The sequence below is a fragment of the Antarctobacter heliothermus genome (assembly GCF_900188425.1).
Taxonomy (GTDB): Bacteria; Pseudomonadota; Alphaproteobacteria; order Rhodobacterales; family Rhodobacteraceae; genus Antarctobacter; species Antarctobacter heliothermus.
Genome location: NZ_FZON01000009.1, coordinates 1 through 57,671, shown reverse-complemented (window position 1 = coordinate 57,671; position 57,671 = coordinate 1). Strand labels below are relative to the sequence as shown.

Sequence of the window (57,671 nt, the reverse complement as noted above, 5' to 3'; positions counted from 1 at the left end):
GAACTCAGGGCGGCTATGCCTTCTGGATGTTGGTCATCGCCGCGCTGTTCACCAGCTTCTACAGTTGGCGGCTGATGTTCCTGACCTTCTTCGGCAAGCCGCGCGGCGACAAGCATACGCATGAGCACGCACATGAAAGCCCGACTATCATGCTGGTGCCGTTGGGCGTGCTGGCGCTGGGGGCGGTGTTCTCTGGCATGATCTGGTACGGCAGCTTTTTCGGCGACCATGACAAGGTCAACGCTTTCTTCGGCATCCCCGGCGCACATGCCGAGGCAGCGGAACATGGCGCACCCGCTGATGCCGGACTTGGTGACGACCATGCCGAGGCGGACGCTGCACATGCGGATACCGCCGATGCAGGCGATCACGCGGCAGTGGCGGGGGATCATGCAGTTGCGGCACCTGGCGCGGGCGCAATCTACATGGGCGCGGACAACCACGTCATGGACGATGCGCACCATGCGCCGACATGGGTCAAGGTCTCTCCGTTCATTGCCATGCTGATCGGGTTTGTTACTGCCTACTGGTTCTACATCGTGAACCCGAAACTGCCGGTCAAACTGGCCGAAGGCCAGCGTCCCTTGTACCTGTTCCTGCTGAACAAGTGGTACTTTGACGAAATCTACGACTTCCTCTTTGTGCGGCCCGCCAAGGCGCTGGGACGCATCCTGTGGAAGGGCGGCGATGAGGCGATCATCAAGGGCGGCCTGAACGGCATCGCCTTGGGGATCGTGCCCTTCTTCACCCGCCTCGCGGGGCGGGCACAGTCCGGCTACATCTTTACCTATGCCTTTGCGATGGTGATCGGGATTGCGGTCTTCATCACCTGGATGACGCTCAGCGGAGGGGCACACTAATGGGCAACCTGCTTTCCATCGTCACTTTTCTGCCCGCGTTGGCGGCCCTGATCATGGCGCTGTTCCTGCGAGGCAACGACGAGGCGGCGCAGCGCAATGCCAAATGGCTGGCGCTGATCGCGACAGGGGCGACCTTTGTCATTTCGCTGTTTATCCTGTTCCAGTTTGACGCCGCCAACACCGGCTTTCAGATGGTCGAGGAACGGCCCTGGCTGCTGGGTCTCAACTACCGGATGGGCGTTGACGGGATCAGCGTCCTGTTTGTGATGCTGACCACCTTCATGATGCCACTGGTCATCGCGGCCAGTTGGGATGTCAGCCACCGGGTCAAGGAATACATGATCGCCTTCCTGCTGCTGGAAACGCTGATGCTGGGCGTGTTCATGGCGCTGGATCTGGTGTTGTTCTACCTCTTCTTCGAGGCGGGCCTGATCCCGATGTTCCTGATCATCGGCATCTGGGGCGGCAAGGACCGCATCTATGCCTCGTTCAAATTCTTCCTCTACACCTTCCTTGGCTCGGTCCTGATGCTGGTCGCCATGGTGGGCATGTATGCGGACGCAGGCACAACCTGTATTGGACATTGCGATGTGTCGTTGCTGAAACACACCTTTGCCTCCGAAGACTTCAGCATCTGGGGCATTCCGATTGTCGGCGGCATGCAGACCATGCTGTTCATCGCCTTCTTTGCCAGCTTTGCGGTCAAGATGCCGATGTGGCCGGTGCATACATGGTTGCCAGAGGCGCACGTTCAGGCGCCCACGGCGGGCTCTGTGGTGCTGGCGGCGATCTTGCTGAAAATGGGCGGCTACGGCTTCTTGCGGTTCAGCCTTGCGATGTTCCCGGTGGGGTCGGACGTGATGGCGAACTTTGTCTTCACTCTGTCGGTGATCGCCATCATCTACACCAGCCTCGTGGCGCTGGTGCAGGAAGATATGAAAAAGCTGATCGCCTATTCGTCGGTTGCGCACATGGGCTACGTCACCATGGGCATTTTCGCCGCGAACCAGCAGGGCGTGGATGGCGCGATCTTTCAGATGATCAGCCACGGCTTTATCTCGGGCGCGCTGTTCCTGTGCGTGGGCGTGATCTATGACCGGATGCACACGCGTGAAATCGACGCCTACGGCGGTCTGGTGAACCGGATGCCGGCCTATGCGCTGATCTTCATGCTGTTCACCATGGCCAATGTCGGCCTGCCGGGCACCTCCGGGTTCATCGGCGAATTCCTGGTGCTGATGGGGATCTTCCAGGTCAACACCTGGGTCGCGGCGGGGGCCACCACGGGGGTGATCCTGTCGGCCTGTTATGCGCTGTGGCTGTACCGCCGGGTGGTGATGGGCGATCTGATCAAGGAAAGCCTCAAGACCATCAAGGACATGACCACGCGGGAAAAGGCGATCTTTGCGCCGCTGGTGGTCATGACGATCTGGATGGGCGTCTATCCGGCGCCGATCCTGGACCGCACTGGCCCGTCGGTCGAGGCGCTGGTAACCAAAGTAGACACGGCGCTTGTCGCTGCCGGCCGCACTGAGGCCGACACGCAAGTGGCTGTCGCGGAACACTAAGGAGAGCGGGACATGATCTCGGCTGATCTCAACATCATCCTGCCGGAAATCCTGCTGTCGGTCTTTGCGATGGCAGCCCTTGTGGGGGCGGTCTACACCGGCAAGGACAAAGTGGCCCCGGCGCTGCTGTGGGCGACTGCGGCGCTGTTTCTGGCGCTGGCGTTCTGGATCGGGGTAACCGGCGAGGGCACGCAGGTGGCCTTTAACGGCATGTTCGTGAACGACGGCTTTGCTCGGTTCGCCAAGGTGGTGATCCTTGTCTCTGCGGCGGCGGTCTTGCTGATGAGCGAAGGCTACATGGCGCGGCGCGGGCTGCTGCGCTTTGAATACCCTTTGCTGGTCACTCTGGCCGTTGTCGGCATGATGATGATGGTCTCGGCCGGCGATCTGATGGCGCTTTACATGGGTCTCGAACTGCAATCTCTGTCGCTGTATGTCGTGGCCTCGCTGCGTCGTGACAGCGCCAAGTCGACCGAAGCGGGCTTGAAGTATTTTGTGCTGGGCGCGTTGTCGTCGGGTCTGCTGCTCTACGGCGCGTCCCTGACCTATGGTTATGCGGGGACAACGCTGTTTTCGGGCATCATCCAGACCGCCACCGAGGGCAGCATGCCGGTTGGCCTGCTGATCGGTCTGGTGATGCTGATTTCCGGACTGGCATTCAAGGTGTCCGCCGTGCCGTTCCACATGTGGACGCCGGACGTCTATGAAGGCTCGCCCACGCCGGTGACGGCCTTTTTTGCCACCGCGCCCAAAGTCGCCGCCATGGCGCTGTTTGCCCGGGTCATGTTTGACGCCTTTGGCAATGCGACGGCGGACTGGGGTCAGGTGATTGCGCTGCTGTCGGTGTTGTCGATGTTCCTTGGCTCGATCGCGGCAATCGGCCAACGCGACATCAAGCGCCTGATGGCCTATTCGTCGATTGCCCACATGGGTTATGCGCTGATGGGGCTGGCGGCGGGCACCGAACTGGGTGTGCAGGCGATGCTGATCTACATGGCGATCTACGTCACCATGAACGTCGGCACCTTTGCCTTTATCCTGTCGATGGAACGAGACGGCCAACCGGTGACAGACATCGAAAGCCTAGGCATGTACTCGACCAAGGAGCCGGGCAAGGCGCTGGCGATGCTGGTTCTGCTGTTCAGCCTTGCAGGGGTGCCGCCGCTGGTCGGGTTCTTTGGCAAGTTTTATGTTTTGCGCGCCGCCTATGAGGGCGGGTTGGCCTGGCTGGCCGTGGCGGGTGTGGTGGCCTCTGTGATCGGGGCCTTCTACTACCTGCGGATCGTGTTCTACATGTACTTTGGCGAGGACCGGGAAGATGCGCTGGACGGCGGCAAGTCGCCGGTTTTGTGGGGGTTCCTGATGGTGTCGGCGGTGATCATGGTGGTCGGTGTCGTCAACCTGTTTGGCATCGAAGGCGCGGCGCAGGCGGCGGCGGCGACGCTGGTCAATTGATCCTGGTGGCCGCGCGCCCCTGCGGGCGCGCGGTGATTGGGGGCTCTGCCCCCGTCTCCCTGCGGTCGACTCCCCCGGGATATTTTCAGACAGAAGAAACGGGGACCTGCCATGGACTGGCCGCAAGGGTATGGTCGGCGGGTGCTGGCCGCAGTGGACAGCACCAACGCCGAGGCGGCGCGGGTCGCTGCAGGGCTGGCCGGGCCGGAGTGGATCCTGGGGTTGCGGCAGACGGCGGCGCGGGGACGGCGCGGACGTGCCTGGGTCAACCCCGAGGGGAATTTTGCCGCGACATTGGTGATGCGTCCGACCGAGACGCCGGACAGGGTGGCGCTGCGCAGTTTTGTGGCAGCGTTGGCGCTGTACGATGCCTTGGAGCGTGTGACCGGTACGGCGATTGGTCTGTCGCTGAAATGGCCCAATGACGTTTTGCTGAACGGAGGCAAGCTGGCGGGTATTCTGCTGGAAAGCATCGGTGGGCCGGGCGGACATCTGGCCATCGGGGTCGGGGTCAACCTGCTGGCGGCTCCTGCTGTCGCCGAGGTCGAGGCGGGGGCTGTGACGCCGGTGGCGCTGTTGCCCGAGATCGGGGTGCGCGTCACGCCGGAGGCCTTTTTGGCCGCGCTGGCCACGGCCTTTGCGACCCATGAGGCACGGTTCGTCACCTATGGTTTTGAGCCGATCCGCAGTCTCTGGCTGCAACGCGCCGCCCGTCTGGGTGAGGTGCTGACCGCCCGAACCGCCCGGGATACCGTGACCGGGGTCTTCGAGACGGTGGACGCCACAGGGCAACTTGTCCTAAAGACGCCCAAGGGCCGCGTGACTGTCGCGGCGGCGGACATCTTTTTCGGATAGGCTGACCATGCTTCTGGCCATCGACTGTGGCAACACAAATACCGTTTTCTCGATCTGGGACGGCGCGGAGTTCGTCGCCACATGGCGTACGGCCACGGAACATCAGCGAACTGCGGATCAGTATTATGTCTGGTTGTCGACGCTGATGGCGTTTCAAAGGATCGACGCGGATATAACGGATGTGATCGTGTCGTCGACGGTGCCGCGTGTCGTGTTCAACCTGAGGATCCTGTCGGATCGCTATTTCGGAACCCGCCCCATGGTAGTGGGCAAACTGGACTGCGCGCTGCCGGTGGACGTCCGGGTGGACGCGGGCACGCAGGTTGGCCCGGACCGGCTGGTCAACACGGTGGCGGGGTATGATCTGTTTGGTGGTGACCTGATCGTGGTCGATTTTGGCACCGCCACCACCTTTGACGTGGTGGACGTGGACGGGGCCTATGTTGGCGGGGTGATTGCGCCGGGGGTGAACCTCAGCCTTGAGGCGCTGCATCAGGCGGCCGCCGCCTTGCCGAACGTCGATATTACCAAGCCGCAGCGCGTTGTGGGCACCAATACGGTGGCCTGCATGCAATCCGGCATCTTTTGGGGCTATGTCGGGCTGGTGCGTGAAATCTGTCTCCGCATCCAGGCGGAACGCGACCGCCCCATGAAGGTTATCGCTACAGGCGGGCTGGCGCCACTCTTCCAGCAGGCAGACCCGTTGTTCGACGCCTACGAGGAATTTCTGACCATGCACGGGCTGGTCCGCATTCATAATCACAACAAGACCTTAGAGGCCCGCGCATGAGCGAAAACAGACTGATCTACCTTCCCCTTGGGGGTGCCGGCGAGATCGGCATGAACTGTTATGTCTATGGCTATGGCAAGCCAGGCGCCGAGCGCCTGATTGTCGTGGACATGGGGGTTACCTTTCCGGACATGGACACGACTCCGGGGGTGGATATCATCTTTGCCGATATCACCTGGCTGAAAGAGAACAGGAACCGGATCGAGGCGCTGTTCATCACCCACGCGCATGAGGACCATGTCGGCGCGGTGGGACATACGTTTGAGACGTTGGGCGTGCCGATCTATGCGCGCGCCTTCACCGCCAATATCGCACGCGGAAAGCTGGCGGAATACAATGTTGAGGGCAAGGCGGTAAGGACCGTCTCGAAGTGGCCGGAGACGGTTAACGCCGGGCCGTTCACGGTCGGCTTTTTGCCGATTTCGCATTCGATCCCGGAATCGAGCGCCCTGGTGATCGACACACCCGCAGGTCGGGTGATCCACACAGGCGATTTCAAGCTGGATACAACGCCCTTGGTGGGTGAGGCGTGGGATCCGAAACTGTGGGCCGATGTGTCAAAGCCGGGGGTCAAGGCGCTGATCTGCGATTCGACCAACGTGTTTTCCCCCCATGCGGGCCGGTCCGAGGCGACCGTTGGCCCGGCGGTGGAAAAGCTGGTGTCCGAGGCCAAGAACATGGTTGTTGCCACGACCTTTGCCTCGAACGTGGCGCGGGTCAAGACGCTGGCAGAGGCGGGCGACCGCGCCGGTCGGTCGATCTGTCTGCTGGGGCGGGCGATGCGCCGGATGATCGAAGCCTCGGTGGAAACCGGCGTGTTGACCGGCTTTCCCAAGGTGATCGGCCCCGAGGACGTCAGCCACCTGCCGCGTGAGAATGTCATGCTGTTGGTGACCGGCAGCCAGGGGGAGCGGCGCGCCGCTAGTGCGCAGCTGTCGCGCGGGAAATACAATGGGATCGAACTGAAGGAGGGCGATCTGTTCCTGTTCTCCTCCAAGACGATTCCGGGCAATGAGCGCGAAGTCATCCGCATCATGAACCAACTGAGCGAGAAGGGGGTCGACATCGTCGACGACTCGATGGGCGATTACCACGTTTCAGGCCATGCCAACCGGCCGGATCTGGAAACCGTGCAGAACATCGTGAACCCGCAGGTGGTGATCCCGATGCACGGCGAGCACCGACATCTGCGCGAACATGTGCGTCTGGCAGAGAACAACCGGCGTGCCGGGGTTCTGGCTGTGAACGGCATGATGGTCGATCTTAGCGGGAATGAGCCGCGCGTGGTCGAATATGTCGAGACCGGGCGCACCTATCTGGACGGCTCGGTGCAGATCGGCGCGATGGACGGCATCGTGCGGGATCGCATTCGTATGGCGCTGAACGGGCATGTGGTGGTGACAGTGATCCTCGATGAGCAGGATGAGCCGCTGGGAGAGCCGTGGTGCGACCTGATGGGGCTGCCCGAAATGGGGCGCAGCAATGCGCCACTGGTGGACGTTCTCGAAGAAGACCTGTCGCAGTTCCTGGGGCGTGCCGGGGACAAGGTGCGGACCGATGATGACAAGCTGGAAGAAGGGCTGCGTCGTGTCGCACGGCAGACCTCGTTGAACGAGATCGGCAAAAAGCCCGAGGTGACGGTAGTGGTCAGTCGTTTGAGCTGATGATCCCGTCAGGGGACTAACGCAAAAGGCCGGTCCCATGGGACCGGCCTTTTTTCAGGAATTGCGAAGGCTCAGCTTGCCCGACGCTCGTCAAAGCTCAGCGCGATGAACTCGGGTAGGTGATCGCCCAATCCGACGACATTGCTGTCCCGACCGCCGCGGCGATCAGAGCCACGGTTGGAATCGCGCGGCGCACGGCTTTCGTTGCTGCGCGGGGCGGGCTTTTCGCTGCGCGGTGCAGGTTTTTCCGACCGACGACTAGGCGACTTTCGAGGCTGTTCCTGGGTGGCGTCGCGGACCGGGGTCGGCGCGGCGGCGGGCGCTGGTGCAGCAGGCGCAGGTGCAGCGGGTGCCGCCTCGACGTCCGGGGCCTTGGGGTTGGCAAGGCGAGGAATCGCCTTTTGAAGCAGCTTTTCGACAGCGTCGAAATACTTTTCGTCCCGTGGCGTACAGATCGTGATGGCCTTGCCCGTTCGTCCGGCACGGCCCGTGCGACCGATGCGGTGGATATAATCCTCGGCGTGGCTGGGCACGTCGAAGTTGAACACATGGCTCACCGACGGGATATCCAGACCACGCGCGGCGACGTCAGAGGCGACGAGGAACCGCAATGATCCGTCGCGGAAGCCGTCCAGAGTCCGCGTGCGCTGTGATTGGTCCAGATCGCCGTGGATCGGCGCCGCATCATAGCCGTACTTCTTGAGCGATTTGGCGACCACATCCACGTCAACCTTGCGGTTGCAAAAGATGATGGCGTTGGTGCAGGCCACACCCTCACTGTCTATCAGATCGCGCAGCATACGCCGTTTCTCGCTGGCTTCGCGGTCCTTGCGTGAGGGGCGGAACACCATGGCGGATTGCTCGATCGTCTCGGACGCGCTGGCCTGACGGGCCACCTCGATCCGGGCGGGGGCCGACAGGAAGGTGTTGGTGATCCGCTCGATCTCGGGCGCCATGGTGGCGGAAAAGAACAGCGTCTGGCGGGTGAACGGTGTCAGGCTGAAGATGCGTTCGATATCGGGGATGAATCCCATGTCGAGCATCCTGTCCGCCTCATCCACCACCATGATCTCGATGCCGGTGAGCAGCAGCTTGCCACGCTCAAAATGGTCCAGCAGGCGACCGGGGGTGGCGATCAGAACATCCACGCCCTTATCGATCAGGGTATCCTGTTCCTTGAACGAGACACCGCCGATCAGCAGCGCCTTGGTCAGTTTGACATGTTTGGAATAGGTGTCGAAGTTTTCCGCCACCTGCGCCGCAAGTTCCCGCGTCGGACACAACACCAGCGACCGCGGCATCCGCGCGCGTGCGCGGCCCCGGGCCAGTTTGGTGATCATCGGAAGGGTAAAGCTGGCGGTCTTGCCAGTGCCCGTCTGGGCGATGCCCAGAACGTCCTTGCCTTCCAGAGCGGGCGGAATGGCGCCAGCCTGAATCGGCGTGGGCGTCTCATAGCCAGCCTCTTCGACGGCTTTCAGGACTTTCGGGCTGAGGTTCAGATCAGAAAATTTGGTCATTTATGTCCGGTTGTTTTGCGGACACTGTACCTGGCCCGCGCATCTGATGGGGAGCGGACCCGCGTGGTCCATTGGCAGTGCATACATCCCCTTGGTGCTGCTTGCCTTAGTAAAATCTTGGCAAAAGGTCAATCGGGACGTGGCTGTATGGCGGATAAGTCGCTGTTTGACTGTTTCCAACGCATGGATGGTGGTTCATCCTAGGGCGGATTGATGACAGCAAAGTGACAATCGCGGATTTCGTCCAACCGCAGGCGGTGGCGGCGCAGCAGGCGATGGGCGGCCAGCCGCTGACACAGGTCGGCGTCGGCGACGCAGACTTCGTCGTAAAATTGCCGCAGAGCAGGTTCGCCACCCGCCGCTTCGATGCTTTGGAACAGGTCGTGCAGGGACACCGCGCCCGCTTCGCGGACCTGTGGTTTCAATTCGGAACGGTATGATCCGCGCGCCAGGCGAAAGCGATACGCCCCTAGAAAGTGATCCCAGCTGTCGGCGTGGAAATGGCCCAGTTCGATGTCGGGCAGGGCGATCTGACCAGGATTTTGTACATCGTTCAGGAGCACGTTGTGGATGCGGATTTGCAGACCCTTGGTGCCGGCGCGAAAGAACAACTTGCCCGCCACATGGCTAAGGAACCCGCCGGACAGGTGCCGACCCCATGTTGGGAAGCAGGCCTTTGCCGCCTGTTGGCGGGCGGTCTGGTCAAGGGGGAAAGCCTTGAAGACGGTCTCACCGGGGGCCGTGGCGTCGCCGGGGGCCAGCGCCTCTACCGGGCGGATACGGGCGCAGAGCGCGTCGTCGGGCAGGGCGGCCAAGTGTTCGGCCACCGGACGTTCGGACAGCAGGAATTCGTCCACGTCGATATGGGCCAGCCAGTCGACCTCAGGCTTGCGGTTGTTGGCGTGGCGGGCGTTGGCGGCCTGCCGGGCCTGATGTTTGTCCGGGCGCCCGTTGCGTTTGGCCCAATAGGCCGCGTTGGTCCGCGTGACGCGGATCTTGGGATGCGCCTTGAGGATGGCAAAGGTCTCTGGCGCGTCCTCATCAAGGTAGATGTAGAGCCGGTGCGCCCCCTGTTCGAGGTGCCATGCTGCAAAGGTCAGGATTGCCTTCAGCGGTGCCTTGACCGTGGTGACCGTGCCCCAGCGCGTCACGGCAGCGCCCCAAAGACGCGGCGCACGCAGGCGTCAAAGTCAAAGTCATGGCTCAGCAACATGCCATGCGCCGCCAGACGGGCGCGCAATTCCGGGGTATCGGCGCAGATCTCGTCAAAGAAGGCGCGCAATCCGGCCTCGCCCTCCTCCTGTTCCAGATAGGACAATAGTTCCCCCTGTCCCATCTCTGGCCGGGCGTCGTTGGCGCGGTACGATCCCTTTTCGCGGCGAAAGGGCAGGTGGCTGTGGAAATGTTCCCAGTCGGGGGCATGGAAATGCGCCAGAAACAGCCCGTCAGGTTTGGTGCGGTTGGTCGCGTCCTCGCCTTTGTATTTCAGCGTGTGGATGCCAAGACGGGTGTCGGGGATGCCGGGACGGGCAAATATCTTGCCGCCGGTATGGCTGAGGAAGCCGCCGAACAGATGCAGGCCAAAGGTGGGGTAGATGTCCTGAAGCTGCGATTTCTTGATGCCCGCCTGTTTGTGGGTCAGCTTGAAATGGCGGGGCGGGCCGTCCTCACGCGCCAGCGCCTCGGCCGGGGGGACACGCGCCAGCGCGATGTCTGGGGCGACATTGGCAAGGATCTGCGACAGGGGATGCGCCGGGATCAGAAATTCATCGTGGTCGATGTGGCCCAGCCAGTCCAGCGCGTCCGCGCTGGCGCGCAGGGTGCGCGTGGCGTTGAAGGCTTGCCGCAACTGGTGCGCCTCTGGCCGGGCGCGCGCCGAGGCCTGCCAAAAAGCATCGTCGCACTGGGTAACGTGGATGCGCGGATGCCGTGACAGAAAGGCCGCTGCCTCTGCATCGGGGTGGTCGAGGTAGAGGTGCAGTTCCTGCGCGCCAAGGTCGAGGTGATGGGCTGCGAATCGAGCGATCTGCGGCAGCGGCGCCTTGACGGTGCTGACAAGGCCCCAGCGCAGGGTCTGGGCCGTCTTGCGCGGGCGGGCTGGGACCGGGGCGGCGTTTTGCGCCACAGCCTCTGATTTGTCGCGGCGGGCCTTGCGGGCGGACATGATCGACAGGCGGCGAAAGACCCCCGCCGGGTCATGGATCAGCAGGTCCAGCAGATGATGCGCAAGCGGTTGAATCACGGCGTCGCCCTCGGCCTCTTGCCACAGGCGGGCGATCAGGTTGACGTCCAGCCCGCCGCCAACCAGCGCGTAGGCGTCCATCTGCAACGGCAGTTTGGCGCGGAGGCGGTCGGTGACGGCAAAGGGTTTCTCGGGCCCCTTGCCGCTGTAGAGTCGCTCGCTCTCATAGAGTTTCATCATCCCGAACAGCGCGGTGAGCGCCAGCCCGGTGCTGCGCTGCACCGGCGTTTTGCCGTGGTCGCCAAAGGTGGTGATGGCAGAGACCAGCCAGCGTGCGTCAAGCTGCTCCAGCAGATGCGCGCCCTGTTCGGCCCACAGGCGCTGGAACAGCTGCGGGGCATGGGCCGGAAAGCTGCGCTTGCGCAGATGCGCTATGGTCAGCGCATGCAGCACGGTGAGTTCTGATTGCCCCTGCAATTCCTTGCGCAGCTGATAGGTCTTGCGGTGCAGATTGTCGGCGAAGGGCGGGGCAAAGGGGCCGCCGTCCGGGTCCGCCACCGTCTGCCCTGCAAGGGCGGTCAGGTCAGCGTCGACGGGCGACAACCCGTGGTCACCGGGCAGGGCGGCGCGACGCGCCTCATACTGGGTGATTATGGCGTCGATGCCGCCGGGATAGGTGGGTGTCCTGCTCATGGCGCCAGAGTGGCGAGGTGCGCGGGGATGGGCAAGCAGTGATCTGATAGAGCGCGCAAGCGCGCACGGAATGTCTCGGCTGCGGGCCCTTGCGGGACCTTGCCTCGGGTTGGTGTGTGCGGTGAGTTTTGCGGCTTTGTTCCGGCGGGGGATGGGTGTAGAGGAGCGCGCATGGCACAGACATCTTTTGAATTGACCGCCCGGGACGGGCGCGCGCGGCGGGGCGTGATCCGTACACCTCGGGGCGAGATCCGCACACCGGCTTTCATGCCCGTGGGCACGGCGGCCACGGTCAAGGGCATGATGCCCGAAAGCGTGGCGGCAACCGGCGCGGATATCTTGCTGGGCAACACCTATCACCTGATGCTGCGCCCCGGTGCCGAACGGGTGGCGCGATTGGGCGGGTTGCACAAGTTCATGAACTGGTCGGGGCCGATCCTGACGGATTCGGGCGGTTTTCAGGTGATGAGCCTGGCAGAGCTGCGCAAGCTGACCGAGGATGGTGTGAGTTTTCGTAGCCATATCGACGGCTCCAAGCACATGCTGTCGCCGGAGCGGTCGATGGAGATCCAAAAGCTGTTGGGGTCGGACATTGTCATGGCCTTTGACGAGTGCCCGGCCTTGCCGGCGGATCGGGATCGGATTGCACAGTCCATGCGCCTGTCGATGCGGTGGGCGGCGCGGTCGCGCGAGGCCTTTGGTGATCGGCCCGGCCACATGTTGTTTGGTATCCAGCAAGGCGGGTTGGAACAGGATCTGCGTGGCGAGAGCGCCGAGGCGTTGAAGGGAATTGGGTTCGATGGCTACGCGGTCGGCGGTCTGGCCGTGGGCGAGGGTCAGGAGGCCATGTTCGGCTGTCTCGACTATGCACCCGACATGCTGCCCGAGGATCGCCCGCGCTACCTGATGGGGGTGGGCAAGCCCGATGATATCGTGGGGGCCGTCAAGCGCGGCATCGACATGATGGATTGCGTGTTGCCGTCCCGGTCTGGTCGGACCGGGCAGGCCTGGACCCGGCGCGGGCAGGTCAACATCAAGAACGCCCGCCATGCGGATGATCCGCGCCCTTTGGATGAGAATTGCACCTGTCCGGCCTGTCGCGGCTATTCGCGCGCTTATCTACACCACGTATTCCGGGCGGGTGAGATGATTTCCGGTATGCTGCTGACTTGGCACAACCTGCATTACTACCAAGAGCTGATGGCCGGGATGCGCGAGGCGATTTCAGGCGCGCGGTTTGACGCCTTTGAGGCAGAGTTTCATGCGGTGCGGGCTGAGGGTGATATTGATCCTTTGTGAGGATTGGGGTGTGGGACGTTAGGTTGGACTGTCGCGCCTTGCGGCGCGATGTTGCTTCAGGATCCACCAAGGAACAAACCCGCCTGTTCCCCGGAGGCACCGCTCGCTTTCTTGCTGCCTGAGCCAACCCGCGCACGGAGGCAAGGGCAAGCCGCGCAAGCGCGGGGCTGCGCCCCCTTGCCACCGCACGCGGGCCGGCTCTGATCGGCATCAAGCGAGGGATGGCTCCGGGGAACAGGCTAGGATCGGCATGGTCCGGTGAGCATTTCGGGGAGGGAGGCGCGCAAACGGTCCATGCCGCCGGGACGCCAGCCGAGGGCGGGCAGGCGGGTGCAGATCAGGGCATCGACGGGTCGGTCACTGGGCGGTGGTGGCGCGTATGGGCATTCTGTCAGGGTTTGCACCTCTGTCAGCAGATCGTGGCGGTCCAGCAGCATGTCTGAGAGGTGGAATGCGCCGGTCTGATCGCTGCCAAGTAGCAGGCGGCAAGCCTGAGCGAGGTCGGCGCCGTGAACCTCGGTGCCGCGGCGCGGGGCGATGGGGGTGCCCGACAGGTAATCCGCGAACAGGCCTTGCCATTTGTGTGTGGGGCCGGGGCCGTAGACGCCGGTGGCGCGCAGACTTTGCCCCGTCAGGGGCAGGGCGGACAGATAGGTCTCTGCCTGTGCCTTGACCTGTCCGTAGAGGGAGGCGGCGTCGGGCCGGGTGTCTTCGGTCAGTGGGTGGCCAGCAGGGCAGCCGTCAAAGACCGCGCGTGACGAGAGGAATTGAACCCGGCGAACGCCAGCCCTGGCAGCGGTGTCGAACAGGCGGCGGCTGCCGTCGAGATTGGCGTTCAGAAAGCCGGTTGGGTCGTCGCCTTCACCGCCGCGATAGCGTCCCGGCACATGGGAAAAGGCGGCGTGGATCAGGGTGGTGACGCCTGTCAGGTCGGGGGGCGGGCCGGTCAGATCCCATGGGCGGTGAGCATGGCCCGCCACCGGGCGTCGGCCCAGCGTGATCACCGGACCGGGCAATCCGTCCAGCAGAAAACGCCCCAGCAGGCCCGAGGCACCTGTGAGGGCAATCATTCCGCGCGGGGCAGCGCGGCAAGGTCGGGTGCCTCCCCCGCCGCATAGGCCTGCCAGAGGTCGATCAGCGGGCGCAGACGATCCGCCTTGGCGTGATCCTGCCACGGCTTTTCGTACTGGAAATGCAGGACGTTGATGTTGTCCCAATCCCACAGGCCGGGCAGGTTGAACCAGAGATATTGCAGCGTGTTGTAGCGGATCGGCAGCCCGTTCCAGTCGGGAAAGAAGTCCTGCAAAAAACTCTGGTCGGTGCGTCGCCAGAAGGCCCCCGGCGTATCCAGTCGCGCCATCATCGCGTCAAAGGTCGCCTGCGCGGGGCGCGCGGTAAACACGCCCGAGTTCATCCGGTGGAAATCTGCAAGGCTTTCGTAGACGTTGGGGGCTGCGCAAAACTCGGGGTAGTCGAACAGCTTGTCGATGTTGCGCAGCACCAGCGTGTCCGCATCCAGAAACACCACGCGGTCATAGGGCAGTTGCCACAGCCGCAGCTTGCAGAAATTGTCCAGCGGGGTGTGAAAGTCGGGTTTGGTGCCCTTGGTGAACGGTGCCTTGCCGTGCAGCGCCTGTTTCGCATGGGTGTGGTTGAAGGCGTTCGAAGTGGGCAGGTGATCCACTTCCATCAGCCGCGCGCCAAGGGCGCGCAGCGGGGCCAGAGCCGTTTCCGGCACGCCGCCGGTGTGCAGGACAACCCGGTCGCCTTGCGCCTGCGCGACATCAAGAGAGTGCAGCAGGGCCTTGGCTCCCAGTGCGAAATCGGCATTGGTTACCAAGGTCACATAGGCCCGGTTCACGAGACCGACCGCAGCGCCTTGCCTTCTGGGTCGTGGTCGACGTGTGTGCCGATGTCCTTGGTCCAGGCGGACACGGCAGCGACGCGGCTGCGGTCGATCCGGTGGCTGTATTTCTTGGCCACGTCCACAACCTCGGACAGCAGCCCCTCTGCCAGGGTGATCGGGTTCAGGCCAAGCGCAAGGAACTGGTCGTTCTTGACGATCAGGTCGTTCTCGGCGGCCTCTTTGCGCGGGTTGGGCAGGTATTTCACCGGGGTGCCGGTCAGCTCCGATACTTTTTCCGCCAGATCGCGGACGCGGTGTGTTTCGGTCATCTGGTTATAGATGCGCACCCGGTCGCCTGCGTCGGGCGCGTCGGCCAGTGCCAGTTCAATGCAGCGCACCGAATCCTGAATATGGATAAAGGCGCGGGTCTGACCGCCAGTGCCATGTACCGTCAGCGGATAGCCGATCGCCCCCTGAATGAGAAAACGGTTCAAAACGGTGCCATAGTCGCCGTCATAGTCGAACCGGTTGATCAATTGTTCATGCCGTCGGGTCTGATCGGTGTGGGTGCCCCAGACGATGCCCTGATGCAGGTCGGTGATCCGCAACCCGTCGTTCTGGGCATAGAACTGGAACAGGATCTGATCCAGAGATTTGGTCATGTGATAGACCGATCCGGGCCGCGTGGGATACAGGATCTCTTGGCGCTTGGGCCCGGACGGCGTGTCGATCTGGACGTCCAGATACCCCTCGGGGATCGGCGCGCCGACCGAGGAATAGCCGTAGACGCCCATGGTGCCCAGATGGACCAGATGCGCGTCGCAGCCGGATTCGACCATGGCCGCCAGCAGATTATGCGTGGCGCTGACGTTGTTGTTGACGGTGTAGACCTTATGCCGGTCTGTCTTCATCGAATAGGGCGCGGCGCGCTGTTCGGCGAAATGGATGATGGCATCGGGGCGCACGTCCGCCAGACACTGTTTCAGCCGCTCAAATTCCTTGGAAAGGTCCAGCAGGTGGAAATGGATCGTCTCGCCGCTGGTCTGTTTCCAGATGCGACAGCGTTCCTGGATCGAATCCATCGGGGTCAGTGATTGCACGCCCAGTTCGGTGTCGATCCAGCGACGCGACAGGTTGTCGAGAATGTGGACCTCATGGCCCTGCGCGGAAAGGTGAAGGCAGGTGGGCCAGCCGACGAAACCGTCGCCGCCAAGGATTGCGATGCGCATGGGCGTGCTCCTCTGGATTCTGTCCGGGTGTCGATACCCCGTCTTGACGTAGGGGCTAGGCTGCCCCGACCGCGAAGTAAAATGAAGGTTTTGCAAAGATTGATGCAATGCCTTTTGCCGATCTCGGCAAAAAATGGCCTGCATGCAGGGGGGCGGGGTGGAATTGATACATGGAGAAATCCTGTTTGGGCGGATGCAAGGAGGTTCCGTCTTTCAATGCGCGTCCGCGCACAGCCTATGTCCATTCATGCGGTCCGGCTGGGTCTTGGAGATCGGTTTTGCATCAATACCTTGGGAGTGACGTTCCGCCCGGAAGCACGACGCACCCAGGCCTGAAACAGCCCAGCAAGGAGCCCTCACATGTCCAACAGTCTTTTCGATCCGATCACCATTGGTGCCATCCCCCTACGCAACCGCGTTGTCATGGCGCCGCTGACCCGCAATCGCGCGGTGGAAGGCGATGCACCGATGGACATTCATGTCGAGTATTACCGCCAACGCGCCGGGGCTGGTCTGATCATCAGCGAGGCCTCTCAGATTTCGCCCGAGGGCAAAGGCTATGCTTGGACGCCGGGCATCTACAGCGACGCTCAGGTTGTCGGTTGGAAAAAGGTAACGGACGCCGTCCATGCCGAAGGTGGCAAGATCGTCCTGCAGCTGTGGCACGTTGGCAGGATCAGCCACACGTCACTCCAAGAGGACGGTAAGGCACCGGTTGCGCCCTCCGCCATCCGCGCCGAGGGCGTGCCAACCTTTGACGGTACGCAGATGGTCGATGTGTCGGAGCCGCGCGCGCTGGACCTGGATGAACTGCCGCGCATCGTAGAGGATTTCCGCAAGGCGACGTTGAACGCCAAGGCGGCGGGCTTTGACGGGGTCGAGGTGCATGGCGCCAACGGCTATTTGTTGGACCAGTTCCTGAAGGACGGCACCAATCACCGCGACGACGCTTATGGCGGGTCGTTTGAGAACCGTGCCCGCCTGCTGGGCGAGGTTCTGGACGCGGTCACAGCGGCGTGGGACGCCGGTCATGTGGGTCTGCGCCTGTCTCCGTTCTCGGGCGCCAACGGGGCCGTGGACAGCGATCCCAAGGCGCTGGCAGAGTTTCTGGTCGATTCCGTATCGGGCCGGGGTCTGGCCTATCTGCACATGATCGAGGGTCAGACCGGCGGTCCGCGCGACATGCCCGAAGGCGTCGATCTGGATGGGTTGAAAGCACGGTTTGACGGCGCGTGGATGGCCAACAATGGCTACGACCGCGACATGGCCATGACCCGTGTGGCGAACGGACAGGTCGATCTGGTGGCTTTTGGCCGCCCCTATATCGCCAACCCGGATCTGGAACGCCGTCTGGAACTGGGGGCAGAGGTGAACGATCTGGACCCGGACACGCTGTACGGCGGTGGGGCCAAGGGCTATACCGACTACCCCGCGCTGACCGACAAGGCCGCCTGACGCCTTTCGCTGCAATACGGCGCGCCCCGTCAGCGGGGCACGCCCGGCCCCGAACCCGATAAACCCCCGGGCCGGTCGGATTTGCCGGAAACCGCGCTTGCGCGCCCGCGCGCCACGCGTCATGTTCGCCGGATAGAAGGGGCCAAGCCCGAACAGGACAGCTTGAAATCGGACAGAAAAGGCCCACTTTTTGTTCTCCATGACCGGAGACGACCCAAATGTTGCCGCGATGCGGGGCAGGGACGTCTTGCCAAGAACAGGACACGAGCATGAAACAACCCCTCAATCCTTCCTATCCGGTGTTGCCGCTGCGGGACATCGTGGTGTTCCCGCATATGATCGTGCCGCTTTTTGTGGGGCGCGAAAAATCTGTGCGCGCCCTGGAAGAGGTGATGAACGACGACAAGCAGATCCTGCTGGCGTCGCAGATCGATCCCAGCATCGATGATCCGGGCACCGACGGCATTTTCAAGGCCGGCGTGCTGGCCAATGTGCTGCAACTGCTGAAACTGCCCGATGGCACCGTCAAGGTGCTGGTCGAGGGTCAGACCCGTGTGCGCATCGAAGAATACATCGAAAACGACAACTACTTTGAGGCCAAGGCCGAGTATCTGACAGAGATGCCCGGCGACACCGCCGCGATTGAGGCGCTGGTGCATACGGTCGCCGAAGAGTTTGAGCGTTACTCGAAGATCAAAAAGAACATCCCCGATGAGGCGCTGTCCGCCGTCGGTGAGGCGACCGAACCTGCGCAACTGGCTGACCTTGTCGCCGGGCATTTGGGTGTGGAAGTCCACCAAAAGCAGGAATTGCTGGAAACGCTGTCCATCAGTGAGCGGCTGGAAAAGGTCTATGGCCTGATGCAGGGCGAACTGTCGGTCTTGCAGGTCGAGAAAAAGATCAAGACACGCGTCAAGACCCAGATGGAGAAGACCCAACGCGAATATTATCTGAATGAGCAAATGAAGGCCATTCAGAAGGAGCTGGGTGACGGCGAAGAGGGCGAAGGCGAAATCGCCGAGCTGGAAGAAAAGATCTCTGCCACCAAGCTGTCCAAGGAAGCCCGCGAAAAGGCCGACGCTGAGCTGAAAAAGCTCAAGAACATGTCGCCCATGTCCGCAGAGGCGACCGTGGTGCGCAACTACCTTGACTGGATGCTCAGCATTCCGTGGGGGGTGAAGAGCCGCGTCAAGAAGGACCTCAATAAGGCGCAACAGATCCTGGATGAGGATCACTACAGCCTTGAAAAGGTCAAGGAACGGATGGTCGAGTATCTCGCCGTTCAGGCGCGGTCGAAAAAGCTCAAAGGCCCGATTCTTTGCCTTGTTGGCCCTCCGGGTGTGGGTAAAACCAGCCTTGGTAAATCGGTTGCCAAAGCCACGGGGCGCGAGTTTATCCGCATCTCACTGGGCGGCGTGCGCGACGAATCCGAGATCCGTGGCCACCGGCGGACCTACATCGGATCCATGCCCGGCAAGATCATTCAGGCGCTGAAGAAGGCCAAGACCACCAATCCGCTCATCCTGCTCGACGAGATCGACAAGATGGGTCAGGATTTCCGAGGTGACCCTGCGTCGGCCATGCTGGAGGTGTTGGACCCGGAACAGAACGGCACGTTCGTCGACCACTACCTTGAGGTCGAATACGATCTGTCGAACGTGATGTTCGTGACCACGGCCAACAGCTACAACATGCCGGGGCCGCTGCTGGACCGGATGGAGATCATTTCACTCTCGGGCTACACCGAGGACGAAAAGATCGAAATCGCCAAGCGGCACCTGCTGGACAAGGTGATCAAGAACCACGGCCTGCGAAAGGGTGAAGTTACCATTCAGGACGACGCGCTGACCGACATCGTGCGCTACTACACGCGTGAGGCCGGTGTGCGGAACCTGGAGCGTGAGATTGCCAAGCTGGCGCGCAAGGCGGTGACCAAGATCGTCAAGAAAGAGACCGACAAGGTGACGATCTCTGCCGAGAATCTCTCTGATTTCCTTGGTGTGAAGAAGTTCCGCTATGGTCTGGCCGAGGATGAGCATCAGGTTGGTGTTGTCACCGGGTTGGCGTGGACGTCGGTTGGCGGCGATCTGTTGCAGATCGAGGCGTTGAAACTGCCGGGCAAGGGCCGGATGAAGACCACCGGCAAGCTGGGCGATGTGATGAAGGAATCCATCGACGCGGCGGCCTCTTATGTGCGCTCGATCTCGCCGCAGATCGGGGTGAAACCGCCGAAGTTCGACAAGCTGGACATCCACGTCCACGTCCCGGACGGCGCAACACCCAAAGACGGGCCGTCGGCCGGTCTGGCGATGGTGACCTCTATCGTATCGGTGCTGACGGGTATTCCGGTGCGCAAGGATATCGCCATGACGGGCGAGGTGTCCTTGCGTGGCAACGCGATGCCCATCGGCGGGTTGAAGGAAAAGCTGCTGGCGGCGCTGCGCGGCGGGATCAAGACCGTTCTCATCCCGGAAGAGAACGAAAAGGATCTGGTCGAGCTGCCCGACAACGTCAAGCAGGGCCTTGAGATCATCCCGGTCAAACACGTCTCGGAGGTGTTGGACATCGCGCTGATCTCCAAGCCGGAGTCGGTCGACTGGGACGAAGCCGCCGAAGAAGCCGCAGCCGCAGCCGCAGCCAAGGCGCAGGCCGAGGATTCCGTGGCAGGCGCGCGGGCGCACTGATCGCACATTCGCGCCACAGTCTGGCCTGAAACACAAACGCGCGGTGGGCACCCACCGCGCGTTTTTTGTTGTTCGGGTGTGCCGGATCAGTAGGGGTAGGGGTGATAATAGTGACTGCTGCCCCCGCCGGAACTGGCGGCCGTCGCAAGAATGACAATCAGCAACAGCGGAATGAGGATGCTGGCGCCGGAAGACGTGGCGGTCAACTCGGCGCTTTGCGACGACACAACCATATCCTTGCGCAACTGGTCCGGTTTCATTTTCGACACGGGTTTGGTGTCAGCGATGGCCGCGCCTGCCATCGTCATGCAAAGCGCGGTTGTCAGCACGATTTTCTTCATCTTGTCCCTCGTCCTTTTTGGGATCGTTTGGCGGTCAGGCTCTCCACAAGGCCCTGAGGGAAGCATCGGCCACCTATGCAAGTAGGGTGACGTTACGGCAAGTATCCGAATCGCGCAACGCCGAAGCGATTCTTGCGATCCGGCAATGCCGAAGCCTTGTGCCCGGGACACAGAAAAGGGCCCCGCAGCAATGCCGCGAAGCCCTTGTTCCCTTGGTATCGTCCCCGTGTCCCCGGAACGTGATTCGCGGCGAGACAAGCGCCCGGACGCGGCCTGCCTTACTGGCTGGCGGCGACGCCAAAGACCACGATGGTCATCAGGGCGATCAGCAATCCGCCGCTGCTGCTGGTCTGTTGTGTCTCGGCGACAATGACCGGCGGAGCGACATAGGGTTCGTCATAGCTTCCCGCGAAAGCGGTTGTGGTGGTCGCGGCAGCGACCAGAAGACATGCGGCAGCAATCGTCTTTTTCATGTTTTTCTCCAAGCCCAGGTAAAGCGTGTGGAAAAGCCTGCATTGGGGATTCGTTGCAAGTCAAGCAACTGAGTGGTGCAAAGTGGGATTCGACCGCTGACTGTGCCGAAGCTGCCGCGCCGTGGCGGTGGCGGGCGGGAGCGGCAATCGGTGGCGTTTTTGCGCCGTCGCCCTCTTGCGCCGCACGCACTGTGGCGGTAATAGGTCCGCCACCGGGTGATTAGCTCAGTGGTAGAGCGCTTCGTTCACATCGAAGATGTCAGGGGTTCAAATCCCTTATCACCCACCATTTCCCTTTGATGTTATGCCGTACGCTTTGGGGCGCAAGGTGCGCCCTGAACCGGTGTATGGACCTGTGAGCCGTACAGGGCAGCACATCCGTCTATCCACGGCCACCCCAAGACCGGGCACTGGGGCATCATTCCGCTATGTATCTATCTGAGAAACGGTCTTTCTAAGCCCGACGTGGGAGGGAGCACCTTTCTGGAGGCGGAAAGGGGGGGAGGAGGGCCTTCTGAGTGACTGCTTGCCTGCTCTCTGCGACCCGCCGGCGACCGTGACCAAGGTCCCCGGGCTGCTAGCGGACCGAATTGATGGAACTGTCCAGCAGGTGTCGGGTGTAGGGGTCTTTGGCCTTGCGCCTGCGCATGTCATCGACGGCCAAAACCTCGACAAAGCGGCCTTCTTTCATCACACCGATACGCTCGCACAAATGACCCACAACCCCCAGATCGTGCGAGACCATCACATAGGTCAGTTTGTGCTCTTCCCGCAGATCGGTCAGCAGGTTCAGGATCTCGGCCTGTACCGACACATCCAGCGCGGAGGTCGGCTCATCCAGCAGCAGGATCGACGGATCACAGGCCAACGAACGCGCAATGGCGACGCGCTGGCGTTGGCCGCCCGACAATTGATGCGGATAGCGAAAGCGAAAGCCCGCCCCAAGACCCACGTCATCCAGCAGTTGACCGATCCGTTTGTCGATATCTTGCACGCCGTGCAGACCCATCGCCTCTGACAGGACGCGATCCACCGTCTGTCGCGGATGGAGCGAGGCATAGGGATCCTGAAAGACCATCTGGACCTTGCGATAAAACGCCTTGCTGCGGCGCGCGCCAAGGGCCTCTCCGGCGACCTTCATCTCTCCGGACCATGTCGGCACCAGCCCGGCGATGGCCCGCAGGATCGTCGATTTGCCAGAGCCGCTTTCGCCCACAAGGCCAAAGCTTTCTCCGTCGGCTACCTGAAAGCTGACGTCCTTGACTGCCATGGCCCGCTCGGCGCCAACGCCGAACCAGACGTCTAGATTGCGGATGTCGATGGCGGTCATTGGCGGGCACTCACGGATGGGGCCTCACGCCAGGCGGGGTCGCGTTGCAGCACCTCCAGCCTGTCGCGGGGATGTTCCAGATCGGGGACCGAATTGAGCAGGCCCAGCGTGTAGGGGTGTTTCGCATTATGCAATTCGCTGGCTTTGCAGATCTCGACGATGCGCCCAGCGTACATGATGGCGATCCGGTCACAGAACTTGGCGACAAGGTTCAGGTCATGGCTGATGAACATCAAGCCCATGCCCCGGTCCCGCACCAGTTTGTCCATGATGTCCAGCACCTGAAGCTGAACCGAGACATCCAGCGCCGAGGTCGGCTCATCCGCGATGAGGATTTCGGGGTTGGGCAGCAGCATCATGGCGATCATGATGCGTTGGCCCATGCCGCCCGACACCTCATGCGGATAAAGGTCAAAGACCCGTTCGGGTTCGCGGATTGCAACCTCATCCAGAACTTCGATCGCCCGTTTGCGGGCTTCGCTGCGCGAGACGGGTTCATGGGCGCGCAGCGACTCGACCAGTTGGTGACCGACGCTCATCACCGGGTTGAGAGAGAACTTGGGGTCCTGCATGACCATCGACACGCGCCCGCCGCGCAGTTTGCGCATCTGCCGTTCCGGCAGCGACAGGATGTCCTCGCCGTGGATTTCAAGTTTGTCCGCCTCGATCATGCCGGGAGGGCGGATCAGGCGCAGCACGGCGCGGCCCGTCATGGACTTGCCCGACCCGCTTTCGCCGACAATACCCAGCCGTTCGCGGCCAAGGGTAAAGGAGATGCCGCGCACCGCGTCAAAGACGCCCGAGCGGGTGCGGAACCGGACCCAGAGGTTATCGACGTCCAGAAGGGGGGTATCGTCGGTCATGCGTCGCCTTCCTTGGGGTCCAATACGTCGCGCAGCCCGTCACCCAGCAGGTTGAAGGCTAGGCTGATGGCAAAGATTGCGATGCCGGGGATCGTTGCGACCCACCAGTAATCAAGGATGTACTTGCGCCCCTCCGAGATCATCGCGCCCCATTCCGGGCTGGGTGGTTGCGCGCCAAGGCCGAGAAAACCAAGACCGGCCGCCGTCAGGATGATGCCCGCCATGTCCAGGGTGACCCGGATCACCAGCGATGAGATGCACAGCGGCCAGATGTGGCGCGTGACGATGCGCAGTGGTCCGGCACCTTGCAGGCGGATTGCGTGGATGTAGTCGGAATTGCGGATGGTCAGCGTTTCGGCCCGTGCGATCCGCGCGTAGGGCGGCCATGCGGTCAGCGAGATGGCCAGCACCGCGTTTTCAATTCCAGCCCCCAGTGCCGCGACAAAGGCCAGCGCCAGAATGAGCCGCGGAAAGGCGAGAAAGATGTCGGTGACCCGCATCAGCAACACGTCCACCCAGCCCCCGGCATAGCCGGAGACGGTGCCGACGATCAGCCCGACAAGCGGGGCCACCATGACCACCAACAGCACGATATAGATCGAGATCCGCGCACCAAATAGCAGCCGCGAGTACAGATCCCGCCCCAGACTGTCGGTGCCCAGAAGATGACCATTGTCTCCCGGCGCCAACAACCGCTGGCCCAGATCCTGCGCAAACGGATCATGGCTGGCCAGAATCGGCGCAAAGATCGCGGCAAAGATCAGAAAGGCCAAAACGGCAAGTCCGAACATTGCCAGCGTGTTCGACCGGAACGTCAGCCATCCTTTGTACCATGAGGCATACCGGGCCTGTCGGCGCGAGCTTGGCTCTTCGGACAGCAGCCAACTGCGCAGTCCTTGTGTGCTGGGTGTGCTGGTCATTTGGACCTCGGATCAAAGAAGCGGTAGAGCAGGTCGGAAAAGATGTTGATCCCGACAAAGATGGTGCCGATCACGATGGTCCCGCCAAGCACCGAGTTCATGTCATTGGCCAACAGCGAGGTGGTGATGTAGCTGCCAAGACCCGGCCAGGCAAAGATGATCTCTGTCAGCACCGACCCCTCGAGCAGGTTGGCATAGGCCAGCGCGATCACGGTAATCAGTTGGATACGGATGTTGCGAAAGGCGTGGCCCCAGACGACCTGCCATTCGCTCAGCCCCTTGACCCGTGCGGTGGTGACATATTCCGTCCCCAGCTGTTCCAGCATGAAGGACCGCGTCATCCGGCTGATATAGGCAAGGCTGTAGTAGCCCAGCAAGGAGGCGGGCAGGATGATGTGCGAAAACGCATCCTTGAACACCGTCCATTCGCCACGCAGCGCGCTGTCGATCAGCAACATGCCGGTGATCGGCTCCACTATCCCCTGATAGAAAATCCCCAGACGCCCCGGACCTGCAACCCAGCCAAGGATGCCGTAAAAGACCAGCAACCCCACAAGGCCCAGCCAGAAAATCGGCATGGAATACCCGATCAACCCGACAAACCGCGCCAGTTGGTCGATCCAGCTGCCGCGCCGGACAGCGGCCACCACACCCAGCGGCACACCCAGAACGATGCCGATGATGGTGCCCAGCGTTGCCAGTTCCAGCGTCGCGGGAAACACGCGCGCGATGTCGGTTGTGACCTCCTGCCCGGTGCGGATCGATTTTCCGAAGTCGCCGTGCAGAACGTCGTTCACATAGATCCCGAATTGCACCAGCAACGGCTGATCAAGTCCAAGATCGATATAGGTCTGGTTGTATTGTTCCTGTGTCGCCCGTTCGCCGATCACCGCCAGCACCGGGTCGATCGGCATCACCCGGCCGATCATGAACGTCACGAAAAGAAGACCGAGGATCGTCGCCGCCACGGTCGCAACCGTGGCAAGCGTCTTTCTCAGCCACGGAGGGAAGGACGGCATCTGCCGTCCTTCGCTACGAGCTTGGGTATCGGGCATTTACTTTGTAATGACCCAGTAGGAGACCGCCGTCGTCGCGCCACCGGCGACAAAGTTCTCGACGCTGGCGCCCATGCCGTTCTGTTCGATCTGCTGGAACATCACGCCAAAGGGGCTGACCTTTTGATGCTCGGCTTGCAGGGCCAGATACATCTCGCGCCGTTTGTCGGTGTCGTTCTCGACCACGGCGGCGAGGGTCTGCTCGCTCATTTCCGGAATACCCCAGGCGTTGCGCCATGCCAGAAGGCCAGTGGCACCCGCCGCGTCAGAGTTGTCCGGGTTGACGGCAAAGGTGCCCGCGTTGGTGTTCGGATCCGGGTAGTCCGGACCCCAGGCACCAAGATAGATGTCATGCTCACGCGCACGATACCGATCCAGCGTCTGCGCACCGGTGCCGACGATCAGCTCGACGTCGCAGCCAATCATACCCCATGTGTTTTGCAGCGATTGCGCAATATCCAGACGTTCCTGCGCGTCGCGCACAGAGATCTTGATCGGACCGCATTCCGGGAAACCGGACTCGGCCAGCGCGGCCTTGGCGGCCTCGACGTCATAGGTGTACGGCTTGTTCTCCAGCGCGCCAAGGAAGGTCAGCGGCAAGAAGGCCTGATGCACCGTGTACTGTCCCTTGAGGAAAGACCCGGACATGCCCTCATAGTCGGTGGCCAGTTTCAACGCCTCAAGCACCTTGGGGTCTGACAGCATCTCGTTTTTCTGGTTGGCCGAGAAATACATCAGGCGGCCGCGCAGTTCGTCCACGATCTTGACGCCATCGACCTTTTCCAGACCGGCCACATCCTCGGGCGACAGGTTGCGCGCCACGTCGATGTCGCCGCGTTCCAGTTGCAGGCGCTGTGTCGCGCTTTCCTGGATGTGCTGGACGATCACCCGCTCCATGGCAGGCTTTTCACCGCCGTAGTTCGGGTTCAGGTCCATCAGGACGCTTTCATTCGGCTTCCAGTCGACAACCTTGTAGGGGCCGGAACCGGCGGTGTTTGTGCGCAGCCAGCCGTTGCCCATATCGCCATCGACCTCATTGGCCATGGCGGTCTGCATGTCGACAATCCCGCCGATGGTGGCGGTCAGGCAGTTCAGGACAAAGGACACGGCGTAGGGCTTGTCCAGCGTCAGCACCAGCGTCTTGTCATCCGTGGCGACGATGGTCTGTTCGACGTTCTCGGCGGTAAAGCCGAACTGCGTCAGGATGAACGAGGGTGTCTTGTTCAGCAGCACCGCGCGGCGCAGCGAGAATTCCGCATCCTTGGCCGTCACCGGATTGCCTGATGCAAACACATGGCCGTCGGCCATGGTAAAGGTGATGGTCTTGCCGTCTTCGGAGATATCCCAGCTTTCGGCCAGATCCGGCTGATAACCGGCATCCAGATCCAGCGGGTCGAAATTCACCAGCTTGTTGTAGACATTGCGGCTGACGTCCGCGCCCGCGAATTCAAAGCTTTCGGCCGGGTCAAATGTCTTGATGTCGTCGATCCGGTTGGCGATCACCAACATGTTCGGCGGCGTTTCAGCGGCGACAGGCGCGGCAGCGCCCGCGGCCAGCATTGCGGTGACCACCGCTGCAACAAAAGATCGTTTCATAGTATAGCTCCCTGTTTTTATTATCAAACGCCCCAGGTTTTCCGCAGGACGCGCAGCCAGTTCCCATGTGTGATCTTGGCCATCAGGCCGTCATCCACACCATGAGATCGCAGTGCCTCGACAAGAACGGTCAAGCCCGCACAGTCCCCGATCGGCGCGGGCACCAACGCCCCGTCAAAATCCGATCCAAAGCCAACGCGATCCTCACCCAGTCTTTGGACCAGATGGTCAAAATGTTGGAGCATGATGTCAAGCTCAAACTCCGCATCCATGCATCCGTCGGGCCGCAGAAAGGCGCTGGCGAAATTGATGCCCACCATTCCATCACTGTCGCGGATCATGTCCAGCTGTCGGTCGGTCAGGTTGCGCGAATGCGGACAAACGGCCCAAGCGTTGGAATGCGTCGCCACCAGCGGGGCATCACTGATGCGGGCGACGTCATCGACGCCCTTGGCGTTCAGGTGGGACAAATCGACCAATATCTTCAGCGCGTTACACTCGCGGATCAGCGCCTTGCCCGGCTCTGTCAGCCCCGGCCCGGTGTCGGGGTCGGACGGATAGCGAAACGGCACGCCGTGTCCCCAGACCGTGTCCCTGCTCCAGACCGGACCAAGTGAGCGCAACCCGCGCGCGTGCCAGGTGTGCAGGCGCTCAAACTCGCGGTCCACGGCCTCGGCGCCCTCGATATGCATCACGGCAGCCATTTCCGGGGCGGGCAGGGCGGTTTCCACCTCGGCAGCTGTTCGGCAGAGGCGCACAGCACCTGCCGCCTCAAGATCCTCCAGCGCGGCAAAGCCCCGTTCGGTCCAGTCGAGCGCCTCAACCTCGGACACGACCTCTGGCAGGGGGATGTCATAGGCGGGCTTTTTCATCTCTTTGTGGCGAACGGCCTTGTTGCCGGGGCTGGGCACGAAGATGGCGAACATGCCGCCGCCAAAGCCACCGCTATGCGCGCGCGGCTTGTCGATATGACCATCGGGCAGGCCTGCGGCCACTTGCTCGGCGGTCACGTCGCCCCGCAACAGACGCAGAACCAGATCGTTGTGTCCGTCGAAGATGGGGAAGTCGGTCATGGTGTCTCCAGTGATCGTTTGAAACCGAAATGCGTTGGTGAAAATCCGGCGCTTTCGTAGAAACGATGAGCCTCGCTGCGGCGTCGGTCAGAGGTCAGTTGAACCAGAGTGCAGCCACGGCGTCGCGCCGTGTCGACGGCCCAGTCAAGCAGCATCTGCCCCAGTCCCTGACCGCGCAGCGCCCGCGCCACGCGCATTGCCTCGATCTGGGCCCGCCAAGCGCCGTGCCGGGACAACCCCGGGATGAAGGACAAAAGCAACGTCGCCGCGATGACGCCCTCCATCTCGCCGACAAGAAGCAGATGGTTGGGGTCGGCGTCTATGGCGTCAAACGCGCTCTGATAGGCGTGATCGGGCGTGGTCCATTCCCGCGTCTGGCCGATGTCATCATCTGCATACAGCGCGATGAGTGCGGGCAGGTCGGCCTGTTGGGCCAATCGGATGGAAAGCGGAGAATGTGTCATGCGCCAACCCTTGGCGAATACGCGGCAATTAGCAATACATGCCCTTCTCGGGAGGATTGTTCCGACTGACCTGCTTTCCGAAGAACCCGTGTTCTTTGATGCGCTCTGTTCCGGTTTTGGCCCACTATCAACCGTTGAAGAACGTACATTACATGCAGATCCCCCGAAGGTCGCCGAAGTATCGGGTTGGGGCGATCAGGCGTTCTAGATGCGGGGGGGACGGGACTCGGACCCCTTTGGGGCCCATCGCCCGCCCGCCAACCCGCCCGCCAACCCGTTTGCCAACCCGTTTGCCAGGCCTGTGTTCGACCTGGTGGCGACGCGTCGCGTAAGGTGCGATCTATTCCTCGTGGATGCCGTCCGCGGTAAAGGAGCCACCCTGGTAGACCACGTCGGGCGCATCGCCCGGGAATTTTGCCTCTGAGGCATCCAGTTTGTCGCGATAGGTTTCGGAGTTGTCCTGCGGGCGCCAGCCCAGCCATGCGACCTTGGTGTTGTCCCACCAGACGGTATCGTTGTCGGACACGCCATAGATCACCGGGCATCCTAGGCGCGGCACGTCAAAGACCCGCTCGATCAACGAAACGAAATCGCCGTAGGACATCCACGAGGACAGCATCCGGTGGGTTTTCGGCTCTTCAAACGACGACCCGATCCGTACAACGGCTGTTTCCTGCCCGAACTTGTTCCAATAAGCGGATGCCATCATCTCGCCGAAGACTTTGGAGACGCCGTAGAGGCCGTCGGGCTGTGGGTAGATCGTGTTATCGATGACCTGATCCTGGCGGTAGAATCCGACCGCGTGGTTCGAGGAGGCAAAGACGATGCGGGGGTGGCCGTGTTTGCGGGCGGCCTCATAGAGGTTGTAGACCCCTTCGATGTTGGAATTGCGGATCACTTCCCAGGTGCCTTCGACCGATTTGCCGCCGAAATGCACGATGCCGTCGCAGCCTTTGACCAGGGCATCTACGGCGGCTTTGTCGGCAAGATCGCAGGGGACGATTTCCTCGTGCGGAGCAGCGTCGCCAAGGTCGGCCACGTCGGACAGACGGATTGTGTGGGCCAGATGCGACAGACGCGAGCGCAGCGCATGGCCCAGTCCACCGGCGGCGCCGGTGATCAGGAGGCGGTTCATCTTGGAGGTCGGGTGCATGGAGTATCCTTTGTGTCTGGTCAGTCAGCCGGCAAAGCGGGTTTGGCGCACGCCCTGTACGCCAAGGCCGGTGATCGCGAAGAGCCCACCAGCCTGTGGCTGGTCGGTGCCCGGGGTAACCCCCGCGCCAAGAGTGGTCAAATAGAGGGTATCGAGGTTCGCGCCGCCGAACATCGGACGCGAGGGGCGCTCAATGGGCAGGTCAATGGTCCGGTCGAGGCGCCCGTCCGGCGCGATCCGGTAGAGCTGCCAACCCGAAACGCCTGCCTGCCAGTAACAGCCATCAGCGTCGACCGTGCCGCCGTCCGGCCGCCCGGCCACGGCCCGCGTGTCGAAAAACAGGTCCGGCGGGCCGGGTGTTCCGGTGTCCAGATCATAGTCGCAGACGTAGATATTGCGGACCGCCGGAAAGCTGTCCGAGAAATACATCCGCGTGCCATCGGGGGGAAAGGCCAGACCGTTGCAGGTGTAGTAGCCGCCGCGCCAGGTTGTGACCGAATGATCGGAGTCCAGGCGATAGAAGGTGCCGGTGGGTGGTTTTTCGGGTGCGGTCGGATCGTGCATGGTGCCGGCCCAGAACCGGCCCGCCGGGTCGGTCTGACCATCGTTGAACCGGTTTCCGGGCAAATGCGCCTCGGGGTCGCTGATCGGGGTCAGCGCGCCACTGTCCCAGTCCAAGAGCTTGAAGCCTGTGCTGGTTGCAAGCACCAGCCCGCCCTGCTCGCGCAAGGCAAGGCAGCCGACAGGTTCCCCAATTGTACGGGTTTCGGTCTTGCCGGACGTCACATCGGTGCAATGGACCAGCCCGACGGGAATATCGACCCACCAGAGCCTTTGCGTATCCACGTCCCAGACAGCACCTTCGCCAATGGCGCTGTGGCTGTCGACCAGACAGTCGATCGAGATGCCCACCAAAACCTCCGGGTTCATCGCTTCGGCGCGACCCTAGCCGCAATTGGTGTCCAGCGCCAAGGGGTTGGCGTCAGGTCTCGTCAAATCGGGCGGGCTGGGCTAGGCAGGTCGCATCTTGCCACCCCGGAGACTTGCCCATGACCCCTGCTGCCCGCGTTCATGCCGCGATTGAGTTGCTTGATCAGATCTCAACGGGTCGACCGGCCGAACAAGTGCTGACGACCTGGGGCAGGACGTCCCGGTATGCCGGGTCAAAGGACCGTGCGGCGGTGCGCGATCTGGTGTTCGACGCGTTGCGGTGCTGGCGGTCCGCAGCTGTGACAGGCGGCGGCGAGAGCGGACGGGCCCGCATGCTGGGGGTGGTGCGCCTGCGCGGCGAAGACCCCGACGCAATCTTTACCGGGCAGGGACATGCCCCGGCAGCGTTGAGCGATGCGGAACGTGGCGCAGGCCGTGCACCAGAGGGGAACGAGGCGCTGGACTTGCCCGACTGGTTGGCGACCCGGTTTCGGGACAGTCTGGGCGAGGTTGCCGACGAGACGGCGCAGGCGTTGCGGTCTCGGGCGGATGTGTTCCTGCGGGTCAATCCGAAACGAGGGACTGTCAGTCAGGCGATCGCACGATTGGCCGAGGACGGCATTGTTGCGGCGTCGCATCCATTGTCACCGACGGCTTTGCGCGTGACTGACGGCGCGCGGGCGATTGCCCGCAGCGACGCCTATCTTTCGGGAGCGGTGGAATTGCAGGACGCGGCCAGTCAGGCGGTTGTGGACGCGCTGCCTCTGGTGCCCGGACTGTCGGTGCTGGACTATTGCGCCGGTGGCGGCGGCAAGGCGCTGGCGATGGCGGCCCGATTGGGGGACAGCAGGGTCGATGCCCATGACGCAGCGCCGCAGCGGATGGCCGATCTGCCCGCCCGCGCGGACCGGGCGGGGGTGAATATTCGCATCGTTCAAAAACCGCGCGGACCCTATGACCTTGTGTTTTGTGATGTGCCCTGTTCCGGCAGCGGCGCGTGGCGTCGGGCACCTGAGGGCAAATGGCGGCTGACACAGGCACGGTTGTCAGAACTGTGCGTAATTCAGGCCGAAATCCTCGACCAGGCCGCGCGGCTTGTCTCTCCGGGGGGATGCCTGGCCTATGCCACCTGCTCGGTCCTTGGTGAGGAAAACGCCGAACAGGTCAGCGCCTTTCTGGCGCGTGCGCCGGCGCGCCGGATTGAAATGCAGCGCCAGTTTCTGCCGTCCGATGGGGGGGATGGTTTTTTTGTTGCGGTCTTTCGATTGGGCGATGTCACGAAACCACAACTTTGCCGCGAAATACCCGGACGGTTAACGTGCTCTTAACGGAGTTGATGAGCATACTCGGAGGCAACGATTCGTGATTTCGGGAGATGGCGTGGAGGCGACAATCGACATTGCGCGCAAGCGCCAGGGCGGGCTATCGCCCGTGGTGGGCGCAGCGACTCTGGTGGTGCTTGCCACCTTGTCGCTGCTGGTGTCCCAATTCGCTGAGGTCCGGACGGTTGAGGTGGTCGCCTTGGCTGCAACCGGGGCGTTCGGCTGTCTGGCCGTGGTCTGGCTGGCGGTTGACCGGATCATGGGCGGGCGGTTGCAACGGCGCGTGGCGCAACTGGCCGATTTTGTCGAGACAGAGCCTGCGTTCTGCTTTCTCACCGATGGGGATGGGTCTGTCCTGCGGGCCAACCAGGCGGCGCGGGATCGTTTCGCCAGCACGGATGAGGATCGCCTTTCCGCGACGCTGCGGGATGTGTTCGCCAGCTCCGAAGGCATCGTCTACCGGATGCAGCAAAAGGCGCTGCATGAGGGGGTGGCGGTCGAGGATGTGACCAGCCACTCCGAAGGCTACCGAATTTATGTGCGCGCCTTCCGTCCGGACCTCATGCTCTGGCGGCTGGAGAACGAGTCTCAGCGCGCGGGCGGACGGACGCGGGCCGATCTTGCGGTGATTTCATTGGGGCGGAATGGGGCGGTTCTGTACATGAACCCGGTGGCGCGTGAACTGGTGGGGCAGCGGGTCAAGCGGCTTGATGACATCTTTGCCGATCTGCCGCTGCGCACCGACGGGGTGCATTGCCTCAAGGGCAGCCATGCAGGGCAAAGCGTGCTGGTCCACAGCGCCGATATCGGGGGCGGACGGCAAGAGCTGGTGCTGTCGCCGATCGCCGAGGATGCGGGCCGTCAGGACATCATGGGCAGTTTTGACGGGCTCCCCGTGCCCTTGCTCAAGGTTGCGCCGGACGGTGAGGTCATGCGTGCCAACCCCGAGGCGCGACGGCTTTTGAACCTTGGTCAGGGAGATCCGGGACATGTGGCCGAACACATGGAGGGGCTGGGACGCGCCATCAAGGACTGGCTACAGGAGGCAGCGGATGGACGTGGTCTGCACCGATCCGAATTTCTGCGCCTGACCCGGGCAGACCGTGAGGTTTTTGTCCAAGTCACGCTCAACCGCGTGATCGAGGAAGGGGAAACCGCCCTGATCGCCGTGCTGAACGATGCGACAGAGTTGAAAACACTGGAGGCGCAATTCGTCCAGAGCCAGAAAATGCAGGCCATCGGACAACTTGCGGGCGGCGTTGCACATGATTTCAACAATCTGCTCACTGCGATTTCGGGGCATTGCGATCTACTGCTGTTGCGTCACGACCAAGGTGATCCGGACTACGGCGACCTTGTCCAGATCAACCAGAACGCCAATCGCGCGGCGGCGCTGGTCGGGCAGCTTTTGGCGTTCTCGGGCAAGCAGACCATGCAGCCGGAGATCATGGAACTGCGCGATACGCTGTCTGATCTCGCCCATCTGCTCAACCGTCTCGTGGGTGAAAAGGTGCGCCTGACGCTCAAACATGACCCGATCCTGCCACAGGTACGTGGCGACCGTCGCCAGTTGGAACAGGTCATGATGAACCTTGTGGTCAACGCGCGCGACGCCATGCCCGAAGGCGGCGAAATTGTCGTCGAAACCGAATCCCGAACCCTGAATGAGCCGATGACCCGTGACCGCGCCGTGGTGGCGCCGGGCATTTATGTGTCCGTCCGGGTGACGGATGAGGGCATCGGCATCCCGCAGGACAAGCTGCAAAAGGTGTTCGAGCCGTTCTTTACCACCAAACGCACTGGCGAAGGCACCGGGCTAGGGCTGTCGACGGTGTATGGCATCGTCAAGCAGACCGGCGGTTTTATCTTTGTCGACAGCGTGGTGGGGCAGGGCACCTGTTTCACCCTGCTGTTCCCGGCTTTCGAAACCCCGCGACAAGAGACCCCGGTGGCGGTTCAGAAAGAAGAGAGAAAACTGCCGGAACAAGGGACCGGAGTGGTGCTTTTGGTCGAGGATGAGGCTCCGGTGCGCGCCTTTGCCGCCCGCGCCCTGCGCCTGCGCGGCTACACGGTGATCGAGGCTGAGACCGCAGAGGACGCGTTGAGCACGCTGGATGATGACGACCTTGCCGTCGATATTTTTGTCACGGACGTGGTGATGCCGGGCATGGACGGGCCGACATGGGTACGCAAGGCGCGCGAACGACGCCCCGATACCTGCGTTGTCTTTGTATCGGGCTATGCCGAGGATGCCTTTGGTGAAGGCAGCGAAGAGATCCCGAATTCTGTCTTCCTGCCGAAACCGTTTTCGCTTTCGGACCTGACGGAGACGGTTCACCGGCAATTGAACTGAGGCCGCGCCGAAGGCAGGCGTCAGGGTATACCGCGTCCGTCGGCCTGTCTTCCCGACCGAAACAGATTTCCTGCGCCGATAGCCTCAGCGCGCGCTTTCCCACACCTCGAAATCCGCCGCGCATTTCCGCCGCAACTTGGCCTGGGTCTCGCCGGAGAGTGTCAGGTCGCGGTCGGGCGACACATTCTCGCGCGGGAGGTCGATTGTTGTCTGCAACCGCTCTTCGAGAAAACCGATCAGACCTGACTGGTTTTCATATTTGAACAGATGCGCCACCGACACGCCATTGGGGCGCGGCTCGACGAACTTTGCCTGACCGCCGACGTTCGCGTAGGGCGGGCGCTCTCCCTGCGCATAGGCATCACAGAACGCGTCAAAACTCATGCCCCGGGTGGAGGTTGGCTTGCCTTCAAGGAAACCCCGTTGGCGATAACGATACCAGGATCCCAGCCAGTCAACGGGTTCCCGGATCACGGCCAGCAATTCCATCTCCCCGCCGACCTTGTCAAACATCGGACGGAAAAACCGATTGTACCGATAGACCGGAGCGTGTTTGAGTTCGGGCGGGTCGGACACAACCATTGAGGCCATGGACCCAAGCGCGTGCGCATAGGCCGTTGTCCCCGTCTTGGGCACGGCCAACATCACCAAACGCGCCTTCCAGAACACCAGCATTCAAATTGTTCCCGACTTGTAAACCTTCCCTTAACCCTCGCGCAGCAGAGTGGGAAAGGAAAGATTTGACTTGAAATGTTCACGCTTTGACCTCATAGCGATTGGAACAAGAGGTGAACGAAAGCAGCGATTGCCGCGCTCCTCGGCATATGGAATAAGGATCGAAACGCATGGCAACGGCAGATCTTCTAAGTATGGACGACAAGAAAAAGGCTGAAAAGCAAAAGGCCCTGGACAGCGCGCTGGCCCAGATCGAACGACAGTTCGGCAAGGGCTCCATCATGAAGCTGGGCGGTGAAAACGCGATCCGGGATATCGAATCGACTTCGACCGGGTCGTTGGGTCTGGATATCGCGCTGGGGATCGGTGGGCTGCCCAAAGGGCGGATCATCGAGATTTACGGGCCGGAAAGCTCTGGCAAGACCACGCTGACGCTGCATGTGGTTGCCGAAGAGCAGAAAAAAGGCGGCGTTTGCGCCTTTGTCGATGCAGAGCACGCGCTGGACCCGCAATACGCGAGAAAGCTGGGCGTCGACCTGGACGAACTGCTGATCTCGCAGCCCGACACTGGCGAACAGGCGCTTGAAATTGTGGATACACTGGTGCGGTCCGGCGCGGTCAACCTTGTGGTTGTCGACTCCGTTGCCGCGCTGACGCCGAAGTCCGAACTTGAGGGCGACATGGGCGACAGCAGCGTCGGCGTACACGCCCGCCTGATGAGCCAGGCAATGCGCAAGCTGACGGGATCGATCAGCCGGTCGAACTGTATGGTGGTTTTCATCAACCAGATCCGGATGAAGATCGGCGTGATGTTCGGCTCTCCCGAGACGACCACCGGCGGCAACGCGCTCAAGTTCTATTCGTCCGTGCGTCTGGACATCCGTCGTATCGGTTCGATCAAGGACCGCGATGAGGTGGTCGGCAACCAGACCCGCGTCAAGGTGGTCAAGAATAAGGTGGCCCCGCCGTTCAAGCAGGTGGAATTCGACATCATGTATGGCGAAGGCATCTCGAAGATGGGCGAACTGATCGATCTTGGCGTCAAGGCCGGCGTGGTTGATAAATCCGGTGCCTGGTACAGCTATGGAGATGAGCGGATTGGGCAAGGGCGTGAAAACGTCAAGACCTACCTGCGTGAGAACAAGCGCGTCGCCTATGAGATTGAGGACAAGATTCGCGCGGCGCATGGGTTGGACTTTGACATGCCCGAGGTCGACCCGGAGCTGACCGAAGACTGACCAGAAGTCGGCATGACGATCACATGACGACCAAAGGGCGCCGCACAGGGCGCCCTTTTTTCATACCGCTGATGTCCCGCACCTTGGTTTGACACGCCAATGCCGCGCGTCGATCCGAACCGGACCAAGCGGCGGTGGACACCGACGGGCGGCGCGGATACATCTGCGCCGATCACTCGCCCGCGAAGAGGCCCGACATGGCAAGCCTGAACGACATCCGCTCTACCTTTCTGACCTATTTCGAGAAACAGGGGCATGAGGTTGTGGCCTCCAGTCCGCTGGTGCCGCGCAACGACCCGACGCTGATGTTCGTCAACTCGGGCATGGTGCAGTTCAAGAACCTGTTCACCGGGGTAGAAAAACGCGACTACAACCGCGCCACGACTTCGCAGAAATGCGTGCGTGCGGGCGGCAAACACAACGACCTCGACAACGTCGGTTATACAGCGCGACATCACACCTTTTTCGAGATGTTGGGGAATTTCTCTTTCGGCGATTATTTCAAGACCGAGGCTATTCCGTTTGCTTGGGAATTGATCACGAAGGAATTCGGGATCGACCCCAAGCGCCTGTTGACGACGGTCTATCACACCGACGATGAGGCGTTTGAAATCTGGAAAAAGGTCGGTGTTCCCGAGGACCGGATCATTCGGATCGCAACCTCTGACAACTTCTGGCAGATGGGTCCGACTGGTCCCTGCGGGCCATGCACGGAAATCTTCTACGATCACGGCGATCATATCTGGGGCGGCCCTCCGGGCAGTGCCGACGAAGATGGCGACCGTTTCATCGAGATCTGGAACGTTGTCTTCATGCAGAACGAGCAGTTCGAGGACGGCTCGATGAAGGCGCTGGACATGCAGTCGATCGACACCGGCATGGGGCTGGAGCGGATCGGCGCGCTGTTGCAGGGCAAACACGACAACTATGACACCGACCTGATGCGCAGCCTGATCGAGGCCAGCGCCGATGCGGCCTGCGTCGATCCTGATGGGCCGGGCAAGATGCACCACCGCGTCATTGCGGATCACCTGCGGTCAACGTCGTTCCTGATTGCCGACGGGGTGATGCCGTCAAACGACGGGCGTGGCTATGTGCTGCGCCGCATCATGCGCCGCGCGATGCGCCATGCGCATCTGCTGGGCGCGCAGGATCCGATGATGTACCGTCTTGTGCCGGCGTTGGTGCGCCAGATGGGGCAAGCCTATCCGGAACTCGGTCGCGCGCAGGCGCTGATCGAGGAAACACTGCGATTGGAAGAGACCCGCTTCAAGGCGACGCTGGATCGCGGGCTCAAGCTGTTGGATGACGAACTGTCCGGTCTGGACGCCGACGCGCCGCTGCCGGGGGCCGCCGCGTTCAAGCTGTATGACACTTTTGGTTTTCCACTGGACCTGACACAGGACGCGCTGCGTGAAAAGAACCGCACGGTTGATGTCGATGGGTTCGACACCGCGATGCAGGAACAAAAGGCCCGCGCGCGGGCGGCATGGAGCGGATCGGGTGAGGCGGCGGATGCGACCGTCTGGTTCGACATCGCCGACAGCCACGGTGCAACCGATTTCCTGGGCTATGATACAGAGATCGCCGAGGGTCAGGTGCTGGCGTTGGTGGTGGATGGCAAGGCTGTCGATACGCTGTCGGCGGGCCAGAGCGGCTGGGTCGTTCTGAACCAGACACCCTTTTATGGCGAGTCCGGTGGCCAGGTCGGTGACACCGGCTGGCTGCGCCGTCTGGAGAACGAAGACGAGGGCGCGACAGTCACGGACACCCAAAAGATGGCCGGTGGCAAGGTTATCGCCCATCTTGTGACGGTCGACCGTGGTGCGCTGACCAAGGGTGATGCGCTGCAACTGGAGGTCGACCACACCCGTCGGTCTGCGATCCGCGCCAACCACTCGGCCACGCATTTGCTGCATGAGGCGCTGCGCGAGGCGCTAGGCAACCATGTCGCGCAGCGCGGCTCTCTCAATGCGCCGGATCGCCTGCGGTTTGATTTTAGCCACGGGCAGGCGCTCAGCCTTGAGCAATTGCGCGCGGTCGAACGGGACGTCAACGCCTTTATCCGCCAGAACGCGACCGTCAGCACACGGATCATGACGCCGGACGACGCGCGCGCCATGGGCGCTCAGGCGCTGTTTGGCGAGAAATACGGCGACGAGGTGCGCGTGGTTTCGATGGGTGTCCAGAGCGGCACTGGGAAAGGCGCCGAAGGGCAAACCTATTCGATCGAGCTGTGTGGCGGCACCCACGTTGGCCAGACCGGCGACATCGGCCTGTTTGTCACGCTGGGTGACAGCGCGTCCAGCGCAGGCGTGCGCCGGATCGAGGCGCTGACCGGCGCTGCCGCCTTTGACTACCTGTCGCAGCAGGATCACCGGCTGGCCGAAGTGGCAGGCGCGCTGAAGGCAAGTGCTGCCGATGTACCGGGCCGGGTCAAGTCCCTGCTGGATGATCGCAAGCGTCTGGAAGGCGAAGTGGCGCAACTGCGCCGCGAACTCGCAATGGCGGGCGGCGCGGGGCAGGGCGGCGGTGCGGACGCGCGTGAAATCAATGGGATCAAGCTCGTTGCTCAGGTGCTGAGCGGGGTCACCGGCAAGGATCTGCCGCCGCTGATTGACGAACACAAAGGCCGGATCGGCTCTGGTGCGGTGCTGCTGATCACGGATGCGGGTGGCAAGGCGGCCGTGGCCGCAGGTGTGACCGATGACCTGAAGGGCGCGCTGTCGGCGGTGGATATCGTCAAGGCGGCGGTGGCCGAACTGGGCGGCAAGGGCGGCGGTGGTCGCCCGGACATGGCGCAGGGTGGCGGTGCCAGTGCCGACAATGCAGAGGCCGCCATCAAGGCCGCCGAATCCGTGATCGAGGGGATGAAATGATGCCAGCACTCTGGATAGCCCATGTGACTGTGACCGACACCGACGCCTATGGCCGGTACGCCGAACTGGCAGGGCCGGCAATCGCCGAGCATGGCGGTGTGTTCATCGCCCGTGGCGGTCGTTATGTGCAGCTTGAGGGCAAGGAACGTCCGCGCAATGTCGTGGCCCGGTTTCCGTCGGTTGAGGCGGCTGTGGCCTGCTATCAGTCCGATGCCTACCAAGAGGCGTTGAGCCATGCGCGTGGCGCCTCTGAGCGCGAGCTGATGGTGGTCGAGATCACCGAGTGAGGCCATTGGCCGATCTGCGCCGGTCGTTTGACGGGCCGGGGCGGTTGGACTGGATCGGTCTGCGACCTGCCCGAAAGGCGCAGCTTGTCGCGGTCGAGCGTGCGACCGTCACATTTGATGGCTTGACCGACGACCATGGCCGTCCCGGCAAGCGGGCAGTCACCTTGATCCAGGCGGAACACCTGCCGGTCATCGCAGCACTGGTGCGCCGCGATAGCGTGCCAACCGACGTGCTGCGGCGAAATCTGGTGATTTCTGGTATCAATCTGACCGCGCTCAGGGAATTCGGCCTGCGCATCGGCTCTGTTCGCCTGACCGTCACGGCGCCTTGCGCGCCATGCTCACGGATGGAAATGGCTTTGGGGGCGGGCGGCTATTCGGCTTTGCGCGGACATGGCGGATGGTGCTGTTCAGTTTTGCAGCCCGGGTTGATTGCGCTTGGGGATGCCGTCGTACCGGATCTTGACTAGGCATCGGCACCTTTTTGCCCGCTGCCAATTCGAATTGAGCGATCTCCTGCCGCCATTCTTTGCCGGGCTTTGGAAGAAAACTGATTCGTGCGACATTCAGCCAAAGCCCTTTGTATAGGCTTATAATTTTCCGGTTCCGTGAATTGTTCCCGATATAGAAAAAATCATTCACTTCGGTTCTGACTGGACCGTTGCAAAACTATGGCACCTCCACCACAGAATCTGTGATTTCAGGTGGAAAATGCGGGGTTTGACGAATTTTGCTGTGCCAAGTCAGGAATTCCTGTCGCGCCTCCCCGAATTTCTTGGCTAGAGTTTGGATACCTTCAATTTTCTTGGGAGAAAGATCATGAAAAAAGTTCTTGCCGGCGCACTTCTCGCAGCTGCCTTTGCAGCCCCCGCCATGGCGTGGGAAGGCAACGTCGTTGCCTGCTACGACAAAGTCTGGGTTCCGGCCAAGTACGGCTACAAGCAGCACCTGATCATGGCGTCCCACACTGAGTGGGAATACAAGAACGGCCAGATGATCAAGGTCCATTACCCGGCTGTCTACAAAGAGTCGAAGCACATGGTCAAAGAAGGCTACTATGTGGCCAAGAAAGCTGCCTGCAAGTAAGTTGCGCGCACCGAAATGAGAAAGGCGCGGGGTCTGCCACCCCGCGCCTTTTTTTGTTGTTCCGTCTTATGTTGTTCCGTCGGTTTTGAAACCGAAACAGAGGTTTAGAGGATGCAGTTGATCCTGTGATGATCCAACTCTGCCGCTGATGCGGCACATCCTCTCCTCTGCCCCTTTACCTGTCCTGCGCCCGTATCCTGTGGGCAGGGTGCGTTTCAGACGCCGCTGCGCGACATGCGCTTGCGCTCATGCGGGTCAAGAAAGCGTTTGCGCAGACGGATAGCGTTGGGTGTGACCTCGACCAGTTCATCGTCGTTGATGTAGGCGATGGCCTCTTCCAAGGACAGAGTGATCGGAGTGGTCAGCCGAACCGCTTCATCGGTGCCGCTGGCGCGCACGTTGGTCAGTTTCTTGCCCTTGAGCGGGTTCACCTCAAGGTCGTTCTCGCGGCTGTGTTCGCCGATGATCATGCCCTGATAGATCTGGGTCTGTGCGCCGATCATCATTCTGCCGCGGTCTTCGAGGTTCCAGAGCGCGTAGGCGACGGCTTCGCCGGATTCCATGGAAATCAGAACACCCGCACGGCGACCCGGGATCGGGCCCTTGTGCGGGGTCCAGCCGTGAAAGACGCGGTTCAGGACACCCGTACCGCGTGTGTCGGTCAGGAATTCGCCATGGTAGCCGATCAGCCCGCGCGAAGGCACATGCGCAATGATGCGCGTCTTGCCAACGCCCGCTGGCCGCATTTCAACCAGCTCGCCCTTGCGAACGCCGGTCAGCTTTTCGATGACCGCGCCGGAATACTCGTCATCGACGTCGATGGTGGCCTCTTCGACGGGTTCCAGCGTTTTGCCGTCCTCTTCGCGCAGGATCACCTGCGGTCGTGAGATCGACAGCTCAAACCCTTCGCGGCGCATGTTTTCGATCAACACGCCCATCTGCAGTTCGCCACGGCCCGACACCTCAAAGGCCTCGCCGCCGGGGGTGTCCTTGATGCGGATGGCGACGTTGGTTTCGGCCTCTTTGTACAGCCGGTCGCGGATCACGCGGGACTGCACCTTTTTGCCGTCACGGCCCGCCAGCGGGCTGTCGTTGATGCCAAAGGTGACGGTGATGGTCGGCGGGTCGATGGGCTGTGCCTCGAGCGGTTCGTCCACCGCCAGCGCGCAAAGCGTGTCGGCCACGGTTGCCTTGGTCATGCCAGCAAGGCTGATGATATCACCGGCCTCTGCCTCGTCGATGTCTTGCAGCGTCAGGCCACGGAACGCCTGGATCTTGGTGACGCGGAATTGTTCGATCTTCTGGCCGATGCGCGACAGGGCCTGAACGGTCTGTCCGACCTTCACGCGACCGGATTCGATACGGCCAGTCAGCAGGCGACCGACAAAGGGATCGGCCCCCAGAGTCACCGCCAGCATCCGGAAGTCATTATTGACCTGCTTGACCTGCTTGGGGGCGGGGACGTGGTTGACGATCAGGTTGAACAGCGCATCAAGGTTCTTGCGCGGTCCGTCCAGTTCCGCATCGCACCATCCCGAGCGGCCCGAGGCATAGAGATGCGGAAAGTCCAATTGGTCCTCATCCGCATCGAGGTTTGAAAACAGGTCGAACACCTCATCCAGTGCGCGGTCAGGTTCGGCGTCAGGCTTGTCGACCTTGTTGAGCACGACAATCGGGCGCAGACCCAGTGCCAGCGCCTTGGAGGTGACGAATTTGGTCTGCGGCATCGGGCCCTCAGCCGCATCGACCAGCAGGACGACGCCGTCAACCATCGACAGGATGCGTTCCACCTCGGCGCCGAAATCGGCGTGGCCGGGGGTATCCACGATGTTGATACGCTTGCCCTTCCATTCGACGCTGGTTGCCTTGGCAAGGATGGTGATCCCGCGTTCGCGTTCCAGATCGTTGGAATCCATGGCGCGTTCGGCCACGGCCTGATTGGCGCGAAAGGCGCCGGATTGTTTCAGCAGCTCGTCCACAAGCGTTGTTTTGCCGTGGTCGACGTGGGCGATGATCGCGACATTGCGCAAATCCATTAGACGTTTCCTTTGTCCGGAGTTGGCGCGGGCGTAGCCGGGACGCGGCAAAAAGGCCAGAGCCGTTTTGCCGCAAGCATGTTGCAAGGGTGGAACAGGTCACGGTCGCGCGAGCGTCAAAGGGAACCAGCGGGCTTTCGCCGTGGGATCGATCCGCCTCAGCGGCCTTTGGCCGGTCCAGAGCCCCGGGACAGGTCGGAGGGAACAAGATGCGATCCGGCCCGTTGAAAGGGCATGACGGACGGATACATCCGATTGTGACATGACGCGCCGCCCAAAGAGCGGCGTACGGAACCAGAGAAGGAGACAGTCATGAAATCGAGCATTTTTGCACTGGTGGCAGCAGCCGCAACACTTGGAGCGGCCCCGGTTCTCGCCGGCAGCCTTGACGATACCCCGGTCGAGGTCGTGCCTGCGGCCCCGATCGCGCCCGTTGCACCGATTGGTGTCGACTGGACCGGCCTCTATGGCGGTCTGTCGCTGGGCAACATGAACGCCCAAGGCGGTGGCACGTCGAACAACGGCACCATCTATGGCCTGCATACCGGCTATGACTATGACTTTGGCAAGGTCGTCGTGGGTGGCGAGTTCGAATACCAGGCCGGCGATGACTATTCCCTTGGTGGCGTGGACGTGGACAACGTGATGCGGCTCAAGGGTCGGGTTGGCTACGAAATGGGCCAATCGCTGCTGTACGGCACTGCCGGTGTTGCACGGATCGACACCGCGCTGGGGGATGCTACCGGCCCCGTGGGCGGTGTTGGTCTGGAGTATCGCGTGAACGACCGTGTCTCGATCGGTGGTGAGGCGCTGGCACACAGCTTTGACGATGTCGGCGGGTCGGGCGTTGACGTCGACGCGCAGACGTTCTCGTTGCGGGCGTCCTTCCGCTTCTGATGTCCCCCCATTTGGCGGACGGACCCCGTCCCCCCGGAGCACTCGCTCCGGGGGGATTTTTATTGAGGTGGCACTTTAGTGCGGTGACGTGTTCGAAAACAGGTGGATGACCAGAATCCCGGTCAGAATGAGGCCCATTCCGAGCACGGCGGCCAGATCAAGCTTTTGGCCGAAAACCACCAGACCAATGGCCGCGATCAGGACAATCCCCAGTCCCGACCAGATGGCATAGGCAATGCCGACGGGAAAATGTTTCAACGCGATCCCCAAAAGGTAGAACGCCGCGCCATAGGCAAGGATCACGATGATCGTCGGCCCCACCCTTGTGAACTGTTGGCTGGCTTGCAACGCGGTGGTGCCGATGGTTTCGGCCAGCACGGCAAAGGCAAGGAGCAGGTAGGGCATTGAACTCTCCGGACTGCGCGGCAAATGGCGCGCGGTGTCACCGATGCCACGCTCCGGACCCGGTCGCAAGACACAGGCCCATCCGGGGCGCGGCGACCGCAAGGGGGCTGCGCCCCTTTGCGTCGGTGCGGTGTCAGGCGGGCAGGTGGATGTTGAACCGGGCCCGGATCGCGGCATCGGTCGCGGGATCGAACCGTGCCGCGCTGCGACTGTTCAGTATGGCGTCCTTGCGGGCGGTCGCGTTCACCAGCAGATCCGGTTTGTCCTTTTCCTCCCATTCCTTGGGGGAACTGCGGTTGCCCAGTCTGGGATAGACATGGTCACGCTGCATCCGGCCCAGGGTGGCGTCGGTGCCAAGGTAGTGGCCGGGTCCGTTCAGGCAGACGTCGCGCATCTGTTCCAGCGCAAGTGTTTCGTCGTCGACCTCGATCCCGCGCACGCAGCGCAGCGCCTGACCGATCAGATCGTCGCCCAGGATCAGGCTTTCGTGACAGAACCCCAGCAGTGAGGCATGCATCCCGGCGGCCTCGTAGACCATGTTCAGGCCGGATAGTCCGGCCATCACATTGGTGCACATCTGCTCCCATCCGGCCTGCATGTCCGGCAGCTTGGAATCCGATGCGCCCCCGGTGGCCCCGCCGGGCAACCCGTAGTAGGCGTGCATCTGCGCGCAACCCGACGATAGCAGCGCCTGTTCGCCCGACCCCACGGTCATGGCCCCAGACCGCAGGTCCAGACCAAAGGGCCAGGTGCCAAAGATTGCCGGATGGCCCGGTTTCATCGCGTTCACATAGACCACACCAGCCAGACATTCGGCCACCGCCTGCACGATGGCGCCGGCGATGGTCGAGGGCGCGGTGGCGCCTGCCATGCCCGCGCTCAGCAACAGGACAGGCATGCCGCCGCGAATGCAGGATTCCATTGTCTCACAGCTTTCAGTGGCGAATTTCATCGGCGGCACAACAAAGCAGTTGGAGTTCGACACGAAAGGGCGCGCGCGCCAGGCGTCCTCGCCACCCGCGATCAGGTGCAACAGCTCCAGCCCCTCGGCCACATGGGAGGGGTCGGAAAATGACGTGCCAACATGTTTGGTGGTGCCGGCGCAGCAGGCGTAGATGGTGTTCAGGTCCATCTCCCGGTTGTCGCTAATGTCCCGGGCCACCATGGGCCGTTGCAGGAAATGGATATTGTCCAGCACATGCGCAATCCGCGCGGCATCGTGCAGATCCTGCACGGTGCTTTCACGGTAGGCGCGTCCCGAGACATCGACCATGTGCACGGCGGCGCCCGCGGTGCCGTAGTGAACACGCTGTCCCGACAGGTCCATGTCAAAGCGCGGGTCGCGGCCACACAGCGACAGGTCCCGGCACGCCTTGGCCAGCATATCCTCGACCAGCGCGGGCGAGAACCGCAGCCGCCCGTCATCCCCCAGCCGGGCACCGGCGGCGGTCATGATCTCGATGCCGGATGCGGGCGCATCCGCAAGGCCGATCTCATCCAGCGCCAGCAGGGCGGTGGCATGGATACGGTCGACCTGGGCGTCGGTCAGCGGCCGGTACTTGCCGCCGGTCATGCCGGGACGGACGGGACGGATGTCATCGGACAAGGCGGCTGCGCGAGAGGCGACACGGGCGGCGCGGCCACCGCTGCGGCGGGAGAGAGGGGCGGTCATGATCGGAATTCCATTTTTTTTTGGGAACGCTCAGGGACAGGTCAGTGGCAGGGGACATGGTCCGGCCGACCACGGGCCGCGCGTCCGCGTCGGGCGCCGATCTTGCGCAGGATCAAGGAGATGGTTGCGTTTTCCCGGCACATGACAGCCAGCGTTCCCGACAGACCTGGTCTTGTCTGTGCCGAAAACGACGCCATGTCGCTTTTGCTCTGGTGGCGAAAATGAATTCAATTTTACAGGCGGTTAAGCGCGCGTAAATGCACCGTGCCTAATGTGCGAACACCCGAACCCAACACCGGAGATGTTTGATGATTCGCGCTTTCCTTCTTTCGGCCGCTCTGATTGCGGCGGCCCCGGCGGCCATGGCGGTTGAACCGCACGCCGCTATGCAGGCTTATGTCGACACCGAAATCATGACCTGGGCGCATGATGGCACGATCATTGATGCGATTGCAGCCCAGAACACCCAGACCGCAGGCTACGACGCCATCCGGATCGATGCGCTGGACAAGACCTGGCGCGCCGAGGTCGGCACCGGGTCTGACATGGTGGATGGCGTGCTGACGAACGCCGCAGCCGATTTCCTGCGCACACGGATTGCCGCCAGCGGCGGCATGATCACAGAAGTCTTTGTCATGGACGCGCAAGGGCTGAACGTCGCCGCCTCTGGCGCCACGTCTGACTACTGGCAAGGGGATGAGGCAAAGTTTCAGGAAACATATCCCAAGGGTGCCGGTGCCGTGCATTTCGGCGAGATCGAATTTGATGAGTCCAGCCAGACCTATCAGGCACAGATCTCTGTCACGATCACGGACCCGTCCAGTGGCGCGCCGATCGGCGCCATGACCATCGGGATCGACGCCGAAGCGTTGATGTAATCCCCGCCAACAACATCAAGATACCAACGGGCAAGGAACGCGAGCATGACACAGGACGGCAACACGCGGCTTGGGGCCGGGCTGCATTCGGTATTCGTCAGATGTGCGGCGATCATGGCCATCACCACAATTGTGGTGGCGGGCCTGATCTCGGTTCAGGCGACGTCTCTGATCAAGGGACTGGCGGTCAAGGGCGTCGTCGATATGGCGGCCAAGACGGTCGAACGCAACGCCGAGGCGCTGGCCAAGCCGATCAAGTTCAAGGTTCTGCCCAAGATCGACGAAATGACTTCGGCCGCATTGAGCGCGGCCGGAGCGGATGGAAGCGCCATGGCGGTTCTGGATGCGGATGGTTCGCTGCTGGCGTCTGCGGGCGACGATCCGGCGCTTTTGGATGAGGTGGCCGTGCTGGCGCGCACCGTTCTTGAAAGCGGAACCCGGCAGGTATCGCGGCAGGGGTTGATCGTCGCAGAGCCAGTGATGGCCGGGCCGGAAGGGCCGGTCATCGGTGCGCTTGTCATGGCATGGAATGCCGATGCGGCGCTGGCGGCGGTCGGTGCTGACAAGTTGCGTATGCTGCTGACAGCGGCTGCGGTTTTTGTTGTTCTGATGGCGGGCACGCTGCTGGTGTTGCAGCGCAGTCTGGGACGCCCCCTGCGACAGGTGAACGAAGCCATCAACCGGATCTCACTCGGCGACTATGAGACCGAGATCGGCATGACCGGGCGGCGGGACGAATTTGGTGAGATCGTCACGCATATGGGCTCCTTGATCGGGGCGCTGCGCGACGCGCGTTCCGCCGAAGAGGCGCGCGCCGAGAATATGGAACGGCAGGTCGAAATGGTCCATCATCTGGGCACCGCGTTGGATATGCTGGCAGATGGCGTGCTCAACCGTGAGATCGAGGCCGAATTCCCCGAGGAATACGCAGCGCTGCGCGCCAACTATAATCGCGCGGTCACCAGCCTTCGGCAGGTCATCGACGAGGTCTCTGCCAGTGCAGGCAGCTTGCTGGACAACGCCAACCAGATCACCGCCGCCTCGGACGATCTGGCCCGCCGGACGGAAACCCAGGCCGCCACGCTGGAGCAATCGGCGGCGGCGTTGGAAGAATTGTTGAGCAGCGTCACCGCTGCGGCGGAAAACGCGCAGAGCGCCGATGAGCAGGTCCGCCAGACCCGCGATATTGCCGAGCGGAACGGACAGGTTATGAAATCCGCCATCGAGGCGATGGGCGCGATCGAAAAATCGTCGGATCAGATCAGCGAAATCACCAATGTGATCGACGATATCGCGTTTCAAACCAATCTTCTGGCGCTCAATGCAGGGGTCGAGGCGGCCCGTGCCGGGGAATCCGGTAAGGGCTTTGCCGTGGTTGCCACAGAGGTCCGCGGCCTGGCCCAGCGTAGTGCAGCCGCCGCCCAACAGATCAAGGATCTGATCACCGGCGCCGGTGAGCAGGTGACCAGCGGCGTCAGACTGGTCGAAGAGGCAGGTGGCGCATTGGACGATGTGCTGGCCCGCGTGGCCGATGTCTCGAAGATGGTCAGTGGCATCGCCAACAGCGCCGGAGAGCAGGCGCAGGGCTTGCAGGAAATCAACGTCGGCGTGTCGAACCTTGACAGGGTCACGCAACAGAACGCCGCCATGGTCGAAGAGGCCACAGCCTCGGCGCATATGATGCGCGGGGATGCCAGCGCCCTCAGCGAAACGGTCGGCCGGTTCACAACGCATGGCGACGGCCCGTCCAACCGCGCCACCAGGACACCTGCCACAGGCGCGGTAGAAAAAGCAGCCTGACCGAAACCGCCGAAGGCCAATGGAAGGCCAATGACAGACCGCCACCGCAGCGCTACGGTGTCGGTCGACAATCCTGCGGTCGCAGCCCCATTTACGTTCGGTTGCCCAAAATGCGGGCATTTTCTGTCAGCTGTCTCTGAGTTGCGGCATTGCCCGTTTGATTGCGCGTCGAATTTGGCAACGGGTTTACATCCCCGCGCGCGAAGGGTTCTGTGGAAGCAGGAAAACGCAACTCGGGACAGACGGGAAAACAATGGCGATTACGGCGAGCATTCGGCACCTCACGCATTACAAGTATGACCGCCCGGTCACGCTATCCCCGCAGATCATCCGACTTCGCCCCGCGCCGCACAGTCGCACCCGGGTTATCAGCCATTCGCTCAAGGTCTCGCCAGAGGGGCATTTCGTAAACCACCAGCAGGACATCTATGGCAACTGGCTGGCGCGTTTCGTCTTTCCCGAGCCGGTGACAGAGTTCCGGATCGAGGTCGATCTGGTTGCCGACATGACCGTCTACAACCCGTTCGACTTTTTCGTCGACGATGTGGCGCGCGAATGGCCCTTTACCTATCCCGAAGACATTGCCCCCGACCTTGCGGTCTATCGCAAGGCGGTGCCGATCACACCCAAGGTCAAGGCCTGGGTGGAAAAGGTGCCGCGTAAAAAGCAGGTCACCATCGACTTTCTGGTCGAGCTGAACCGCCAGTTGGAAACGCAGATCGATTATCTGATCCGCATGGAACCGGGGGTGCAGACACCCGAAGAGACGCTGACCAAGGGCTCTGGCTCTTGCCGTGACACCAGTTGGCTGCTGATCAATATCCTGCGCCACCTGGGCTTTGCCACGCGCTTTGTCTCGGGCTACCTGATCCAGTTGAAACCGGATCTGGAGGCGCTTGATGGCCCCTCGGGCACGGACCATGATTTCACCGATCTGCATGCTTGGTGTGAGGTGTATCTGCCCGGCGCGGGCTGGGTCGGCCTTGACCCGACCAGCGGCCTGCTGACGGGGGAAAGCCACATCCCTCTGGCCGCAACCCCGCATTACAGCAATGCCGCGCCAATCGTCGGCGGGTTTGAAGGGCATGAGGACACCAAGACCGACTTCGACTTTGCGATGGAGGTGACGCGCATCGCCGAACACCCGCGCATTACCAAACCGTTCTCGGAAGAAAGCTGGCAGGCGCTGGACGCGCTGGGGCGAAAGGTTGACGAGGAAATCGAGGCGGCGGACATGCGCCTGACCATGGGCGGAGAGCCGACTTTTGTGTCGATCGACGATTTCGAAAGCCCGGAGTGGAACACCGACGCCGTTGGCCCGCAAAAGCGTGCCCTTGCGGACGAGTTGATCCGGCGACTGCACGACAAATTCGCACCCGGCGGTTTCCTGCATTACGGGCAGGGCAAATGGTATCCGGGCGAAACCCTGCCACGCTGGACATTCTCGCTGTACTGGCGCCACGACGGCAAACCGATTTGGCGCAACAAGGATCTGGTGGCCCGCGAAACGGACAAATCCGCGACAGAGGTGGACGCCGAACGGTTCATGGTCGGGTTTGCCAAATCGCTGGAAATCGGGACCGAATACGTGCAACCCGCCTTTGAGGACCCGGCGGTCTGGATCCTCAAAGAGGCGGAATTGCCCGAGAACGTGACGCCCGAGGATTCCCGCCTGAAAGACCCCGAGGCACGCCAGAGGATCGCGCGGGTGTTTGAGCGCGGGCTGGACAAACCGGCGGGTTTCGTCCTGCCGATCCAGCGCTGGCAATCGCGCGCCTTTGGCCGTGGCTGGCGGTCGGAACGCTGGCGGGCGCGGCGTGGCCACCTGTTCCTGATTCCCGGCGACAGCCCGGTGGGCTTTCGTCTGCCGTTGGGCGCGCTGCCCTATATCAGCCCGTCCAACTTTCCCTACGTCTACCCGGCGGATCCCAACGTCCCCGTCGAGGAATTGCCGGACTTTCTGGAGATGGACGACAAACGGCAGGCCGTCTTTGAGGAACTTCGCCGCATCGCCCAGGAAGAGCGGGACACGCTGCCCGAAACCACACCGGGCCGCGAACAGCCGGTGTCGGCCCTGCGCGGCGATGAACCGTCAGAGGCGCTGCGGGAACAGGCCGTGACGCCAGACGGGGCCACAGTGCGGACCGCCATCGCGGTCGAGCCGCGCGATGGCAAGCTGTGTCTGTTCATGCCGCCGGTCGAACAGCTGGAGGATTACCTTGAGCTGATTTCTGCGGCTGAGGCCACGGCCGATGCGCTGGACCTGCCGCTGCATATCGAGGGCTATACCCCACCGCATGATTCCCGCCTGAACGTCATCAAGGTCGCGCCGGATCCCGGCGTGATTGAGGTCAACGTACATCCGGCGTCCAGCTGGAAAGACTGCGTCGACATCACCAGCACCGTCTACGATGAGGCCCGTCAGTGTCGCCTTGGCGCGGACAAGTTCATGATCGATGGCAAACACACCGGCACGGGCGGCGGCAACCACGTTGTCGTGGGGGGCGCGACGCCGATGGATTCGCCCTTCCTGCGGCGGCCGGATCTGCTGCGGTCACTGATCCTGTACATGCAGCGGCATCCGTCGATGTCCTATCTGTTTTCCGGGACGTTCATCGGGCCGACCAGTCAGGCACCGCGCATCGACGAGGCGCGGCATGACACGCTGTATGAGCTTGAAATCGCGATGTCGCAGATCCCCGACCCAGACGAAGGGGGCGCACCGCCGCCTTGGCTGGTGGACCGGCTACTGCGCAACATCCTGATCGACGTGACCGGCAACACCCACCGGGCCGAGATCTGCATCGACAAGCTGTATTCACCCGACGGCCCGACCGGACGATTGGGGCTGGTGGAGTTCCGCGGCTTTGAGATGCCGCCGGATCCGCGCATGAGCCTTGCGCAACAGGTGCTGATCCGGGCGCTGCTGGTCAGGCTGTGGAAATCGCCGGTCAAGGGCAAGCCGGTGCGCTGGGGCACCACGCTGCACGACAGGTTCATGCTGCCGGAATTTGTCTGGGCGGATTTCCTGGATGTGCTGAGCGACCTCAAGGATCACGGGTTTGACCTGCGGCCCGAATGGTATGAGGCGCAGCGCGAATTCCGCTTCCCCTTTGCCGGTGAAATCGAGGCAGACGGCGTGCATCTGGAGGTGCGTCAGGCGTTGGAGCCCTGGCATGTGCTGGGCGAACGCGGCGCGATTGGCGGCACGGTGCGCTATACCGACAGTTCGGTTGAGCGGATGCAGGTGCAACTGACCGCCGCTGACGCGGATCGCTATGTCGTCTGCTGCAATCAGCGCAAGGTGCCGATGACCCAGACGGGGGAAAACGGGCGTCGCGTAGGGGGGGTCCGGTTCAAGGCATGGCAACCGGCAGAGGCGTTGCACCCGGTTCTCCCGGTAGATGCGCCGCTGATCTTTGACATCTTCGACACATGGTCGGGGCGAGCGATTGGCGGATGTACCTATCATGTGGCGCATCCGGGCGGACGGAGTTACGACACGTTCCCGGTCAACACCAACGAGGCAGACGCCCGTCGGCTTGCGCGGTTCGAGAAACAGGGGCATACGCCGGGGACGTATCAGCCCGCCACCGAAAGCCCGCATCCGGAGTTTCCAATGACACTTGACCTGCGTCGCGCCCCCTGGATCTGACCATGGTCGACCCCGGCGCCGCTGCACCGGCGCGCAAGGCGCCGCTGGAACATTATCAGCCACCCAAAGGGGTGGCTGATGAATTGTTGCGGCGTGACGGCACTTTGCGCCCGGCGTGGAAGCCGATGATTGATCACCTGGCGGGGCGCAATCCCGGCCAGGTCGCTCAGGATTTTGCCCGTGGCGATCTGTATTTGCAGGATGCGGGTGTCTACTATCGCCAGTACACCGGCGATGAGTCCGCCCTGCGCGACTGGCCGCTGAGCCATATACCGGTGATCATCGGTGAGACCGAGTGGCGCGACCTTGCCGCCGGGATCGAACAGCGCGCCGAGCTGTTGGAACGCACCATGGCGGACCTGTACGGGCCCGCCGATCTGGTCAAACGCGGGCTGTTGCCTCCGCAGCTGATCGCGCGCAATCCCGAGTGGCTGAACCCGATGGTCGGGGTGAAACCACGCTCGGGGCACTACCTGCATTTCCTTGCCTTTGAGATCGGGCGCTCCCCCGATGGCAGTTGGCTGGTGTTGGGCGACCGGACACAGGCACCGTCTGGCAGTGGCTTTGCGTTGGAAAACCGCATGGCCACCCTGCGCGTCTTTCATGAGCTTTACCCGGAGGCGAATGTACAACGCCTCGCCGGGTTCTTTCGCAGCTTTCGCGATCGGCTGACCCAGTTGCGTGGCACAGAGCAAGGGCAGGTGGCGATCCTGACACCGGGCCAGCACACCGACACCTATTTCGAACACGCCTATATCGCGCGTTACCTGGGGTTCCTGCTGCTGGAATCCGAGGATCTGGTGACGGTGGATGGCCGCCTGATGGTGCGCACCATCAGCGGGCTGGAGCCGGTCAGCGTGCTGTGGCGTCGGCTCGACTCGCGGTTTGCCGATCCACTGGAACTGGATGAGACATCCGCCTTGGGCACGCCGGGGATGGTCAGCACCCTGCGCTCCGGGTCGGTGACGATGCTGAACTGCCTGGGGTCCGGCGTGCTGGAGGCGCGGGCGCTGATGGCCTTTTTGCCGCGCATCTCAGAGGCGCTGCTGGGAGAGCGGTTGAAGCTGCCCAATATCGCCACTTGGTGGTGCGGCCAGGCCAAGGAGCGCGCCTATGTGCGCGATAATCTGGAACGGATGATGATCGGACCGGCGCTGTCGACCGATCTGCCCTTTGACTATGACAGCACCACGGCGCTTGGCGGTCGGTTCCGCGACAATGCGCGTGGTCCGGTGCTGGACTGGTTGGAAAAGAACGGCGGCAATCTGGTGGGGCAAGAGGCGGTCACGCTGTCCACCACCCCGGCGATGATCGACGGCAAACTGGTGCCGCGTCCCATGGTGGTGCGGGTCTTTGCGGCACGCACACGCGATGGCTGGACGGTGATGCCAGGTGGCTATGCCCGCATCGGGCGCAATGGCGATCCCACGGCACTGGCCATGCAAAGCGGCGGGTCAGTGGCGGATGTCTGGGTTGTGGGCGACAGCCCGGTAGAGCCGGATACCCTGTCCGGCCAACAGCCCGGTCCCTTTGTGCGGCGGATGCCCGGACGTCTGCCCGCGCGGGCGGCGGACAACCTGTTCTGGCTGGGCCGCTATGTGGAGCGGGCGGATTTTACCGCCCGGACCCTGCGCGCCTATCATCTGCGGCTGGAGGATCACGGCGGCACGCCGATGCCGGTGTTCGACCAGTTGGGCCGCTTTCTGGAGGGGCGCGGGTTGTACTTGTCGCAACCCATGCCGGATCTGTTCCTGACCCTGCTGGAAAACGCGCGCGGCTGTGCGGGCAAGGTACGCGACCGTTTTTCGGACGACGGCTGGTATGCGCTGGATGAGCTGGAGGCTGCCGCCCGCGCTCTGGCTGGCGCGGTCGAACCGGGCGATGCCACCGGCCGCGCGCTCAGCCAGTTGCTGCGCAAGCTGGCCGGGTTTGCCGGTCTGGTGAACGACAACATGTTCCGGTTTTCCGGCTGGCGGTTCATGTCGATGGGCCGCGCGCTGGAACGCGGGGTTCAGATTTCCGATCTGCTGGCGGTGTTCTCGGCCACGGGTGCGCCGCAGGGCAGTCTGGATGCCGCACTGGAGATCGGGGATAGCGTGATGACCCACCGCCGGCGCTATTCGGTCGAAACCAACCGCAACACGGTGGTTGATCTGTTGGCGTTGGACCCGGAAAATCCGCGCTCGGTGATCTACCAGGCCGGGGTGTTGCTGGATCAGCAGGCGAAGCTGCCCCGCCGCAACAAGACCAGCCAGCTCAGCACGGTGGGACGCCGCATCCTGCGGTTCCACACCGACCTGAGCGTCGTCACGCCAGAGGATCTGGACAGCGCGGCGCTGGCCAAGGTGGCCGACGATTTGCAGGCTGTGTCGGATGCCATCCATAACGAATACATGGGGTAGGCGATGCTCTACGACGTCACGCTTGAAGTGCGCTATGCCTACAACCTCCCTGCCGCCTCTGCCCGAATGCACCTGCGCATGTTGCCGGGCAGCGGGGCCGCCCAACGGTTGGTGTCCGGCCTTCTGGTGGCGGACCCGCAACCGGCCTATCGCCTGGATCGGGTGGATTTCTTTGGCAACGCCCTGACAGAGATCACCTACGATTCGCCGCTGGACGCCGTGGACTTTCGGTTCATCGGGCGCATCCAGCGCATGGACTTGCCCAATGAACTGGATCTGTCCTGCGCCTTGCAGGACATGCCGCGCGAACTGTCAGAGGTGCTGTCGCTTGCGCCGGAGTCGCCGCATCATTTTATGGGGCCTTCGGACCGCGTGGCACCTGTGCCCGCCATCAGCGCCTTTGCCCGCAGCCTCACACGGCTGGATCAGCCGGTGCTGAAGGTGGTTGAGGCCATCGCCCACGGGTTACATGACGAGATCACCTTTGACTCGACGGCGACGGATGTGACAACCGATCCGGCAGAGGCCTTTGCCAACCGGCGCGGCGTCTGTCAGGACATCAGCCATATCATGATCGCCGCGCTGCGCGGGATCGGGATTCCGGCGGGCTATGTCTCTGGGTTTCTGCGGACCGAACCGCCCGAGGGGCAGGAACGGCTGGCGGGCGCGGATGCGATGCACGCCTGGGTGCGGGCCTGGTGCGGCTCTGAAATGGGCTGGATCGAGATTGATCCGACCAACGACATGCGGGTAGGGGCCGACCATATCAGCGTGGCGGTCGGCCGTGACTATGCCGACGTGGCCCCGGTCAAGGGATCGTTGCGCAGTTCGGGGCTGCACAGCACGCGACACAGCGTCGACATGATTCCGGTGCCGGGCAGAGGCCCGGCAGAGGACCGGACCCGCAGCAACACCGATTAGACCCTGTCAGGCGATGAGGTCATCGCCAAACGTCGCCACATGTTCAGTTCCGTTGTCCCAGGTGGTGATCCTCTCGACCAGCGCACCGCTGTCGTCATAGCTTTCTGTCACGCTGGCCCAAACATAGGCATCCGCCGCATCAGTCTGGACCGTGCTGCTGCGCAGCCCGTTGGCAAAGTTGATTTCCATGATGCGACCGTCGTCAAAGGTGTTGACCTTGCTGGCCAGCCTGCCTTCGTCATCGAAGGTTTGGGCAATCGAGTGCCAGACAAAGTCGTCGGCGCCGTCGATGATTGTCTGTGACACCATCTGACCGTCGCTATAGCCGGTTTCGATTTCGCGTCCATCGTCATAGATCATCACGCGTGAGACCCGCGCCCCGGTTTCGGTGTCGAACGTGTCGGTATAGCTGGACCAGATTGCCCTGTCGGGTCCGTCGGTCATGGAAAGCGCGCTGCGTGCCCCCCCCGTGTAAGAGGTCACCTGGACGCTGCCGTCATCGTGGAGGAAGCTGTGCTCTGTCAGCATGCCGTCGGCCTCATAGCTGCGGGCGGTGGACTGCCAGGTGAATTGGTCACCACCATCGGTCACCAGCGATCCGGTGCGCACGCCTTCGGAGTCATAAAAGACATCGACGATCTTGCCGCTGTCCCAGGTCTGGCTGGTGACGATCCGGGCGCCGGTGTCGTCGAAGACGTCGGTATAGCTTTCCCAGGAATAGACATCGGCCGTGTCGGTCATTGTCGTCTGGGTGCGCTGGCCGTCGGCAAAGCTGATCTGCAACACGCGACCGTTGTCATAGGTATTGGTCTGGCTGGCCCTTTGGCCCGTGGCAGAATAGCTGCGGGTGATGCTCTGCCAGATGTGGCTGTCCGCCACGTCCACCTCCAGCGTTTCATCGGTCAGGCCGCTGCCGGTCTTGTACAGATGAACCGTGGTGACCATTCCATCGGATTGGATGGTGCCAAAGGCCCCGTCGGCAAAGCTCAGGGTTTCGATGTCCGTCAGCATATCCATGCCGTCGTCACCATCGCTCAGGTCGGCATCGGAAATCCGCAGCGCGCCATCCCACATCAGGTCGTAACCCTCTGACGCTCCGGTGAAGATGACTGTGTCTTCGCCCGCACCTCCATCAATCGTGTCGTCCCCTTCGCCGGGTTTAATGGTGTCGGCACCGTCGCCGGACTGAATATGGTTGTCAGCGGCGTTGCCGGTGATGTGATCGTTGCCGGCGCCGGTGATGGCATTTTCGATCACCGCGCCGCGCGCGATGCCGAAATTGCCCACATAGCCGTCAAGATCCGACCATGTGGCGTCGATCAGGCTCAGGCGCTGGTTGTAGTCCCGCGTTCCAAGGTCGATCAGGTCGATCCCTGAACTGTCGAAGATCGTGACCGCGCGGCCCCGTTCCAGATCCATGCCGGTCGCGTCCAGATTGGTGTTGTCGCCAAAGACGCTGTCTCCGACATGGACGTTGTCGGGTGTGCCATACAGGTTCTGGATCGCAAGGATGTCGGCCATTTGCGGCGAATTGAGGTACATCCCCGAGGCATCGACATTCGGGTTTTCCCACTGGGCAAAGTAGGACATGACCGACATCTGCCAGCTGTCGTTGGCGTAATGTGCCTGACTGTCGAAATCTGCGCTGCCGTTGTAGGTGCCGCCGTGTCCCAGACCCAGTGCATGGCCGATCTCGTGGATATAGGTCTGGTAGTAGTAGTCGATATTGTCCTGCCAGCTGACATGAACATTGACCACGGAATAGGCGATTTCGTTCCAGCCCGTATAGACGGCGGAATAGGCATAGGCGCCGCCGTCCGTGTCCTGAAAGGTGATGTCCGCATCGCCCGATGTGGCCATGAACTGCAGTCCCGAAACCGCCGTCCACGCAGCCAGCGCCGCCATCGCGGCGGCCTGTCCGACAGAGTCGAGCCCATCAAGGTTGACCGTCACCGTGTCGCCCGCCTGAATGTCAAAGGCGCGCCAGTCCCCGCCACCCGACTGCCAGTAGCCATGGGTCAACTGCGTGGCGACCTGATCCAGCGAATAGACCGGTTTTGACGGCGTGGGCGCGCTGCTGCCTTCGCCGACAGTTGCGGCGGCGGTCGGGCCGGTCAGGCCATGGAAATCATAGTCAACGGTCTCGGGGTTCAGGCTCTGACAGAGAAAGCACATGGGGTGGGGTCCAGTTCTTCAGGTGCGCGCCTCGCCTGGTCGTGGGCAGAGGCGAGACGCGCAGGGGCAAACCCGTCTGGCGCAGACCCGGCAGAGGGTCTGTGCCAGACGGCTGGTTCCGGTCGGGAGCAGACCCGACACGTTGTTGTATGGTGGTGCGCTGCAAGGGGCCTGATCCGGGGCACACGACCGCGCAAGGCGCCAGGGGCGCGTCTTGCGTGTCCATGTGTGCTTGTTCCGAAACGTCATTTCATAGGTCCTGAAGCAGCGTGGCGAGCAATGGACCGGCAAGCAAACCGATCCGAATGTCATGTGTGGATAGCTCCTGCATAGCAAGACTTTTTTGAGTGATTTTGCACTGGTCAGAAGCAGACGTGTGTCCGGCCTGTTCGCGCGGCACTCGTAGCCGCTGGCCCTGATGGTTTCCGCGACCAAGTCCCAAACGGCTTATCGAACAACATTGTGTCCTGGACATTCGACGGGTTGTCTTGGTTGGCGGGCTGACTGTGCGCCATCATTTCAATGGTCTTGCTGTCTCGGGTGTTCCTTTTCCTTTCTTTAGGCTGCGTGGGGCCGATAGTATTCGTTCTTGGTCAGCACTGCCCAAACTATTCGTGCGGTCTTGTTCGCCATTGCGACGGTCGCCAGTCGAGCAGGCTTTCGTTCCAGTAGGCCTATAGCCCATGGATCTACAC

The 57,671-nt window shown here is 62.2% G+C and carries 44 protein-coding genes, 1 tRNA gene and 1 pseudogene (1 of these 46 running past the window's edge); 23 read left to right on the top strand and 23 right to left on the bottom strand.

The genetic code is table 11. The features are described 5' to 3' along the window. The 6 genes from nuoL to CHB90_RS06735 form a co-directional block, all read left to right on the top strand. Positions 1–860: the 3' portion of an NADH-quinone oxidoreductase subunit L gene (gene nuoL / locus CHB90_RS06760; protein ID WP_089277102.1), read on the top strand. 1,270 nt of this gene lie to the left of the window's left edge; 860 of the gene's 2,130 nt are visible here — the last part of the coding sequence; the start codon falls outside the window, past its left edge; its stop codon occupies positions 858–860. Continuing rightward, positions 860–2,428 (top strand): NADH-quinone oxidoreductase subunit M, encoded by a 1,569-nt coding sequence (locus CHB90_RS06755; protein ID WP_089277101.1) that lies wholly within the window; start codon positions 860–862, stop codon positions 2,426–2,428. Before nuoL ends, CHB90_RS06755 begins: the two co-directional genes overlap by 1 nt. A gap of 12 nt (positions 2,429–2,440) precedes the next feature. Continuing rightward, positions 2,441–3,883 carry an NADH-quinone oxidoreductase subunit NuoN gene (nuoN, locus tag CHB90_RS06750; protein ID WP_089277100.1) on the top strand — a complete coding sequence of 481 codons (1,443 nt, stop codon included), beginning with the start codon at positions 2,441–2,443 and terminating at the stop codon, positions 3,881–3,883. A 111-nt stretch (positions 3,884–3,994) separates the two neighbouring features. Continuing rightward, positions 3,995–4,738, top strand: coding sequence for a biotin--[acetyl-CoA-carboxylase] ligase (locus CHB90_RS06745; protein WP_089277099.1), 744 nt, complete (start codon positions 3,995–3,997; stop codon positions 4,736–4,738). Positions 4,739–4,745: 7 nt separating this feature from the next. After that, positions 4,746–5,528 (top strand): type III pantothenate kinase, encoded by a 783-nt coding sequence (locus CHB90_RS06740; RefSeq protein ID WP_089277098.1) that lies wholly within the window; start codon positions 4,746–4,748, stop codon positions 5,526–5,528. After that, positions 5,525–7,192, top strand: coding sequence for a ribonuclease J (locus CHB90_RS06735; protein ID WP_089277097.1), 1,668 nt, complete (start codon positions 5,525–5,527; stop codon positions 7,190–7,192). The genes CHB90_RS06740 and CHB90_RS06735 overlap by 4 nt, the downstream gene beginning before the upstream one ends. A 71-nt stretch (positions 7,193–7,263) precedes the next feature. Here the strand turns inward: CHB90_RS06735 and CHB90_RS06730 are convergent, their stop codons facing one another. The 3 genes from CHB90_RS06730 to CHB90_RS06720 all read right to left on the bottom strand — a co-directional run bounded on the left by CHB90_RS06730 (position 7,264) and on the right by CHB90_RS06720 (position 11,584). Then, the gene (locus CHB90_RS06730; RefSeq protein WP_089277096.1) at positions 7,264–8,709 is read right to left on the bottom strand and encodes a DEAD/DEAH box helicase; all 1,446 of its coding nucleotides are present in this window, start codon (positions 8,707–8,709) and stop codon (positions 7,264–7,266) included. A 200-nt stretch (positions 8,710–8,909) separates the two neighbouring features. Continuing rightward, positions 8,910–9,860, bottom strand: a complete 951-nt coding sequence (locus CHB90_RS06725; RefSeq protein WP_089277095.1) for a glycosyltransferase family 2 protein — start codon at positions 9,858–9,860, stop codon at positions 8,910–8,912. Next, the gene (locus tag CHB90_RS06720) at positions 9,857–11,584 is read right to left on the bottom strand and encodes a glycosyltransferase family 2 protein (protein WP_089277094.1); all 1,728 of its coding nucleotides are present in this window, start codon (positions 11,582–11,584) and stop codon (positions 9,857–9,859) included. The genes CHB90_RS06725 and CHB90_RS06720 overlap by 4 nt, the downstream gene beginning before the upstream one ends. A 171-nt stretch (positions 11,585–11,755) precedes the next feature. On the opposite strand from CHB90_RS06720, the gene tgt reads away from it, so the two are divergent. Next, the gene (tgt, locus tag CHB90_RS06715) at positions 11,756–12,883 is read left to right on the top strand and encodes a tRNA guanosine(34) transglycosylase Tgt (RefSeq protein WP_089277093.1); all 1,128 of its coding nucleotides are present in this window, start codon (positions 11,756–11,758) and stop codon (positions 12,881–12,883) included. Positions 12,884–13,122: 239 nt separating this feature from the next. Here tgt and CHB90_RS06710 read toward each other — a convergent pair whose 3' ends face one another. The 3 genes from CHB90_RS06710 to CHB90_RS06700 are packed head-to-tail and all read right to left on the bottom strand — an operon-like array spanning position 13,123 to position 15,958. Beyond that, entirely contained in the window at positions 13,123–13,953 is an 831-nt protein-coding gene (locus tag CHB90_RS06710; protein ID WP_089277092.1) for an NAD-dependent epimerase/dehydratase family protein, read from the bottom strand. Continuing rightward, entirely contained in the window at positions 13,950–14,744 is a 795-nt protein-coding gene (locus tag CHB90_RS06705; RefSeq protein WP_089277091.1) for a glycosyltransferase, read from the bottom strand. Before CHB90_RS06705 ends, CHB90_RS06710 begins: the two co-directional genes overlap by 4 nt. Continuing rightward, the gene (locus CHB90_RS06700) at positions 14,741–15,958 is read right to left on the bottom strand and encodes an NAD-dependent epimerase/dehydratase family protein (RefSeq protein WP_089277090.1); all 1,218 of its coding nucleotides are present in this window, start codon (positions 15,956–15,958) and stop codon (positions 14,741–14,743) included. Before CHB90_RS06700 ends, CHB90_RS06705 begins: the two co-directional genes overlap by 4 nt. A gap of 360 nt (positions 15,959–16,318) precedes the next feature. Between CHB90_RS06700 and CHB90_RS06695 the strand changes: the two genes are divergently transcribed. Both CHB90_RS06695 and lon read left to right on the top strand, forming a co-directional pair. Further along, positions 16,319–17,413 (top strand): alkene reductase, encoded by a 1,095-nt coding sequence (locus CHB90_RS06695; RefSeq protein WP_089277089.1) that lies wholly within the window; start codon positions 16,319–16,321, stop codon positions 17,411–17,413. A gap of 269 nt (positions 17,414–17,682) precedes the next feature. Then, the gene (gene lon / locus CHB90_RS06690) at positions 17,683–20,097 is read left to right on the top strand and encodes an endopeptidase La (protein WP_089277088.1); all 2,415 of its coding nucleotides are present in this window, start codon (positions 17,683–17,685) and stop codon (positions 20,095–20,097) included. An 86-nt stretch (positions 20,098–20,183) separates the two neighbouring features. Here lon and CHB90_RS06685 read toward each other — a convergent pair whose 3' ends face one another. After that, entirely contained in the window at positions 20,184–20,438 is a 255-nt protein-coding gene (locus tag CHB90_RS06685; protein WP_089277087.1) for a hypothetical protein, read from the bottom strand. A gap of 278 nt (positions 20,439–20,716) precedes the next feature. After that, positions 20,717–20,911 (bottom strand): hypothetical protein, encoded by a 195-nt coding sequence (locus tag CHB90_RS06680; RefSeq protein WP_089277086.1) that lies wholly within the window; start codon positions 20,909–20,911, stop codon positions 20,717–20,719. A 214-nt stretch (positions 20,912–21,125) separates the two neighbouring features. Between CHB90_RS06680 and CHB90_RS06675 the strand changes: the two genes are divergently transcribed. After that, a tRNA-Val gene (locus tag CHB90_RS06675) sits at positions 21,126–21,200 on the top strand. A 288-nt stretch (positions 21,201–21,488) separates the two neighbouring features. On the opposite strand, the gene CHB90_RS06670 is transcribed toward CHB90_RS06675, so the two are convergent. The 9 genes from CHB90_RS06670 to CHB90_RS06630 form a co-directional block, all read right to left on the bottom strand. Then, on the bottom strand, positions 21,489–22,241 hold the full coding sequence (locus CHB90_RS06670) for an ABC transporter ATP-binding protein (RefSeq protein WP_089277085.1): 753 nt from the start codon (positions 22,239–22,241) through the stop codon (positions 21,489–21,491). Next, a complete protein-coding gene (locus CHB90_RS06665) occupies positions 22,238–23,104 on the bottom strand; it encodes an ABC transporter ATP-binding protein (RefSeq protein ID WP_089277084.1) in 867 nt (288 codons plus the stop codon). The genes CHB90_RS06670 and CHB90_RS06665 overlap by 4 nt, the downstream gene beginning before the upstream one ends. Further along, positions 23,101–24,024 carry an ABC transporter permease gene (locus CHB90_RS06660; RefSeq protein ID WP_089277083.1) on the bottom strand — a complete coding sequence of 308 codons (924 nt, stop codon included), beginning with the start codon at positions 24,022–24,024 and terminating at the stop codon, positions 23,101–23,103. The genes CHB90_RS06665 and CHB90_RS06660 overlap by 4 nt, the downstream gene beginning before the upstream one ends. Continuing rightward, positions 24,021–25,043, bottom strand: a complete 1,023-nt coding sequence (locus CHB90_RS06655) for an ABC transporter permease (protein WP_089277082.1) — start codon at positions 25,041–25,043, stop codon at positions 24,021–24,023. The genes CHB90_RS06660 and CHB90_RS06655 overlap by 4 nt, the downstream gene beginning before the upstream one ends. 36 nt (positions 25,044–25,079) lie before the next feature. Then, positions 25,080–26,675: an ABC transporter substrate-binding protein gene (locus CHB90_RS06650; protein WP_089277081.1), complete on the bottom strand. Its 1,596-nt coding sequence runs from the start codon at positions 26,673–26,675 to the stop codon at positions 25,080–25,082. Positions 26,676–26,698: 23 nt separating this feature from the next. Then, positions 26,699–27,748 carry a dipeptidase gene (locus CHB90_RS06645; RefSeq protein WP_089277080.1) on the bottom strand — a complete coding sequence of 350 codons (1,050 nt, stop codon included), beginning with the start codon at positions 27,746–27,748 and terminating at the stop codon, positions 26,699–26,701. Then, the gene (locus CHB90_RS06640) at positions 27,745–28,212 is read right to left on the bottom strand and encodes a GNAT family N-acetyltransferase (protein WP_089277079.1); all 468 of its coding nucleotides are present in this window, start codon (positions 28,210–28,212) and stop codon (positions 27,745–27,747) included. The genes CHB90_RS06645 and CHB90_RS06640 overlap by 4 nt, the downstream gene beginning before the upstream one ends. A 340-nt stretch (positions 28,213–28,552) precedes the next feature. Continuing rightward, positions 28,553–29,365, bottom strand: coding sequence for an NAD-dependent epimerase/dehydratase family protein (locus CHB90_RS06635; RefSeq protein WP_245823186.1), 813 nt, complete (start codon positions 29,363–29,365; stop codon positions 28,553–28,555). A 24-nt stretch (positions 29,366–29,389) separates the two neighbouring features. Further along, positions 29,390–30,277 carry an SMP-30/gluconolactonase/LRE family protein gene (locus CHB90_RS06630; RefSeq protein WP_170940995.1) on the bottom strand — a complete coding sequence of 296 codons (888 nt, stop codon included), beginning with the start codon at positions 30,275–30,277 and terminating at the stop codon, positions 29,390–29,392. A 137-nt stretch (positions 30,278–30,414) separates the two neighbouring features. On the opposite strand from CHB90_RS06630, the gene CHB90_RS06625 reads away from it, so the two are divergent. Together CHB90_RS06625 and CHB90_RS06620 are read left to right on the top strand one after the other, a co-directional pair. Further along, the gene (locus CHB90_RS06625) at positions 30,415–31,623 is read left to right on the top strand and encodes an RsmB/NOP family class I SAM-dependent RNA methyltransferase (RefSeq protein WP_089277077.1); all 1,209 of its coding nucleotides are present in this window, start codon (positions 30,415–30,417) and stop codon (positions 31,621–31,623) included. A gap of 52 nt (positions 31,624–31,675) precedes the next feature. Beyond that, positions 31,676–33,970 (top strand): ATP-binding protein, encoded by a 2,295-nt coding sequence (locus tag CHB90_RS06620; protein ID WP_245823185.1) that lies wholly within the window; start codon positions 31,676–31,678, stop codon positions 33,968–33,970. 84 nt (positions 33,971–34,054) lie between these two features. Here the strand turns inward: CHB90_RS06620 and CHB90_RS06615 are convergent, their stop codons facing one another. Beyond that, on the bottom strand, positions 34,055–34,645 hold the full coding sequence (locus CHB90_RS06615; protein WP_089277076.1) for a gamma-glutamyl kinase: 591 nt from the start codon (positions 34,643–34,645) through the stop codon (positions 34,055–34,057). Positions 34,646–34,815: 170 nt separating this feature from the next. On the opposite strand from CHB90_RS06615, the gene recA reads away from it, so the two are divergent. The 5 genes from recA to CHB90_RS06590 all read left to right on the top strand — a co-directional run bounded on the left by recA (position 34,816) and on the right by CHB90_RS06590 (position 40,135). Next, on the top strand, positions 34,816–35,883 hold the full coding sequence (gene recA, locus CHB90_RS06610) for a recombinase RecA (protein ID WP_089277075.1): 1,068 nt from the start codon (positions 34,816–34,818) through the stop codon (positions 35,881–35,883). A gap of 197 nt (positions 35,884–36,080) precedes the next feature. Then, complete coding sequence (gene alaS, locus CHB90_RS06605; RefSeq protein ID WP_089277074.1) at positions 36,081–38,762, top strand: alanine--tRNA ligase; 2,682 nt, start codon at positions 36,081–36,083, stop codon at positions 38,760–38,762. Further along, positions 38,762–39,049 (top strand): DUF1330 domain-containing protein, encoded by a 288-nt coding sequence (locus CHB90_RS06600; RefSeq protein ID WP_089277160.1) that lies wholly within the window; start codon positions 38,762–38,764, stop codon positions 39,047–39,049. Before alaS ends, CHB90_RS06600 begins: the two co-directional genes overlap by 1 nt. Then, the gene (locus CHB90_RS06595) at positions 39,046–39,519 is read left to right on the top strand and encodes an MOSC domain-containing protein (RefSeq protein WP_089277073.1); all 474 of its coding nucleotides are present in this window, start codon (positions 39,046–39,048) and stop codon (positions 39,517–39,519) included. Before CHB90_RS06600 ends, CHB90_RS06595 begins: the two co-directional genes overlap by 4 nt. 349 nt (positions 39,520–39,868) lie before the next feature. Further along, on the top strand, positions 39,869–40,135 hold the full coding sequence (locus CHB90_RS06590; protein ID WP_089277072.1) for a hypothetical protein: 267 nt from the start codon (positions 39,869–39,871) through the stop codon (positions 40,133–40,135). Between the two features lie 215 nt (positions 40,136–40,350). Here the strand turns inward: CHB90_RS06590 and typA are convergent, their stop codons facing one another. Then, positions 40,351–42,171 (bottom strand): translational GTPase TypA, encoded by a 1,821-nt coding sequence (typA, locus tag CHB90_RS06585; RefSeq protein ID WP_089277071.1) that lies wholly within the window; start codon positions 42,169–42,171, stop codon positions 40,351–40,353. 312 nt (positions 42,172–42,483) lie between these two features. On the opposite strand from typA, the gene CHB90_RS06580 reads away from it, so the two are divergent. Continuing rightward, entirely contained in the window at positions 42,484–43,068 is a 585-nt protein-coding gene (locus CHB90_RS06580; RefSeq protein ID WP_089277070.1) for an outer membrane protein, read from the top strand. Positions 43,069–43,143: 75 nt separating this feature from the next. Here the strand turns inward: CHB90_RS06580 and CHB90_RS06575 are convergent, their stop codons facing one another. After that, positions 43,144–43,473 carry an SMR family transporter gene (locus tag CHB90_RS06575; protein ID WP_089277069.1) on the bottom strand — a complete coding sequence of 110 codons (330 nt, stop codon included), beginning with the start codon at positions 43,471–43,473 and terminating at the stop codon, positions 43,144–43,146. Positions 43,474–43,606: 133 nt separating this feature from the next. Further along, positions 43,607–45,145, bottom strand: coding sequence for a trimethylamine methyltransferase family protein (locus tag CHB90_RS06570; RefSeq protein WP_089277068.1), 1,539 nt, complete (start codon positions 45,143–45,145; stop codon positions 43,607–43,609). Between the two features lie 308 nt (positions 45,146–45,453). On the opposite strand from CHB90_RS06570, the gene CHB90_RS06565 reads away from it, so the two are divergent. From CHB90_RS06565 to CHB90_RS06545, 5 genes are all read left to right on the top strand, one after another. Next, complete coding sequence (locus tag CHB90_RS06565; RefSeq protein ID WP_089277067.1) at positions 45,454–46,023, top strand: cache domain-containing protein; 570 nt, start codon at positions 45,454–45,456, stop codon at positions 46,021–46,023. Between the two features lie 45 nt (positions 46,024–46,068). After that, a complete protein-coding gene (locus tag CHB90_RS06560) occupies positions 46,069–47,823 on the top strand; it encodes a methyl-accepting chemotaxis protein (RefSeq protein ID WP_089277066.1) in 1,755 nt (584 codons plus the stop codon). A 253-nt stretch (positions 47,824–48,076) separates the two neighbouring features. Continuing rightward, the gene (locus CHB90_RS06555) at positions 48,077–51,478 is read left to right on the top strand and encodes a transglutaminase family protein (protein ID WP_089277065.1); all 3,402 of its coding nucleotides are present in this window, start codon (positions 48,077–48,079) and stop codon (positions 51,476–51,478) included. Between the two features lie 2 nt (positions 51,479–51,480). Beyond that, positions 51,481–53,880, top strand: coding sequence for a circularly permuted type 2 ATP-grasp protein (locus CHB90_RS06550; RefSeq protein WP_089277064.1), 2,400 nt, complete (start codon positions 51,481–51,483; stop codon positions 53,878–53,880). A gap of 3 nt (positions 53,881–53,883) precedes the next feature. Further along, positions 53,884–54,801 (top strand): transglutaminase family protein, encoded by a 918-nt coding sequence (locus CHB90_RS06545; RefSeq protein ID WP_089277063.1) that lies wholly within the window; start codon positions 53,884–53,886, stop codon positions 54,799–54,801. Between the two features lie 6 nt (positions 54,802–54,807). Here CHB90_RS06545 and CHB90_RS06540 read toward each other — a convergent pair whose 3' ends face one another. Next, on the bottom strand, positions 54,808–56,976 hold the full coding sequence (locus tag CHB90_RS06540) for a M10 family metallopeptidase C-terminal domain-containing protein (RefSeq protein WP_089277062.1): 2,169 nt from the start codon (positions 56,974–56,976) through the stop codon (positions 54,808–54,810). Positions 56,977–57,534: 558 nt separating this feature from the next. Then, a pseudogene (locus CHB90_RS26105) lies at positions 57,535–57,671 on the bottom strand (IS110 family transposase); the annotation flags it as partial.

Excerpts from the sequence above, each read along its gene's own strand:
- CHB90_RS06545 (WP_089277063.1), top strand. The coding sequence starts at position 53,884 with ATGCTCTACGACGTCACGCTTGAAGTGCGCTATGCCTACAACCTCCCT.
- typA (WP_089277071.1), bottom strand. The coding sequence starts at position 42,171 with ATGGATTTGCGCAATGTCGCGATCATCGCCCACGTCGACCACGGCAAA.
- tgt (WP_089277093.1), top strand. The coding sequence starts at position 11,756 with ATGGCACAGACATCTTTTGAATTGACCGCCCGGGACGGGCGCGCGCGG.
- CHB90_RS06560 (WP_089277066.1), top strand. The coding sequence starts at position 46,069 with ATGACACAGGACGGCAACACGCGGCTTGGGGCCGGGCTGCATTCGGTA.
- CHB90_RS06665 (WP_089277084.1), bottom strand. The coding sequence starts at position 23,104 with ATGACCGACGATACCCCCCTTCTGGACGTCGATAACCTCTGGGTCCGG.
- CHB90_RS06575 (WP_089277069.1), bottom strand. The coding sequence starts at position 43,473 with ATGCCCTACCTGCTCCTTGCCTTTGCCGTGCTGGCCGAAACCATCGGC.
- CHB90_RS06680 (WP_089277086.1), bottom strand. The coding sequence starts at position 20,911 with ATGAAAAAGACGATTGCTGCCGCATGTCTTCTGGTCGCTGCCGCGACC.
- CHB90_RS06615 (WP_089277076.1), bottom strand. The coding sequence starts at position 34,645 with ATGCTGGTGTTCTGGAAGGCGCGTTTGGTGATGTTGGCCGTGCCCAAG.
- lon (WP_089277088.1), top strand. The coding sequence starts at position 17,683 with ATGAAACAACCCCTCAATCCTTCCTATCCGGTGTTGCCGCTGCGGGAC.
- CHB90_RS06640 (WP_089277079.1), bottom strand. The coding sequence starts at position 28,212 with ATGACACATTCTCCGCTTTCCATCCGATTGGCCCAACAGGCCGACCTG.
- CHB90_RS06730 (WP_089277096.1), bottom strand. The coding sequence starts at position 8,709 with ATGACCAAATTTTCTGATCTGAACCTCAGCCCGAAAGTCCTGAAAGCC.
- CHB90_RS06550 (WP_089277064.1), top strand. The coding sequence starts at position 51,481 with ATGGTCGACCCCGGCGCCGCTGCACCGGCGCGCAAGGCGCCGCTGGAA.
- CHB90_RS06755 (WP_089277101.1), top strand. The coding sequence starts at position 860 with ATGGGCAACCTGCTTTCCATCGTCACTTTTCTGCCCGCGTTGGCGGCC.
- alaS (WP_089277074.1), top strand. The coding sequence starts at position 36,081 with ATGGCAAGCCTGAACGACATCCGCTCTACCTTTCTGACCTATTTCGAG.
- CHB90_RS06695 (WP_089277089.1), top strand. The coding sequence starts at position 16,319 with ATGTCCAACAGTCTTTTCGATCCGATCACCATTGGTGCCATCCCCCTA.
- CHB90_RS06700 (WP_089277090.1), bottom strand. The coding sequence starts at position 15,958 with ATGCGCATCGCAATCCTTGGCGGCGACGGTTTCGTCGGCTGGCCCACC.
- CHB90_RS06740 (WP_089277098.1), top strand. The coding sequence starts at position 4,746 with ATGCTTCTGGCCATCGACTGTGGCAACACAAATACCGTTTTCTCGATC.
- CHB90_RS06645 (WP_089277080.1), bottom strand. The coding sequence starts at position 27,748 with ATGACCGACTTCCCCATCTTCGACGGACACAACGATCTGGTTCTGCGT.
- nuoN (WP_089277100.1), top strand. The coding sequence starts at position 2,441 with ATGATCTCGGCTGATCTCAACATCATCCTGCCGGAAATCCTGCTGTCG.
- CHB90_RS06670 (WP_089277085.1), bottom strand. The coding sequence starts at position 22,241 with ATGACCGCCATCGACATCCGCAATCTAGACGTCTGGTTCGGCGTTGGC.
- CHB90_RS06635 (WP_245823186.1), bottom strand. The coding sequence starts at position 29,365 with ATGCACCCGACCTCCAAGATGAACCGCCTCCTGATCACCGGCGCCGCC.
- CHB90_RS06625 (WP_089277077.1), top strand. The coding sequence starts at position 30,415 with ATGACCCCTGCTGCCCGCGTTCATGCCGCGATTGAGTTGCTTGATCAG.
- CHB90_RS06720 (WP_089277094.1), bottom strand. The coding sequence starts at position 11,584 with ATGAGCAGGACACCCACCTATCCCGGCGGCATCGACGCCATAATCACC.
- CHB90_RS06685 (WP_089277087.1), bottom strand. The coding sequence starts at position 20,438 with ATGAAGAAAATCGTGCTGACAACCGCGCTTTGCATGACGATGGCAGGC.
- CHB90_RS06570 (WP_089277068.1), bottom strand. The coding sequence starts at position 45,145 with ATGACCGCCCCTCTCTCCCGCCGCAGCGGTGGCCGCGCCGCCCGTGTC.
- CHB90_RS06660 (WP_089277083.1), bottom strand. The coding sequence starts at position 24,024 with ATGACCAGCACACCCAGCACACAAGGACTGCGCAGTTGGCTGCTGTCC.
- CHB90_RS06555 (WP_089277065.1), top strand. The coding sequence starts at position 48,077 with ATGGCGATTACGGCGAGCATTCGGCACCTCACGCATTACAAGTATGAC.
- CHB90_RS06745 (WP_089277099.1), top strand. The coding sequence starts at position 3,995 with ATGGACTGGCCGCAAGGGTATGGTCGGCGGGTGCTGGCCGCAGTGGAC.
- CHB90_RS06540 (WP_089277062.1), bottom strand. The coding sequence starts at position 56,976 with ATGTGCTTTCTCTGTCAGAGCCTGAACCCCGAGACCGTTGACTATGAT.
- CHB90_RS06650 (WP_089277081.1), bottom strand. The coding sequence starts at position 26,675 with ATGAAACGATCTTTTGTTGCAGCGGTGGTCACCGCAATGCTGGCCGCG.
- CHB90_RS06580 (WP_089277070.1), top strand. The coding sequence starts at position 42,484 with ATGAAATCGAGCATTTTTGCACTGGTGGCAGCAGCCGCAACACTTGGA.
- CHB90_RS06565 (WP_089277067.1), top strand. The coding sequence starts at position 45,454 with ATGATTCGCGCTTTCCTTCTTTCGGCCGCTCTGATTGCGGCGGCCCCG.
- CHB90_RS06600 (WP_089277160.1), top strand. The coding sequence starts at position 38,762 with ATGCCAGCACTCTGGATAGCCCATGTGACTGTGACCGACACCGACGCC.
- CHB90_RS06655 (WP_089277082.1), bottom strand. The coding sequence starts at position 25,043 with ATGCCGTCCTTCCCTCCGTGGCTGAGAAAGACGCTTGCCACGGTTGCG.
- CHB90_RS06735 (WP_089277097.1), top strand. The coding sequence starts at position 5,525 with ATGAGCGAAAACAGACTGATCTACCTTCCCCTTGGGGGTGCCGGCGAG.
- CHB90_RS06710 (WP_089277092.1), bottom strand. The coding sequence starts at position 13,953 with ATGATTGCCCTCACAGGTGCCTCGGGCCTGCTGGGGCGTTTTCTGCTG.
- recA (WP_089277075.1), top strand. The coding sequence starts at position 34,816 with ATGGCAACGGCAGATCTTCTAAGTATGGACGACAAGAAAAAGGCTGAA.
- CHB90_RS06590 (WP_089277072.1), top strand. The coding sequence starts at position 39,869 with ATGAAAAAAGTTCTTGCCGGCGCACTTCTCGCAGCTGCCTTTGCAGCC.